The sequence below is a fragment of the Candidatus Kapaibacterium sp. genome, assembly GCA_023957315.1.
Lineage (GTDB): Bacteria > Bacteroidota > Ignavibacteria > Kapaibacteriales > UBA2268 > PGYU01.
Genome location: JAMLHE010000006.1, coordinates 1 through 57,671 on the forward strand (window position 1 = coordinate 1; position 57,671 = coordinate 57,671).

At 37.8% G+C, this 57,671-nt stretch carries 48 protein-coding genes (1 of these 48 running past the window's edge); 30 read left to right on the top strand and 18 right to left on the bottom strand.

Annotation, left to right across the window (positions count from 1 at the left end; translation table 11 throughout):
- The 3 genes from M9949_07585 to M9949_07595 all read right to left on the bottom strand — a co-directional run.
- A partial coding sequence (locus tag M9949_07585; GenBank protein MCO5251268.1) for an inositol monophosphatase occupies window positions 1-248 on the bottom strand: 248 nt, incomplete at its 3' end.
- Between the two features lie 126 nt (window positions 249-374).
- Entirely contained in the window at window positions 375-1,919 is a 1,545-nt protein-coding gene (gene pruA / locus M9949_07590) for an L-glutamate gamma-semialdehyde dehydrogenase (protein ID MCO5251269.1), read from the bottom strand.
- A 122-nt stretch (window positions 1,920-2,041) separates the two neighbouring features.
- The gene (locus M9949_07595; protein MCO5251270.1) at window positions 2,042-3,199 is read right to left on the bottom strand and encodes an acyl-CoA dehydrogenase family protein; all 1,158 of its coding nucleotides are present in this window, start codon (window positions 3,197-3,199) and stop codon (window positions 2,042-2,044) included.
- A gap of 189 nt (window positions 3,200-3,388) precedes the next feature.
- Between M9949_07595 and nusA the strand changes: the two genes are divergently transcribed.
- From nusA to pnp, 7 genes are all read left to right on the top strand, one after another.
- Entirely contained in the window at window positions 3,389-4,729 is a 1,341-nt protein-coding gene (gene nusA / locus M9949_07600) for a transcription termination factor NusA (protein ID MCO5251271.1), read from the top strand.
- Between the two features lie 12 nt (window positions 4,730-4,741).
- Window positions 4,742-7,951: a translation initiation factor IF-2 gene (infB, locus tag M9949_07605; GenBank protein ID MCO5251272.1), complete on the top strand. Its 3,210-nt coding sequence runs from the start codon at window positions 4,742-4,744 to the stop codon at window positions 7,949-7,951.
- A gap of 9 nt (window positions 7,952-7,960) precedes the next feature.
- On the top strand, window positions 7,961-8,335 hold the full coding sequence (gene rbfA, locus M9949_07610; GenBank protein MCO5251273.1) for a 30S ribosome-binding factor RbfA: 375 nt from the start codon (window positions 7,961-7,963) through the stop codon (window positions 8,333-8,335).
- Window positions 8,336-8,339: 4 nt separating this feature from the next.
- Window positions 8,340-9,077, top strand: coding sequence for a tRNA pseudouridine(55) synthase TruB (truB, locus tag M9949_07615; GenBank protein ID MCO5251274.1), 738 nt, complete (start codon window positions 8,340-8,342; stop codon window positions 9,075-9,077).
- On the top strand, window positions 9,064-10,020 hold the full coding sequence (locus tag M9949_07620; protein ID MCO5251275.1) for a bifunctional riboflavin kinase/FAD synthetase: 957 nt from the start codon (window positions 9,064-9,066) through the stop codon (window positions 10,018-10,020). Before truB ends, M9949_07620 begins: the two co-directional genes overlap by 14 nt.
- 57 nt (window positions 10,021-10,077) lie before the next feature.
- Window positions 10,078-10,344, top strand: a complete 267-nt coding sequence (rpsO, locus tag M9949_07625; protein MCO5251276.1) for a 30S ribosomal protein S15 — start codon at window positions 10,078-10,080, stop codon at window positions 10,342-10,344.
- Window positions 10,345-10,412: 68 nt separating this feature from the next.
- Entirely contained in the window at window positions 10,413-12,671 is a 2,259-nt protein-coding gene (gene pnp / locus M9949_07630) for a polyribonucleotide nucleotidyltransferase (protein ID MCO5251277.1), read from the top strand.
- 8 nt (window positions 12,672-12,679) lie between these two features.
- Here the strand turns inward: pnp and M9949_07635 are convergent, their stop codons facing one another.
- Window positions 12,680-13,348, bottom strand: a complete 669-nt coding sequence (locus M9949_07635) for a DNA alkylation repair protein (protein MCO5251278.1) — start codon at window positions 13,346-13,348, stop codon at window positions 12,680-12,682.
- Window positions 13,349-13,441: 93 nt separating this feature from the next.
- Between M9949_07635 and M9949_07640 the strand changes: the two genes are divergently transcribed.
- Window positions 13,442-16,258, top strand: coding sequence for a SpoIIE family protein phosphatase (locus M9949_07640; GenBank protein MCO5251279.1), 2,817 nt, complete (start codon window positions 13,442-13,444; stop codon window positions 16,256-16,258).
- On the opposite strand, the gene M9949_07645 is transcribed toward M9949_07640, so the two are convergent.
- From M9949_07645 to M9949_07675, 7 genes are all read right to left on the bottom strand, one after another.
- Window positions 16,245-16,799: a DUF5683 domain-containing protein gene (locus M9949_07645; protein MCO5251280.1), complete on the bottom strand. Its 555-nt coding sequence runs from the start codon at window positions 16,797-16,799 to the stop codon at window positions 16,245-16,247. The two genes, M9949_07640 and M9949_07645, sit on opposite strands and share 14 nt — an antisense overlap.
- On the bottom strand, window positions 16,786-17,163 hold the full coding sequence (locus M9949_07650) for a RidA family protein (protein MCO5251281.1): 378 nt from the start codon (window positions 17,161-17,163) through the stop codon (window positions 16,786-16,788). The genes M9949_07645 and M9949_07650 overlap by 14 nt, the downstream gene beginning before the upstream one ends.
- Window positions 17,160-18,083, bottom strand: a complete 924-nt coding sequence (locus tag M9949_07655) for an ROK family protein (protein ID MCO5251282.1) — start codon at window positions 18,081-18,083, stop codon at window positions 17,160-17,162. Before M9949_07655 ends, M9949_07650 begins: the two co-directional genes overlap by 4 nt.
- A 2-nt stretch (window positions 18,084-18,085) precedes the next feature.
- Window positions 18,086-18,403: a septum formation initiator family protein gene (locus tag M9949_07660; GenBank protein ID MCO5251283.1), complete on the bottom strand. Its 318-nt coding sequence runs from the start codon at window positions 18,401-18,403 to the stop codon at window positions 18,086-18,088.
- Window positions 18,403-19,743 (bottom strand): aminomethyl-transferring glycine dehydrogenase subunit GcvPA, encoded by a 1,341-nt coding sequence (gene gcvPA / locus M9949_07665; GenBank protein MCO5251284.1) that lies wholly within the window; start codon window positions 19,741-19,743, stop codon window positions 18,403-18,405. The genes M9949_07660 and gcvPA overlap by 1 nt, the downstream gene beginning before the upstream one ends.
- Before the next feature lie 103 nt (window positions 19,744-19,846).
- Complete coding sequence (locus M9949_07670) at window positions 19,847-20,911, bottom strand: bifunctional phosphoglucose/phosphomannose isomerase (protein MCO5251285.1); 1,065 nt, start codon at window positions 20,909-20,911, stop codon at window positions 19,847-19,849.
- Window positions 20,912-20,940: 29 nt separating this feature from the next.
- Complete coding sequence (locus tag M9949_07675; protein MCO5251286.1) at window positions 20,941-22,062, bottom strand: sugar phosphate nucleotidyltransferase; 1,122 nt, start codon at window positions 22,060-22,062, stop codon at window positions 20,941-20,943.
- Between the two features lie 168 nt (window positions 22,063-22,230).
- Here M9949_07675 and gap point away from each other — a divergent pair, with 168 nt between their 5' ends.
- The 5 genes from gap (at window position 22,231) to ispG (ending at window position 27,159) form a co-directional block, all read left to right on the top strand.
- Window positions 22,231-23,235 (top strand): type I glyceraldehyde-3-phosphate dehydrogenase, encoded by a 1,005-nt coding sequence (gene gap, locus M9949_07680; GenBank protein ID MCO5251287.1) that lies wholly within the window; start codon window positions 22,231-22,233, stop codon window positions 23,233-23,235.
- Between the two features lie 54 nt (window positions 23,236-23,289).
- Window positions 23,290-24,480 (top strand): phosphoglycerate kinase, encoded by a 1,191-nt coding sequence (locus tag M9949_07685; protein ID MCO5251288.1) that lies wholly within the window; start codon window positions 23,290-23,292, stop codon window positions 24,478-24,480.
- 59 nt (window positions 24,481-24,539) lie between these two features.
- Window positions 24,540-24,923: a hypothetical protein gene (locus M9949_07690; protein MCO5251289.1), complete on the top strand. Its 384-nt coding sequence runs from the start codon at window positions 24,540-24,542 to the stop codon at window positions 24,921-24,923.
- A 25-nt stretch (window positions 24,924-24,948) separates the two neighbouring features.
- Window positions 24,949-25,977 (top strand): rhomboid family intramembrane serine protease, encoded by a 1,029-nt coding sequence (locus M9949_07695; GenBank protein ID MCO5251290.1) that lies wholly within the window; start codon window positions 24,949-24,951, stop codon window positions 25,975-25,977.
- A 141-nt stretch (window positions 25,978-26,118) separates the two neighbouring features.
- Window positions 26,119-27,159, top strand: a complete 1,041-nt coding sequence (gene ispG, locus M9949_07700) for a flavodoxin-dependent (E)-4-hydroxy-3-methylbut-2-enyl-diphosphate synthase (protein MCO5251291.1) — start codon at window positions 26,119-26,121, stop codon at window positions 27,157-27,159.
- A 26-nt stretch (window positions 27,160-27,185) separates the two neighbouring features.
- Here the strand turns inward: ispG and dtd are convergent, their stop codons facing one another.
- On the bottom strand, window positions 27,186-27,644 hold the full coding sequence (gene dtd, locus M9949_07705; GenBank protein ID MCO5251292.1) for a D-aminoacyl-tRNA deacylase: 459 nt from the start codon (window positions 27,642-27,644) through the stop codon (window positions 27,186-27,188).
- Window positions 27,645-27,779: 135 nt separating this feature from the next.
- Here dtd and M9949_07710 point away from each other — a divergent pair, with 135 nt between their 5' ends.
- Both M9949_07710 and M9949_07715 read left to right on the top strand, forming a co-directional pair.
- Window positions 27,780-28,982, top strand: a complete 1,203-nt coding sequence (locus M9949_07710; GenBank protein ID MCO5251293.1) for an acetylornithine/succinylornithine family transaminase — start codon at window positions 27,780-27,782, stop codon at window positions 28,980-28,982.
- A 70-nt stretch (window positions 28,983-29,052) separates the two neighbouring features.
- Window positions 29,053-29,475, top strand: a complete 423-nt coding sequence (locus M9949_07715; protein ID MCO5251294.1) for a hypothetical protein — start codon at window positions 29,053-29,055, stop codon at window positions 29,473-29,475.
- Here M9949_07715 and M9949_07720 read toward each other — a convergent pair.
- On the bottom strand, window positions 29,465-31,663 hold the full coding sequence (locus M9949_07720; GenBank protein ID MCO5251295.1) for a glycosyltransferase: 2,199 nt from the start codon (window positions 31,661-31,663) through the stop codon (window positions 29,465-29,467). The genes M9949_07715 and M9949_07720 overlap by 11 nt on opposite strands.
- Before the next feature lie 161 nt (window positions 31,664-31,824).
- On the opposite strand from M9949_07720, the gene M9949_07725 reads away from it, so the two are divergent.
- From M9949_07725 to rpe, 15 genes are all read left to right on the top strand, one after another.
- Entirely contained in the window at window positions 31,825-35,037 is a 3,213-nt protein-coding gene (locus M9949_07725; protein ID MCO5251296.1) for a T9SS type A sorting domain-containing protein, read from the top strand.
- A 1-nt stretch (window position 35,038) separates the two neighbouring features.
- Entirely contained in the window at window positions 35,039-38,056 is a 3,018-nt protein-coding gene (locus tag M9949_07730; GenBank protein ID MCO5251297.1) for a T9SS type A sorting domain-containing protein, read from the top strand.
- A gap of 94 nt (window positions 38,057-38,150) precedes the next feature.
- On the top strand, window positions 38,151-41,375 hold the full coding sequence (locus M9949_07735) for a T9SS type A sorting domain-containing protein (protein MCO5251298.1): 3,225 nt from the start codon (window positions 38,151-38,153) through the stop codon (window positions 41,373-41,375).
- Between the two features lie 78 nt (window positions 41,376-41,453).
- Window positions 41,454-42,056 carry a Holliday junction branch migration protein RuvA gene (gene ruvA / locus M9949_07740; GenBank protein ID MCO5251299.1) on the top strand — a complete coding sequence of 201 codons (603 nt, stop codon included), beginning with the start codon at window positions 41,454-41,456 and terminating at the stop codon, window positions 42,054-42,056.
- 2 nt (window positions 42,057-42,058) lie between these two features.
- Entirely contained in the window at window positions 42,059-42,796 is a 738-nt protein-coding gene (locus tag M9949_07745) for a HisA/HisF-related TIM barrel protein (protein ID MCO5251300.1), read from the top strand.
- Window positions 42,797-42,921: 125 nt separating this feature from the next.
- A complete protein-coding gene (locus tag M9949_07750) occupies window positions 42,922-43,614 on the top strand; it encodes a 2Fe-2S iron-sulfur cluster-binding protein (protein ID MCO5251301.1) in 693 nt (230 codons plus the stop codon).
- Window positions 43,615-43,749: 135 nt separating this feature from the next.
- A complete protein-coding gene (locus M9949_07755; GenBank protein ID MCO5251302.1) occupies window positions 43,750-44,694 on the top strand; it encodes a molybdopterin-dependent oxidoreductase in 945 nt (314 codons plus the stop codon).
- Between the two features lie 29 nt (window positions 44,695-44,723).
- Window positions 44,724-45,776 carry an NADH-quinone oxidoreductase subunit NuoH gene (gene nuoH / locus M9949_07760; protein ID MCO5251303.1) on the top strand — a complete coding sequence of 351 codons (1,053 nt, stop codon included), beginning with the start codon at window positions 44,724-44,726 and terminating at the stop codon, window positions 45,774-45,776.
- Window positions 45,777-45,836: 60 nt separating this feature from the next.
- Entirely contained in the window at window positions 45,837-46,334 is a 498-nt protein-coding gene (locus M9949_07765) for an NADH-quinone oxidoreductase subunit I (GenBank protein ID MCO5251304.1), read from the top strand.
- A gap of 73 nt (window positions 46,335-46,407) precedes the next feature.
- Complete coding sequence (locus M9949_07770) at window positions 46,408-48,120, top strand: M2 family metallopeptidase (protein ID MCO5251305.1); 1,713 nt, start codon at window positions 46,408-46,410, stop codon at window positions 48,118-48,120.
- A 537-nt stretch (window positions 48,121-48,657) separates the two neighbouring features.
- Complete coding sequence (locus M9949_07775) at window positions 48,658-48,846, top strand: T9SS type A sorting domain-containing protein (GenBank protein MCO5251306.1); 189 nt, start codon at window positions 48,658-48,660, stop codon at window positions 48,844-48,846.
- Between the two features lie 252 nt (window positions 48,847-49,098).
- Window positions 49,099-49,341: a hypothetical protein gene (locus M9949_07780; protein ID MCO5251307.1), complete on the top strand. Its 243-nt coding sequence runs from the start codon at window positions 49,099-49,101 to the stop codon at window positions 49,339-49,341.
- Entirely contained in the window at window positions 49,341-49,541 is a 201-nt protein-coding gene (locus M9949_07785) for a DUF2283 domain-containing protein (GenBank protein MCO5251308.1), read from the top strand. Before M9949_07780 ends, M9949_07785 begins: the two co-directional genes overlap by 1 nt.
- Before the next feature lie 299 nt (window positions 49,542-49,840).
- Window positions 49,841-52,315, top strand: coding sequence for an AAA family ATPase (locus tag M9949_07790; GenBank protein MCO5251309.1), 2,475 nt, complete (start codon window positions 49,841-49,843; stop codon window positions 52,313-52,315).
- A complete protein-coding gene (rpe, locus tag M9949_07795; GenBank protein ID MCO5251310.1) occupies window positions 52,312-52,980 on the top strand; it encodes a ribulose-phosphate 3-epimerase in 669 nt (222 codons plus the stop codon). Before M9949_07790 ends, rpe begins: the two co-directional genes overlap by 4 nt.
- Here rpe and M9949_07800 read toward each other — a convergent pair.
- The 5 genes in view from M9949_07800 to M9949_07820 are tightly spaced (at most 59 nt apart) and all read right to left on the bottom strand, a layout consistent with a single transcriptional unit that may run on beyond the window.
- Complete coding sequence (locus tag M9949_07800) at window positions 52,977-54,044, bottom strand: PorV/PorQ family protein (GenBank protein MCO5251311.1); 1,068 nt, start codon at window positions 54,042-54,044, stop codon at window positions 52,977-52,979. The genes rpe and M9949_07800 overlap by 4 nt on opposite strands.
- A 2-nt stretch (window positions 54,045-54,046) precedes the next feature.
- Window positions 54,047-54,484 carry a T9SS type A sorting domain-containing protein gene (locus M9949_07805; protein MCO5251312.1) on the bottom strand — a complete coding sequence of 146 codons (438 nt, stop codon included), beginning with the start codon at window positions 54,482-54,484 and terminating at the stop codon, window positions 54,047-54,049.
- Window positions 54,474-55,973 (bottom strand): hypothetical protein, encoded by a 1,500-nt coding sequence (locus M9949_07810; GenBank protein ID MCO5251313.1) that lies wholly within the window; start codon window positions 55,971-55,973, stop codon window positions 54,474-54,476. Before M9949_07810 ends, M9949_07805 begins: the two co-directional genes overlap by 11 nt.
- A gap of 59 nt (window positions 55,974-56,032) precedes the next feature.
- Window positions 56,033-57,346: a hypothetical protein gene (locus M9949_07815; protein ID MCO5251314.1), complete on the bottom strand. Its 1,314-nt coding sequence runs from the start codon at window positions 57,344-57,346 to the stop codon at window positions 56,033-56,035.
- Between the two features lie 3 nt (window positions 57,347-57,349).
- Window positions 57,350-57,671, bottom strand: the 3' end of a protein-coding gene (locus M9949_07820; protein ID MCO5251315.1) for an HDOD domain-containing protein. Its footprint extends 593 nt past the window's final position; 322 of the gene's 915 nt are visible here — the last part of the coding sequence; its start codon lies beyond the right edge, outside the window; it ends in the stop codon at window positions 57,350-57,352.

The following is a 57,671-nucleotide window of genomic DNA, read 5'->3' on the forward strand; positions in this document are numbered from 1 at the left end:
ATTACCCATTGATAGTCCGAATCCTCTTTTCCGGTATCTCCGGTTTCTTCAGCCAAAAATTTATGTTCGGGGAAATATGACTTAATCGTTTCAATTATGGCATTTTCAGCCTTGAAATCGTATTCGGTCACCAAATTGTTGATTCCTGTCTTGTTTTTTATTTCAAATGTCGAACCGAAGCCTTCTTTCAATATAGCTCCCGCTTTGAGGGCAGCTTCGACAGCACATTTTTCGAGTAATTCTAACATTGTTTTCAATTTTTCTTGCTTAAATTAAATATTAAAAATATATAGAGACATATGAACTTGACTTATTTTATAAAAAAAAACCGAATCCATACAGATTCGGTTTTTTAATCAATTCTTAATCAAAAATTAAATTTTTGTTGCTACTGATTTTCCTTGCAAAAATAGCATGAAATAATCACGGCTTCCGGCTTTAGAATCTGTACCGCTCATGTTGAATCCGCCGAATGGATGGACGTCAACTAATGCACCTGTGCATTTGCGATTCAAATAGAGGTTCCCCACGTGGAATTCACGTTTAGCACGTTCGAGTTTCGCTTCATTTTTGGAATAAACTGCGCCTGTCAAACCATAGAGTGTACCATTTGCAATATCCAAAGCGTGGTCGTAATCGCGTGCTTTTGTGACAGCCAAAACAGGACCAAAAATTTCTTCTTGGGCAAGTCGGGCATTTTCATCAATGTCAATAAATACAGTCGGCTCGATATAATATCCGTCCAAAGATTCGACTTTTTTGCCACCACAAAGTAATTTGCCTTCTTCGTGACCAATTTTGATATATTCCAACATTGATTTTTCGGCACTTTGATTGATGACAGGACCGACACGGTAATCTTCTCTCGGGTCGCCGATTTTGAAAGTTTCGACTTCGAGTTTCAATTTTGCAACGAATTCATCATAAATTGATGCGTCAATGATTGCACGTGAACAAGCTGAACATTTTTGTCCTTGGAAACCGAATGCAGATGCAGCGACACCTTTTACAGCATCATCAACGTCGGCTTCGGAGTCAACGATAATTGCATCTTTTCCGCCCATTTCCGCAACGACTCTTTTTATCCATAGTTGTCCGGGATTTGCTTTGGCGGCACGTTCGATAATTCTAAGTCCGACTTCCATCGAACCAGTGAAAGAGATAAATCTTGTTTTCGGATGGTCAACTAAGTAATCGCCTGCTTCAGCACCGGACGCAACGAAGAAATTCAAGACGCCTTCCGGCAATCCGACTTCTCTCATTATATCGGCAAACAAATATGCCATCATTGGTGTGTCTGACGATGGTTTCATAACAACGGTATTACCTGTTACAAAAGATGCTGATGAAATTCCCGCCATAATAGCAAATGGGAAATTCCAAGGTGGGATACAAATACCAACTCCAAGCGGTATGTAGAAATATTGGTTCTTTTCGCCCGGGAATGGTGTAAGAGGTTGTTCTTGCCCGTATCTGATTGCTTCACGACCGTAGAATTCCATAAAATCAATTGCTTCGCATGTGTCTGCATCAGCTTCTGCGAAGTTTTTACCCGCTTCGGTAATCATCCAAGCATTGATTTCGAAACGTCTTTTTTTCATTACTTCAGCTGCTTTGAACAAGTATGAGGCTCTTTCTTCGGCTGGAGTATATTTCCAAGTTTCAAATGCTTTGAGTGCCGCTTGGATAGCATCTTCTGCTTCTTTTGCACCGGCTTTTTGGAATGTCCCGACTAATTCGCTTTTGTTGCCGGGGTTGTATGATGCAGTTTTTTTGTCAGTAAAAACTTGTTTTCCGCCTATTATATTCGGATATTCCTTTCCTAACTGTTGACGTACGTATTCAATCGCTTCTTTTTGCTTTCTAACGTTTTCTTCAATTGTAAAATCGAAAGGCATTAAATTTTGAAATTCAGTCATGTGATTGCTCCAATATGTTTTATGAAGATTGCATTTAACATGGATACAAAATTAATGAAAAAATTATAATAAACAAGAAGAATCGGACTCAATTCGATAAGTTTGTAATATTATTAATAGCTTTACTGATAAGCAGGTAATCCTGTGATATAATGACCAAGAATTAATGTATGAATATCATGAGTGCCTTCATATGTCTTCACGGATTCCAAATTTGCAGCATGGCGCATAATCGGGTATTCACCGAGTATGCCGTTAGCTCCGTGAATTTCCCGAGCTAATCGGGCACAGTTTAGAGCCATTTCTACATTATTCCGTTTTGCAAAAGACACGTGTTGGGGAGTGGCTTTGCCTTCTTCCATCAATCTTCCCAATCGGATATTCACAAGTTGAGCTTTGGAAATTTCAGTGAACATGTAAACAAGTTTTTCCTGAACTAACTGAAAAGCACCAATTGGTTTATCAAATTGAATTCGAGATTTTGCATATTCTACCGATGATTGATAGACAGCTAATGCGGCACCCACAGCACCCCAGGCTATTCCATATCGAGCTTGAGTCAAACACGATAGCGGTCCTTTCAATCCGGAAATATTCAAAATATTTTCGGCTGGAATTTCGCAATCTTGGAATATCAATTCCGATGTAACTGAGGCTCTCAGAGAATGTTTCCCTTTCATTTCGGGAGCTGTAAAGCCCGGAATGCCTTTCTCAACGATGAAACCGTGAATCTCACCGTCTAATTTTGCCCATACTACAGCTACATCAGCTACAGTACCATTTGTAATCCACATTTTTGCACCATTGAGCAAAAATCCGGTGCTTGTTTTAGTTGCAGTTGTTATCATTCCTGCGGGATTTGACCCAAAATCAGGTTCGGTTAGACCGAAGCAACCAATGAATTCAGCTTCTGCTAATTTCTTGAGATATTTGTCTTTCTGGCTATCGCTGCCATATCTCCAAATTGGATACATCACCAAAGAACTTTGGACTGATGCGAAAGACCTAATTGCCGAATCGCCTCGTTCGAGTTCTTGCATCGCAAGCCCGTACATCACATATCCGGCGCCTGAACCACCGTAATGCTCGGGAAATTTAATGCCGAACACACCCAAATTTGCTAATTTCTTAGTCAAATGTGTTGGGTAAGTAGCATTTTGAAAGTGAGATTCGATTACGGGAATTACCTCGTCATCAACAAAATCTCTGACTATATTTCGAAACATTATCTCATCTTCGGATAATAGCTCATCTGTATAAAAAAAATCACTCATGGGCATTCTATATTATAGATTTTAAAATGTTTTAAATTCTCATTTGTTAAAAATACCTTAATTTTCTGAAAAAATGTGCGAAATATCATGATAAATCAAGAAAAATTGTTACTTTTGTAAATCTCAAAAGGGATGGGCTCGTGAAGCCCATTTTTTAATATTTCTTAAATTTTGATATTATAACTGTTTACAATTATGGCTCGACGTAAACCCAAACATAAGATTGACAAAAAAGTCATCATCGAAGCATTTGCAGAAATGGCTAAGCATAAAAGCATTGACCGCGATTTGCTTCAAGGTATTCTCGAAGAAACTCTTTCGATGATAATCCGTAAAAAATACGGGCAAGAATCGAAATTCGAGATTATCGTCAATATGGAAAAAGGCGATATCGAAATTTATCTCATGAGAGAAATTGTCGATGTAGTCGAGGATGAAGTGCTTCAGATAGCGATTTCGGACGCTCGAAAATATTCCGACGAAGAATATGAAATTGGTGATGAATTCATCGAGGAAATTACTTTGGATAATATTTCCGAAAGCTTCGGCAGACGTCTTGTGACTTTAGCTTCGCAAAATCTGAACCAAAGAATTCGAGAAGTTGAAAAGGATAATGTTTTTCGCGAATACATTGACAAAGTTGGCGAAATCATAATCGGCGAAATTTATCAAGTTCGCCGCCATGACATCTTAGTTGTCCACAACAAAATTGAGATGAGACTTCCACGTGAAGAACAAATCCCTAATGAGCCTTATCGTTACAAGAAAAATCAAACTATCAAAGCTCTCATCAAAGAAGTCAATCGCTCAGGTGCTGGCGGACAACCCGAAGTTATTTTGTCACGTGCATCAGAAGACTTTTTGGCGAGATTATTCGAAATTGAAATTCCGGAAATTTACGATGGTATAATCCAAATTAAGTCAATTGCTCGTGACCCGGGCGAACGTTCAAAAGTCGCAGTTGTATCATTCGACGACAGAGTTGACCCGGTCGGAGCTTGTGTAGGTATGAAAGGGATACGAATTCACTCGATTGTACGCGAATTGAATAACGAAAATATAGATTTGATTGAATATACTGAGGATATAAATTTATTCATAGCTCGTGCATTGTCACCTGCTAAAGTTGATGAAATTGAACTTTCAACTGAAACAAGAACTGCAAACGTCACTGTAAAAGACGACCAAGTTGCTCTCGCTGTCGGTAAAAACGGACAGAATGTAAGATTGGCTTCAAAATTAACAGGATATAATATTTTGCTCACTAAGCTTGGTGACGAAGATATTGAATTGACTGAATTTTTGCCTGATATGGGTAAAGAATTATACGATTTGGTATTCGATACAGGAATTGAAACTGCTCGCGAGTTCTTAGAAGCGAACACAGATTTCTTGTTGACAATACCCGGAATGACCAAAGAAAAACTCGTAGAACTTCGCCAAATTATGCTTGTAGAATTTGACGAACACGAACAAGCTGAGATTCTTGAAGCGATTAAAAATTTCAAGCCGAATCAAGACATAATATTGGATTAACAAATAGGATTTATGGCTACAGATAAAAATATTAAGCTATTCAAATTAGCATCTGAAATTAACATTGGCAGAGACACTATTGTTGATTTTCTAAACGGTAAGGGTTTTGACATCGTCAATAAACCCATTACTTCGCTTACACCTGCAATGGTAGATTTGGTTTACGAAAAATTCAGACGCGAAAAGAAAGCTGCCGAAACTGTTCGAGAAAAAATCCAAAAGTATAAAGATATCCGGGTCGAAAACAAGCGAACCGTTGATGATAAATACCGTGAAGACAAGCTCAAAGAGCAAGCTCTCCATCATCATCATGAGGAAGCGACAGCGGAAATAGTTGAACCCGAACCTATTATCGAACCAATTGTCGAAGCTGTTCATAGTGAACCGAATGAGGTCGTTTCAGCCAAAACTGAAAAAATCATTCCCGAAATCGAAGAAGCCCCAAAATCAGAAGTTGAAGAAGCCAAAGCTATTGAAATCATCGAAGAAAAAATTACACCGGAAGAAATTGCACCTGTCGAAGTAATTGAAGATGCTCCCCAAGTCGAGGAAATCAAAGCAATTGAGCCGGAAATCATTCCTGAAGCTGTCGAAATTGTTGAAGAAGTTCCGGTCATAGAAACAAAAATTGAACATAAGCACGTTAAAGCTAAAAAAGAAGTTAAGAAAGTTGAAGAAATTGAATCACAAGAAGTTGAACCAGTTTCGGAACCTGTCGAAGTGCTCGAACCTAAAATTGAAACAAAAATTGAAGAATCAGCTGAAAAAATTGACGATATAGACGAAATTGATGATGTAGATGATATTGACGATGTTGATGAAGTTGATGATACAGACGAATCTGATGAAATTGAACGACAACAACTTCAAGAAAAAGATGACATCGCAAGCGGTCGTCAGTTACGTGGGCTTACTGTCTTAGGCAAAATTGATATTAAAGCCCCCAAATCACGCAAGGAAAGAGCCGCCGAAAAAGCTGAAAAGAAAATCAAAGCGGATAAAAAAGCTAAACAAGAATCGGACGAAAAAGCAGCTAAAGCTGAGAAAAGAAGACCGAGGAGAGCCGATACCAGAACAAGTCCGCCTCCGGATAAAGAAAAAGAAGCAACTGCAGCCGATGGTGATAAATCTGCAGCTAAACCAAAGCAATTTAAAAAACGCAAGCATAATGTTGGCGAAACTCCAGTTCAGCAGCCGTCCACTAAGCAAGTTTTGGATTTAAAAACGAAATTTAAAGACAAACCAAAAGTAGAAGAAAAAGCTCCTGAAAAGGACGACAAAAAGAAACGTAAACGCAAAAAATCTATCCGCGAGACGATTAGTCAAGAGGATGTGGACAGAGCGATTCGCGAAACCTTATCAGGTATGGATTCGGGTGGTACGTCTCAACGGAATCGTATGAGATTGAAACGCAAGGCAGAACGCGAAGAAAAGGAAATGAAAATCAAGGAAGACAAGGCGATTGAAGACCAAATCCTAAAATTGTCAGAATATGTTACCACAAGTGACTTAGCATCGCTTATGGGCATTTCGCCTTCTGAAGTTATAATGAAATGTATGGAACTCAATCTGATGGTTACGATTAACCAAAGATTGGATAAAGATACTATTTCGATGATAGCCCTTGACTATGGTTACGATGTTGAATTTTTAGACCAAAAACAAGTACTAACCGTAGAGGAAGACATTGACCCAATTGAAACTTTGAAGCCACGCGCTCCAATTGTGACAATCATGGGGCACGTTGACCACGGTAAAACTTCATTGCTCGACCATATTCGCAGTGCCAATGTGGTAGCAGGTGAAGCCGGCGGTATCACCCAACATATTGGTGCATACAGCGTGGAACTTCCGAATGGCAAATCAATTACTTTCTTAGATACTCCGGGTCACGAAGCATTTACTGCCATGCGTGCTCGAGGTGCTCAAGTTACTGATATCGTTGTATTAGTCGTTGCTGCTGATGATAGTGTGATGCCTCAATCAATTGAAGCGATTAGTCATGCTAAAGCAGCAAAAGTGCCAATTGTGGTTGCGATTAATAAGGTGGACAAAATTGACTCTAATCCGGACAGAATCAAACAACAACTTGCTGATTACGGTGTTCTTGTTGAAGAATGGGGCGGTAATCATCAAGCAGTTGAAATTTCTGCCAAATTCGGAAAAAATATTGATACTTTGCTCGAAAAAATCTTGCTCGAAGCTGAAATTTTGGAATTGAAAGCAAATCCCGATAGACTTTGCAAAGGCGTTGTTATCGAATCCAATATGAAACAAGGATTTGGAGCCGTTGCAACCGTCATAATCCAAAGAGGAACATTGAAAGTCGGCGACCCATTCGTAGCAGGTTTCCATTCCGGTAAAGTCCGAGCATTACTCGACGAACGCGAAAAGAGAGTGGATTCTGTAGGTCCGGCAGACCCGATTTTGGTAGTAGGATTCGACGGTTTGCCTGAATCAGGGGATTCATTTATGTCAACCGCAAGTGAAATTGAAGCTCGCGAAATTGCGAACGAACGTAAGAAATTAAGACGCGAACAAGAACTTCGCCAAACTAAACTTGTTACGCTCGACCAAATTTCTGCTCAAATACAGCTTGGTGGAGTGAAGGAATTGAATTTGGTAATCAAAGGTGACGTGACAGGTTCCGTAGAAGCATTGAGTGATTCTTTGCAAAAACTTTCAACTGAAGAAGTTAAAGTCCAAATACTGCACAAGGGCGTAGGCACAATTTCCGAAACCGACGTTATGTTGGCTGCCGCATCCGGTGCCGTTGTGATTGGATTTAGCGTCAATCCTTCTGCTAAAGCTCGCAAAGCAGCTGAATCGGAACAAGTTGACATCAGACTATATAATATCATCTATGACTGTATAAATGAGATTCAATTAGCATTGGAAGGTTTGCTTGCACCGGAATACAAAGAGGAAATCACTGCTACAGTCGAAGTCAGAAAAACATTCAAAATTTCTCGACTCGGCGTAATTGCCGGTTGTTACGTTTTGAGTGGCAAAATCACACGTAACGATAAAATCAGAGTCCGTAGAGATGGATTTGTCCAATTTGAGGGTGGAATATCATCACTCAAACGCGGCAAAGACGATGTGAAAGAAGTGGATACAGCATATGAATGCGGTATTCAAATCGACGGGTACAATGATTTGCAGGAATCTGATATCATTGAGTCATTCAAATTAGTTGAAATTAAGCGTAAGTTGAAGTAATAATAAATCATGTCGATAAGAGCCGAAAAAGTAGCAAGTACAGTCAAAAGACTTCTTGCTCAACATATAACAGATATTTCGCGAGAAATTAAAGCAGGATTTGCCACCTTGACTTCTGTCAAGATGACAAGTGATTTGCATCTCGTGAAATGTTATGTTAGTTTGTTCGGCAAAGAGACCCAACCCGGATTGCTGCTTGAAGAACTCGAAAGGCGTAAACATCTTTTCAAGCATTTGATTGCTAAAGAAATGCGATTACGTACGATTCCGGATTTCAAATTTTATTATGATGATACACTTGACCAGATTGACCACATCAAAGACCTCATAAATTCCTCCAAAACCGGAAACGCTGATTTGTTCAACGAATCTTCAGATAAATAGCCTTATGATTTTAACAAAACGGAATTTAGATGAGTTCCATCAATGGTTCGAAGGCTTGAACTCTGACGGCGGAATGATTCTGATTGATAAAGCACTTGATTGGACATCATTCGATGTCGTTGCCAAACTTCGCTCACTCACAAGAATTAAAAAAATCGGTCATGCGGGTACATTAGACCCTTTGGCAACCGGATTGTTGATTATCTGCTTCGGGAAATATACAAAAAAAATCAACGAATTTCAAGATTTACTAAAAGTCTATGAAAGTAAATTCAAATTTGGTGCAACTACCAAATCATTTGATTCGGAATTTGAAGAAGAAAATTTTCGCCCTACAGAACACATCACACTCGAATTATTGCAATCATCAGCAAAAGATTTCATAGGTCAAATTTCTCAAATTCCTCCAATATTTTCTGCGAAAAAAGTAGCAGGGAAAAGCCTTTACAAATATGCTCGAAAAAATCAAGAAGTTGAAATTAAGCCCTCATTAGTTGAAGTTTACCAATTTGACATTTTAAATTACGAAAATTGCATTGCCGACGTCTTTATAAAATGTTCAAAAGGGACCTATATTCGTTCATTAGCGAATGATTTAGGGCAATCAGTTGGTGCAGGTGCATATTTGAAACAATTGCGTCGCACAGCTATTGGCGAATTTTTAGTATCGGATGCTATCACCATAAATGAATTTATGGAATTATTAAACAATTATAAAGCGAATACCGTTGAAAGTTTATAATTCACTAAGTGAGATAAATAAATTTAGTAATAGAATTTTGACCGTTGGCACATTTGATGGAGTGCATATCGGTCATAAGCAGATATTCAGCACCATGCTTAATGATGCTTCAGAAAGCAATTCCGAACATTTAGTTGTGACTTTCGACCCGCATCCTCGATTAGTTCTCGGCAAACCCGACAAACCAAAACTATCGCTGCTTACTTCGACTGAGGAACGTTTGTTACTTTTTGAGCGTAATAATATCGAACATGTTTTTGTTATCAAATTTGATTTCGATTTCTCGCAACTTTCCGGGAGAGAGTTTATTATTGATTATCTTTATGAAAAAATTGGTTTCAACAAAATTTTAATCGGTTACGACCATACTTTTGGTAAAAATCGTTCCGGAAATATTGATTTATTAAGAGACTTGGCGATTGAATTTGCTTTTGAAGTCCAAAAAATCGAGCCATTCAAAGATGGCGAAATCATCATTTCGAGTACTAAAGTCAGAACAGCCTTGCAAGCTAATGAAATTGAATTGGCAAATGAATTATTGGGCTATACTTTTTTCGTTTCTGGAAATGTCATCAGAGGCGCCAGACGCGGCTCTACGATTGGATTTCCAACGGCAAATATAATGGTGCCGTACGAATATAAAATATTGCCTGCAATTGGAGTGTATTTGGTTAGTTCAGTTATTGACGGCATTCATTATTGGGGAATGGCAAATATCGGCTATAGACCTACTGTGAGCGATGACAAACAGGTTTCGCTCGAAGTGCATTTTTTTGATTTTGATGGAGACATTTATGATAAAGAGTTACGAATAAATTTCCATAATTTCTTGAGACATGAACAAAAGTTTAATAGTTTAAACGAATTGACCAATCAACTCGTTATAGATAAAGAAAACTCGATGAAAAAACTCCCAAATCATAAAAATGATTTTATTATTTGAAAAAAAAGTCGTATTTTTAAAATTCGTTTAATAGGAAAAATTTTAAGGAAATTTTAGATGATTACATCTGAACAAAAGTTAGAAGCTGTTACAAAGTTTGGTGCAGACCAAGCTGATTCCGGCAAGCCGGAAGTCCAAATTGCATTGTTTACCTTGAGGATTACTCATCTAACAGGTCACCTTGATACACATAAAAAAGACCACCACAGTCGTAGAGGTTTGATTAGGTTAGTATCAAAAAGACGCAAGCTTCTTAAGTATTTGATGGAGAATGATATCAGCCGTTACCGCCAGGTGATAGCCGCCTTGTCACTTCGTAAATAACTAAAGAACGGCGATTTCGCCGTTTTTTTTTCATCCGAACATTATTGTTAAATTATAATTGATATATTATGTCAAAAGTTAGCGTATCTTTAGATTTTCACGGCAAGGAATACACCTTAGAAACCGGTCGCTTTGCAAAATTCTCCAACGGGGCTGTCATGGTTAGTTGCGGGGATACTTATGTATTAGTGACAGTTGTTGCCGCAGATACCCCAAAACTTGATATTGATTTTTTGCCTCTACAAGTCGAATATCGAGAAAAAACCTCAGCTGCCGGAAAAATTCCCGGTGGTTACATCAAAAGAGAAGGAAGACCGAGCGAAAAGGAGATTTTAACCTCGCGTTTGATAGACAGACCAATCAGACCAATGATTACAAAGGGTTGGAATTACGAAACACAAATAATCGCTTCAGTATATTCGGCAGACTCAGACAATGACCCTGATACTTTAGCTGCAGTTGGCGCTTCAGCAGCTTTGCTTATTTCAAGTATTCCATTCAATGGTCCACTTTCCGAAGTGAGAGTAGGCATGATTGATGGCGAATTTATCGCTAATCCAACTTACGAGCAATTACAGGAATCTATTCTTGATATTATCGTGGCAGGTACTGATAATGCGATTTTGATGGTTGAGGGTGAATCTAAAGAAATTAGCGAAGAAGTATTCGTTCAAGCGCTTGAATATGCCCATAAGGAAATCAAGGTTTTAAATAATTTGCAAAATCAATTATTGGCTCAATATAGCAATGAAAAACGCGAAGTTCTTGTTAATGAAATACCTGATGAAGTCTATGACCTCATAGTAAATGAAATAGAAGATGAATTGAATACTTACGTTCACAAAATCACCACCAAAAGTGAAAGACAAGAACAACGTAGAGCAATCTTTGATAAAGCAGTTTTGAAAATGACTGAGCAATTTGCCGAAAATGAAGAAATTGCTCCTAAAATCGAAAAATATACTTCAAAAGTCGTTTCGGAACTCGAAAAGAGAATGATGAGATTGATGATTCTTGACGATAAAATTCGTCTTGATGGAAGAGGCACTTCGGATATTCGCGCTATTAGTGGCGAAGTCGGATTATTGCCTCGTACTCATGGTTCAGCACTCTTTACTCGTGGCGAAACGCAAAGTTTGACTTCCGTTACTCTCGGTACTAACCGCGATGAACAAATGATTGACGGCTTGCTTCCGCTCCAATCAGAGCGATTCATGCTTCATTACAATTTCCCGCCTTTTTCAACAGGCGAAGTCGGAAGAATGTTCGGCACAAGTCGTAGAGAAGTCGGGCATGGAAATTTGGCTTTAAGAGCTTTGAAAGGTATGCTTCCCGATGCTGCAGATTTCCCATACACTATGCGCGTAGTTTCCGATATTTTGGAATCTAACGGCTCATCGTCGATGGCAACTGTATGTGCAGGTTCAATGGCACTATTCGAAGCAGGTGTGCCTATGAAAAAAGCTGTAGCAGGTATTGCAATGGGCTTGATTAAAGAAGATGACAAAGTAGCTGTACTATCTGATATTCTTGGCGACGAAGATTTCTTGGGCGATATGGACTTCAAAGTCACCGGAACCGAAGACGGAATCACGGCTTGCCAAATGGATATCAAAATCGAAGGTTTATCTCTCGAAATTATGACGACTGCTTTGCACCAAGCAAAAATCGGTCGCTTGCATATTTTGAATATCATGAACCAAATCATAGACACTCCAAAAGATGACATTTCGCAATATGCACCAAGATATACATCTATGACTATCCCACAAGATATGATTGGAGCTGTCATTGGTACCGGTGGCGAAACGATTCGCGGTTTATGCAAGGATTATGGCGTCGAAATCAATATCGAAGACGACGGGACTGTTTTGATTGCTTCAACAAGCAAAGAAGCAGCAGACCAAGTCGTGGTATTAATTGAAGGATTGGTTTCTAAGCCGAAAGAAGGTGAAATTTACCACGCTACAGTTAAGGAAATCAGAGAAGGACTCGGCGCATTTGTCGAAATCCTACCTAAAACACAAGGTTTGCTCCATATTTCACAAATAGCTTACGAAAAAGTTGAAAATGTTGCCGACGTATTAACCGTTGGCGATAAAATTGATGTAAAATTACTCGAAATTACTCGCGACGGCAAATTCAGATTGAGTCGCAAAGCATTGTTGACACCGCCTGAAGGCTATGTCGAACCACCACCGTACAATCGTGACCGCGATAGCAGAGACAGTCGTGGCGGTGATAGAGGTAGAGACAGTCGTGGCGGCGACAGAGGTAGAGGCGGAGACCGTGACAGAGGCGGCGACCGCGACAGAAACAGAAGATAATTTCAATCTTAGAAAGTCTTTTTTTCTAATTCCCTTTTAGCATCTTTTGCAATCCACAAAGCAGTTCTGTTTTGTGGATTTTGCTTTATTATCTGGTCTGCGATTTCGATTGATTCATCACACAAAGTCGCATTGCGTTTGCCAATCTGCCTCAAAGCCCAATTGACCGCTTTGGCAATATGTTTGCGTTCATCAGTGCAATTATCCAATATCATTTGATAATACTGCTTAAAATCATCGTCTGATAGCTTTTTTAGATGAACTGCAATTATGGCTATGCTTGCAAATGCTGCTCGTTTAACATATAATTTATCGGAATGGACCCAAATATCTATAGCTTCCAAAATATATGGACCTTTTCTAAAATATTTGTTACAAACGCTATCACACACTGCCCAATTATCAAAATCGTTTGCCCAACTGCTCATTAGTTCAATCGTTGCCAAGCTTGGTTCTGCAACCATTGCCGCAAGCATACGTGCTTCGTGAATTTCGCTCGCCCAGAGCTCTAATGCTAAATCATGGTTTTTGCCGATTTGTTTTTTCATGTTTTCCAATTCTTTCATAGAAATGCCGAGTATGATTTTTGATTCAATTCCGAATCTTTTCATCCCGGCAATGTTTGTTTCATTACGCATAGATTTGAGCAAATCAAGAATTATTTGAGCTTCATGCATATGTACCTATCCTATTTTTTATTATTTTTAAATAATGATAACTTTTTTGTTTTGAGAACGTAATTTAACTATTATTAATTTTAAAATCGATATATGACTTACTGGGACAAAAATCCAAATGTTTTCAAAAATATTATTGCCATAGCTTCATTGGTGGTAGTGAGTCATATTGTGCTTGTATTTTATTTATTGATTACAAGCACAACCGATGATAATCTTTACACCCAATTAAACGATTTCAATTATACAACAAAAACCATAATCGGTAAAAATCCTGATAAAGAAAACAAACTTGACACAATAAAACCCGGTCACGTACTGATTGCAATCAATGATTCATCATTAGCACCACCAAATTTCAAATATGATGATTATTTTGATAAGATTTCACCAAATTCTACCGTCAGTCTAAAGTTTCGAAATCTTCAAAATCGAAATACATTTACGATTTTAATTAAAAAGTCTGATATTCCGGAACAATTTACTGTATATGTTCCAATGTCTGCATGGGTGAATTTTGTTGTTGAAGGTGGTGCTTCGGATAGGGCAGGGCTCAAACAAGGTGACTTGATTATAAGAGTCAACGGCAAAAGTTTCAACGATATCTTCGAAGCAGATAGACTCATGAGACGTATGGGAAGCGGTAAAGAAATAATGTATGAAATCTTGCGATATGAAAAAAAGTTTGAAGTAAAGGTTGCACTTTCAAAAATCGGAATAAGTTGGTACTCATTAGTTAGTCTTACTACAAGCATTCTTACTATTTTCATAGGGTTTTGGATTGGTTTTAACAAACCCAACTTAGTTGCGGGTAGGATGATTTCCATCTCTATTATTTTTGTTGGGATGCTATTGTTTCACTTGTTTGTACATTTGCCGAATGACCAAATTTTATTAACCGAAATTGCCTTTTTTGTGACGAATTTTGTATTAATTTTCAGTATCCCATTATTCTTTCACACAGCATTGTATTTTCCTTCGGAAAAGCCCCAAATCATCAAAAAGCAAAAGCCAATTTTAGTTGGTTATCTTATGGCGGCGATTTTATTCTCATTAGCTTCGATACTTTATTTTTGGAAAATCTTGTCATACATGCCATATTTATTCATGTATGGAGTAACTGCCATTTTGCTGTATTTTATAGTCCTTTTTATTTGGAATAGAAAGCATTTCAAGAAAGAAGAAAAACGCAAAAGCCTTTTTATAAGAATAATTATCTTTGCTGTATCATCATTTATGATTTTCGATTTGATTATCCAAAATTTTAATTTGATGAGCCGAGAATATGTAACTACAGTTGTTGAATTTCTTCCATTAGTCATATTTATGATTCCTGTTGGGATAGTTTATACTATTTGGCGTTACAGACTTTTAGATTTTGATTTCAAATTCAGACGGAATATTATTTTTGCATTCGCCTTGACTCTTGTCAACGTTATGTTTATCGTGATTCTGGCTGTAATAATTTTCTTTATCACAGGAATTGACATCAAAGTTCCGGAGATTGTTTTTACAGGCACTGCTATCGAAGTTTTAGGAGATAATGAGATCGGTAGCAATTCAAAACGAATAGAATTTTTTATTTTGTTGGGAGCTTCAGTTATAGCATTTTTCGGAGTATATCAGCTTCGTCTGAATACTTCAATTTGGCTCAATAAGAAATTTGACCGCCAGACAATTAACTACAAATCGGTTTACTCGCAAATTTTTGAATCTATCGAACCAAGCTCCGGGATTGAAACAATTGCGGATACTTTCATGGCAAATCTTGATAGAGTAATCGGTTTCAAGCGATTTGGTATTATAATTTACGGCACTGACCAGTTCATCCGTTATCAGAATTATGGCGGATTTGACGGTATTGAATTGGAGAACTTCAACAAATCACTTTCGCGACGGTTCACTTTTTATTTGAAGGAATTCAACGGAGTTTTTTCATCTGACTATTTGCCGGATGGCATCAAGGAAGTTTATTATAAATTTGAAATCGAAAATTTGGTACCAATCAAGACTCGCGACCAATTCAATGGTGTAATATTATTAGGCGAGAAATTATCCGAAACAGGATTGACTCATGACGAAATTGATTTGCTCAAATCTATTGCCAATCAAGCTTCTGTCACTATCAACAACTCTTTGCTATACGAAAAACTGTCGCAACAGGAACGAATCAGACACGAACTCGAATTTGCCAGAGAAATCCAAACAGCTTCTTTGCCTTCCAAAGCTCCTGATTTAGAGGGATTTGATATTTTTGGGGTTTCAATTCCGGCATTAGAAGTTGGTGGAGATTTTTATGATTACTTAGGTAGCAAAGACGGCAAATCGCAAACTTTCATCATAGGCGACGTTAGCGGCAAAGGAACCTCAGCAGCCTTATATATGTCCAAAATTCAAGGTGTAATTCGTACTTTAAATGTTTTCGACCTTTCGCCACGCAATCTTATGATTTATGCCAATACTCAGCTTCATAGAAAGATTGATAAAAGCTTTTTCGTGACTGCACTTACTGCAAAACTGAACACTTCCGATATGACTTTGAAGATTGTCAGAGCAGGGCATAATCCGCTCTTATACTTTGATTCAACTACCGGAAAGGCTGAAGTAATCAAGCCAATTGGTATGGGATTAGGTTTGACCGATTCAGATACTTTTGCTTCAAATCTTGAAGAGTACCATAGAAAAATTAACAAAGGCGATGTCATACTTTTATATACTGATGGAATTACCGATAGTCGTAATAATGAAAATGATGAATATGGTGATGAAAGGCTGTCTGACGTGCTTTTGGCAAATTCACATTTATCATCACTTGAAATAAAAGATGCGATTTTCGATGATATTAGTAATTATACAAACGGCACAATGCAATTTGATGATATGACATTGTTGATTGTTAAAATCTTATAAAAATAGCTAATCTGGGATTAAGAGAATGGGGGATAAAGCCAATGCTCAGGTTTTCTTCTACTTCAAAGTCAAATAAATGTGCTCCAACGTATGCATCAACTGCTGCTAAGACATAAACACCGATTAGGTAAAATCCGCTCATATCGCGGTTATCCCTGAAATATTCCCTGCGGAGCAAAGTGATTTCGTATTCAGGGTTATTTTTCTCCATTCCATCAAGTATTTCAGCATAATTACTAAACTCAATTTGGTTGTAAACAATCGAAGCATATAGCCCGAGTGCCCCTGCCAAAAATATAGGAGCTTTCCAGTAGCTTTCGACATAATATTGTCCCCACCCGGGTAATATCAACGAGCGATATATTGCACCGGATGGGGATTTTGTCATTTCAAATTTTGACTTTTTTACCGTACTTTCTACTTTTGCCGTATCAATTTCATCTTGCGAATAACAAAATGCAATATTTGCAATGAATATGAATGAAATCAACAATATTTTGTAGTAAGTATTCAATCTTTTTATCAGATTAATAAACTGCAATTGCTTCAATTTCTACCAAAACGTCTTTTGGGAGACGTGCTACTTCATAGGCTGCACGAGCGGGTTTGCTTGTTTCAAAAAATTGGTTGTAGATTTCGTTCATCTGAGCGAAATGTTCCATGTTTTTGAGCAAAACAGTTGTTTTTACTACATTTTCCAATGTCAAACCAACTGACTCCAAAATGGCTGCAATATTCCTGATTGATTGTTGAGTTTGGATAGTAATACCCTCGCCGACTAATTGTCCTTCAGGAGTAAACGGTATTTGACCTGAGATGAAAATAAATTTTCCTTCCGCTCTGACAGCTTGTGAATATGGTCCGATTGGAGCGGGAGCGTTTTTTGTTAAAATCTGTTCTTTCATATTTTTTCCTTTTGTTTAATGGATAACAATTTTGATTTTGCACAATAAGCAGCACCATAGATGCCGGAATCCTCATTATGCTTGGCTCTTTTTATAGAGATTAATTCCTTATTTCCATACATTACACGTTTGTTGACGTATTTTGTGGTTTTTTGTAATAAATAATTTGAATTTGAAATTCCGCCACCGATGACAATTTTGCAAATATTCAGGGCATGAATTATGGATATAATTCCCGAGGCAAGGTGAAATGCTGTATGGTCGAGAGTTTTGACAGCAATCGCATCGCCATTTTCTGCCAATTTTGAAATATCTTTAACGCCAATTGCTTCGTTTGAGCCGGTGAGTGAGTTGTAGAAATCAACTATTCCTTGCTTGCCGCATTTTGATTCAAGAGTACCAATTCTATATACGTCAGAATTTTCGTCGAATTTGCTGTCAATAATTATATGCCCGATTTCTCCTGCGAAACCGGCGTCCCCATGGAATGGTTTCCCTTCAATAATTATTGAACCGCCAACTCCGGTGCCAATTGTAAGATAAACAAAGTTGTCAATGTTTTCCTCAGATTGACCGATTAGTTCGCTCATAGCTGCCATATTAGCATCATTTTCGATTACAGCGGGAACAGTTAATTTATTCAGCAAATTTTCAGCAAGATTGACGCCCTCGAGGAATTTCAAATTTGGAGATTTTTCCAAAATGAAATCTTTTGATAACAATCCCGGAATACCGATTCCTATTGCTTCAACGCTATAAGCATCGGAGATAGTAGAAATATCCTGGTTCAAAAACTCGAAAAATTTTGAGGAATCATCAAATGAATTGCTTGGGAAGGAATAATTTTTGATTAGAGACAATTCGGTATCGAATAAGCCGACTTTAATAGATGTACCGCCAATATCAATCCCGAGCAACATATCTATTTGCCTTCGTTGTCTTGTATAACGAAAACTGTTTCGTTACGTTTTTTCATGCCGTATTTTTCGCGGGCAACTTTTTCGATAGTTGTAGTATCAGTCTTGAGCATCTCGATTTCGTCTAAGAGCATTTCGTTGCTATCCTTCAATGCAATGATTTCGCGTTCGAGACTCTTTGTTTCGTATTCTAATGTAAATCTGTTCCAAAGCCCGTAATCGGATATTGTCACAATCAATGCAATTGACAAAATGGCAGAAACGCCGATAATTGTCCATCGGCGTTTCTTGTAAAAATTTATATCCGTGAAGCTGAATTTCATTAAACTTGGTATTTCTTCAAAAATTCTACTAATTTGTCCAATTCTTCTTTCGTTCTCTTTTCGGTAACAGCTATCATCAATCCTTTTCGTTCAGGCATAAAGCGTGAAATGTCCAAACCGGCGATTAAACCTTCGGGAAGTCCCTCGGAAATTATAGTTGATGCATCAACAGGAGTTTCAACCACAAATTCGTTAAAAAATGGTAAAGTGTTAATAAGATTGAAGCCATTAATTTGACTAATTTGTTCAGCCAAATAATGAGCACGATGGAAACTTTGTTCCGCCACTTCCTTGATGCCGGATTTGCCCATTGTGGTCATATAAACTGTGGCTGCAAGCATAAACAAGCCTTGATTTGTACAAATGTTCGAAGTTGCTTTTTCGCGTTTGATTTGTTGTTCGCGAGTTTGCAAAGTCAATACGAAACAACGAGTGCCTTCCGAATCTTGTGTGATTCCTGATAATCTGCCGGGAATTTTGCGTACAAATTCTTGCTTGCAAGCAAACAATCCTAAGTATGGTCCGCCGTAGCTAAGTGAGATACCTAAAGATTGACCTTCGCCAACTACAATATCTGCATTATACTTGCCCGGTGCTTCAAGTACACCGAGAGCAATCGGGTTTGTGACTACTATAAACAAAGCTTTTTTTGAATGAGCGATTTTTTCGATAGCGTAAACATCTTCGATATTTCCGAGGAAATTTGGTGTTTGAACTATGACGCCTGAAACATCGTCAGTCATAGCCGCTGCCAAAGCGTCCAAATCAGCCGAACCATCACTTTTGATAAATGATTCGTAAGTGAATTCTCTGCCTGCTGTGATTGTTTTTGTAGCTTCGATGTAGCTCGGATGCACAGTTCCGGCAAATAAGAATTTCGATTTTCTATTGTGGGCATTGGACATCAAACATGCTTCTGCCAAAGCGCTTCCGCCATCATAAAGCGAAGCATTAGCCACGTCCATTCCTGTGATTTCGCAAATCATGGATTGGAATTCATACATTACTTGCAAAGTGCCTTGCGAAACTTCAGCTTGATAGGGAGTGTAAGCTGTTTTGAATTCCGGTTTTTGTAGTACCGAACCAACAATTGACGGTACGTAATGGTCGTATGCACCACCGCCAATATAGCAAATATGCGATACTGCCGAAATGTTACGGCTTGCGTATTTGTCCATCAATTTGAATGCTTCCAACTCAGAAAGGCGGCTTTCCAAATTCAAGGGTTCGGTTATTTTAAATTTGCTTGGTATATTTGCAATCAAGTCATCAAATTTTTCCACACCGATGGTTTTCAACATTTCAGCTCTTTCGGAATCGGTGTTTGGTACGAATGTCATTGTTACTCCTAACTTTGATATTTTTTTTAAAAATTGAAAAATGTTATCATACAAAATTACTGCTATTTACAATGATAACAAAAAATATCTTGAAAATGGTTTATCAACTCTTATGTTTTGCCAAAATCTCTTTCAAACGATTGATGACAGGAATACTTATGGGGTCTTGTTTGTTGAGTACGGCTAAGTAATAGCTTAACCAATCGCCAAGGTAAATCAGGTCGAACATTCGCGCTAAAATGTGATTACCGGTCCCGTAAAATTCATAAACGTCGTAAAATTCCGATAGCATCTCTTTGATTGCATCAAAACGAATTTTCACTCTTGGGTGGTCTTCTTTATCTCGCAAGAAAATGAATTTGAATCTTGGTGAATTAGGCTCAGTGGCAAACCAGGCATTTATTTCATTGTGGTTCATTTCGGGCAAATAGCTCCCGAAAGCAGGAGATTTAGCATTCTCGTGAATTTGTGCTTGCCAGCGCAAATTGATTGAATCTGTTATCGCATCTGCCGAATAAATGACAGGATAGCTTCTGAACAAATCATTTGCGGCTTTGAATGCCGGGTTTGCAAAGTCATGACTTTCGTAACGACTTGTAACGCGTTTGAGCAATTCTTGGGCTTCAGTAAGCCCTGCAATTGTGCTTTTGCTCAATTCCGGCGAAAATACTTTGCTCTTGATAAGAATATAAAGCAATCCTACGAACGAATAGGCTAAGGCACATCGTGGTTGGAATCCTTCGGGAATTATCAAACACGGTATATTCTTTGAATTAGCGAATTTCTTAACTTTTCCACCGGAAGTTAAGCAAATCATACTCAAATCATTATCATAAGCGCTTTCCATCGCTGCGAGAGTTTCTTCGGTATTGCCTGAATATGAACTGATGATAATGAGAGAATTCGCTGCTATGTTATGCGGCAAACCATATCCCTTATTCACACGAATTTTAATATTGGATTTGCAACTCGGCGATTGCAAATATGAATTCAGAAGATTACCTCCCAAAGCCGAACCGCCCATTCCGCAAATCACAATTTCGCGAACGTGTTCGTAGGTAGTATCAATTTCGAAAGATTCGCCGATTTCGATAGCATGTTTGAATTGCACATGAAAATTATGCAATATCTCTTGCATCGAATTAATGTCGTATTTAATTGTTAACATATGATTGCTCTGCTGAAAAATTTATAAAATTAGAGCCACTTATCCATTTTTTTGTCGCGTAGTTCCGCAACTATTTTCTTTACGTCTTGAACTTTCGACTTATGGCATACAAGCACAGCATCGTCAGTTGTGATTATGATAATATCTTCCAAACCGAGTGCCGATACCATTCTACTGTCTTCTGTGCTGTTGATTATCATAGTATCTTTAGAGTCAACCGATACTATGTTATCGCCAAAACTCAAATTGCCATCCTTGTCTGCCCCGTGCAAACGTGAAAAAGAATCCCAAGAGCCAATGTCATCCCATGTAAAATCTGCTTTCGCAACATAGACTGATTTTGATTTTTCCATCAGTGCATAATCAATTGACTTATTAGGGAAACTATTGTAAAGCTCAATTATTTTTTCATTTGTACCGGGGAAAGCTGTTTCCGTTGTACCGGAATGCAGTTCAGCCATAGCGTCAATGTGCTCGCCAACTTCCGGGAAATGTTTCTTCATTTCACTTGTAAAAACATCTAATCGCCAGAAGAACATTCCACTATTCCAAAAGAATTTCCCACGTTCGATATATTCGCTTGCTTTCTCGGCGTCAGGCTTTTCATGAAATCTCGCAACAGGAGCAATTTGAGCTGTATCGTAATTGATAAAATCATTTTCTACTTCGATATAACCGTAACCTGTTTCAGGTCTTGCAGGTTTTATACCGATTGTGCATAAACCTTGATTTAGAGAAGCAAAATCCAAAATCGCACCGATATTCATTTGGAAGTCTTCGTCAGATTCGATTTTGTGGTCAGCCGTCAAAACTGCCATCAAGATTTCGGCATCGTCTGTTTGATACTTCGCTTTCAAGAAAGCGGCAGCATAAGCCAAACATGGTGCGGTATTCTTTTTTGATGGTTCTGCTATTACATTACTTGCAGGAATGTCAGTTAATTCTTTGCGAATCGGCTCCAAAAGGTTGACAGAAGTTATAATGAAAATATCAGCTTTGTCTATAGCTTTGCCAATCCTATCAATAGATTGCCTAAGCATAGTTTTATACTTCGAATCAAGCTTCAAAAGTTGCTTGGGACGGTTTTTACGACTTAGGGGCCAAAACCTTTCGCCCGAACCACCCGCCATTATAACACACGTTTTAATCATTATATAATTTCTTATGAATACAAATAGCAAATATAAGAACATTTCTTTGGATAATTTCCTTTTTGGGATAACTACCATGTCCAAATTAAACTTTTCGTGACTCAAAATCGTTTTAAGCGGTATAAATTATTACTTTTGTAGTATGTTTTTAACTTCATTAAAAGGATGATCATGGCAATCAAGATTGCAATAAATGGATTTGGTCGCATTGGAAGGCTTGTAGCCCGCGAAATTTTCAACCGTAACAGTGGACTGGAATTGGTCGGTATAAATGATTTAACTGATGCCGCTACTTTGGCACATTTGTTCAAGTATGATTCTGTACATGGCAAATTCAAAGGAGAAGTGTCTCATACTGAAAATTCAATTGTTGTCAACGGTCAAAACATTCCAATTTCAGCCGAAAAGGCTATCGAAAATATTCCATGGCGAAATATTGACTTAGTATTAGAATCCACGGGCGCTTTCACCAGAAATGAACAACTTTTGAAACATATAGAAACAAGTGGAGCCAAAAAAGTCCTTCTCTCGGCTCCGGCAAAAGATGCTCTTGATGCAACTGTTGTATTAGGTGTCAACGATTTCGTTCTCACAGGAGAAGAAAAAACGATTTCGAACGCCTCTTGCACTACAAACTGTTTAGCACCTATGGTTAAAGTTCTAAATGATGAATTTGGAATTCATTCCGGATTTATGGTTACTATCCATGCTTATACCAACGACCAAAGAATTCTCGATTTACCGCATAAAGATTTGAGACGTGCCAGAGCTGCCGCAGCTAACGCAATTCCTACGACTACCGGTGCTGCAAAAGCAGTAGGCTTAGTATTGCCCGAATTGAAAGGCAAATTGCACGGTTATGCAGTACGCATTCCAATTCCGGACGGTTCTTTGACAGATTTGACAGCTATTTTGAATACTGAAGCAACTGTAGAGCAAATCAATAATGCTATGAAATTAGCTTCGGAAACAAGCATGAAAGGCATTTTAGAATATTCCGACGAACCATTAGTTTCATCTGATATTGTCGGTAATCCTCATTCATGTATTTTTGATAGCCAATTGACTCAAGTTAGCGGCAATCATGTAAAAGTAGTAGGGTGGTACGATAATGAATTCGGTTATTCTTGCCGCATTACTGACTTATTGGAAAAATTAGGCACTGATTTGTAATCATACTTTATATCGAAATTATCTTTTTTATCAAAAACAACAAAGGTTGAAATTATGATTCATTCCTTGGATGAAGCCGATTTCCAAAATAAAAATGTTCTTGTCAGAGTTGACCTCAACGTTCCTTTGGACAAAAATGGCAAAATTACTGATGACACAAGAATTGTAGAATCTTTATCAACTATTGATATTATAATTGATAAAGGTGGAATTCCGATTTTGATGTCTCATCTGGGAAGACCCAAAGGGAAAGTCAATCCTGAATTTTCATTAAAACCTGTTGCAGATTATTTGAAAGACCATTTCGGTTACAAAGTGATTTTTGCCGAAGATTGCATTGGCACTTCAGTCAAAAAAGCTATTGATAATGCCGAATTGGGCGAGCTTGTCTTGCTCGAAAATTTGCGCTTTCATAAAGAAGAAGAAGCCAATGACATCGAATTTGCCAAGAAATTAGCCGAATTGGGCGATGTTTACGTAAACGATGCATTTGGAACAGCTCACAGAGCACATGCAAGTACTGCGGCTATTGCCGGGTTTTTTGAGGAAAAATATGCCGGAATGCTCATGCTCAAAGAACTGAACTATCTCGGAAACGCAATCAAAAATCCACGCAAACCATTTGTAGCTGTCATTGGTGGCGCCAAAATTACAGGCAAAATTGATGTTATTAGACATCTATTTACAAAATGCGATTCGATTTTGATTGGTGGCGGAATGATGTTTACATTCTACAAAGCTTTGGGCTATGAAATCGGCAAATCTATTTGCGAAGATGATAAACTTGCTTTAGCTAAAAGTTTGTTGGATGAAGCAAGTAGCAAAAACATCAAGTTAATGTTGCCAACCGACGTTGTAGTAGCTGATTCATTTACTAATGATGCTCCACATAAAACAGTTGCTTTCGACAATATTCCAAGTGATTCAGTTGGAATGGATATTGGCGAGAAAACAGCACAGGAATTCAGCGATATTATTTTGAATGCTGCAACTGTCGTATGGAACGGACCTATGGGAGTATTTGAAATGAGCAATTTTGCAAAAGGAACAAAAGCAATTGCACAATCTCTTGCCGATTTAACTTCCAAAGGTGGGATTACTGTGGTTGGTGGGGGAGATTCCGTCGCTGCTATCAGTAAATTTGGACTTGAGAAAAAAATATCACATGTTTCAACAGGTGGTGGAGCCTCTCTCGAATTTATGGAAGGCAAAGTTCTCCCGGGTGTTGCTGCTTTAGAATTATAATTATGTACAAGATTAGATAAGGGAGTGCTTTCACAATTCACTCCCTTTTATAGAAAAAAATGTCAAAACCGAATTACATAGAAAATCACGTTGAGCTTATTGATTCAGTTATAAAATCAATAAATGATAACTTTTTTTTATTGGAGCAATCTTTCCAATTGAATAAAGTGATTTATGACACAGTTTGTAATATTTTGAAATTCTTGAATAATTCTCTTAAATTACTTCCCCTTATACTATTCACTCAAGCAAAAGATTCCGTTAGTAAAGAGCAATTGATTGAGTCCTTCGAGCAAGTTCTATCTTCATGGTCCGAATTCCTTGTATCGAAAGAATCGTTCACAAACGACTGGAATGTTTTTGTACACAAATGGGATTCTTACAAAACTGACTTCACTAAAACAACTAATTCCACACATACGATTTTCATTTCGATGAATTAAGAAATGAAAAGCACCTCAGCAATTCTTGGCATTCAGAAACGTCACAAGCAATATTGAAAATCATTATGAGAATATGAATATGAGAGGTATGGGCAGTTTTTCACTTTTTCCACCTGTAATGAAAATGCTGTTGATTATCAACGTTGCAGTTTTCATTCTTCAGTATTTGTTTTTGAGCGGACTGACTTTTGATGGTCATTCACTCAATGCACTATTTATGAAATATTTCGCCTTACAGCCATTCAACGCTGAAATAATGTTCGATTTATCTGAAAATATATTCCTTCCATGGCAATTAATTTCGTATCAATTCATGCACGGCGGTTTATGGCATTTGTTCTTCAATATGTTTGCTCTATGGATGTTTGGTTCAGAACTTGAAGGTTTGTGGGGAAGCAAACGATTTTTGATTTATTATTTGCTTGCCGGTGTGGGTGCCGCTATTGTCCATATGTTTATAACGCCGCTAATTACCGGCTTATCAGTTCCAACTGTAGGGGCTTCGGGCTCTGTTTATGGCATCTTACTTGCATTTGCATTCACGTTTCCGAATAGACCAATTTTCATGTTTCCTTTTTTCATTCCAATTCCGGCTAAGTTTTTTGTATTGATTTTTGTTGTTATCGAAATGATTTCGGGAGTCTCGGGTAGTTCCGGTATAGCACATTTTGCCCATCTCGGCGGTGCACTAACAGGATTTATACTTTTAAAATGGGGCGATAAAATGGGCGTTTTCAAATGGTTTTCCAAAAAATCTGATGCTTACGACCCTGGATTTGGGACTACAGGAGCTTTTCAGTCCGACCCATACTCCGGCTCCGGTAGCAGAAAACCGAACGTTATCCAAGTGAAATGGGCTCAAATCAATCAAGAAAAACCGGTTCAACCCAGACCCGAGCCAAGAGTCGAAAATAAAGGCAAATATATAATTGACGGTGAAGAGATTACTCAAGTAAAAATTGATTCGATATTAGACAAAATTTCCGAAAGCGGTTATCAAAATTTGACCGAAAAAGAAAAGTTTATTTTAACAGAGCTTAGCAAGCGAATATAAATTTATCCACAAAATAATTTTGATTACTCAATGCAAATCAATAATCATATAGAAGGATTGACCGTAATAAGCAATCCGATTGTAACAAGCAAGAGCGTTGCCGGGGGGAATTCCTTTACTCGACGTATCTCACGCAAAGTAATGGTAGGAAATGTTCCTGTAGGTGGTGGCTCGCCGATTTCTGTCCAAACTATGACGAAAGTAAAAACTTCCGATGTAGAAGGTATCGTGAACCAGATTAAACTTAGCGAGGAAGCAGGAGTAGATATTGTTCGGATTACAGTCAACAATAAGGACGCTGCAGAAGCGATTGGCGAGATTGTAAAACGAGTGAACGTCCCAATAGTTGCTGATATTCATTTCAATTATATGTTCGCTCTTGCTTCCATCGAAGCAGGAGTGGCAAAAGTGAGAATCAATCCGGGAAATATAGGTAAAGTAGAACGAATCAAAAAAGTTCTCTCTGCCGCAAAAGAGAGAGGAATTCCGATTAGAATTGGAGTTAATTCCGGTTCTTTAGAAAAGGACATTTTGGATAAATATGGCTATCCAACGGCAGAAGCTTTGTACGAATCAGCTATAAGGCACGTTGAAATAGCTCAAGATTTTGGATTTGACGATTTGGTAATATCAGTCAAATCAACCTCAGTTCCATTGATGATTGAAGCATATAGATTGATTGCCCAAAGAACGGATTTCCCTTTGCATCTTGGTGTTACTGAAGCCGGTAGATTGAGAACAGGCACAATCAAATCGTCGGTTGGTATCGGGACTTTGCTCGCAGAAGGAATTGGCGACACTATTCGTGTTTCCTTGACTGACGAACCCGAACTTGAGGTAGAAGTGGGCAAAGAAATTCTTCGCTCACTTGGTCTGGCTCAACGAAATGTAGAAATTATCTCGTGCCCAACTTGTGGAAGACTTGATGTTGATTTGTTCAAAATCACTGAGGAAATCGAAAAAGCTGTTAAGGACATCAAAAAGCCAATGACTGTGTCAATTCTCGGATGTGCTGTAAATGGTCCGGGTGAAGCGAGGGAAGCTGATTTGGGTGTTGCTGCCGCAAAAGGCAAAGCGTTATTATTCAGACGCGGCGAACCTTTACGCTATGTACCCGAAGCGGATATAGTCCCCGAATTATTAAAAGAAATTTACGCTTTCGTTCCTGATGAACAAAAATAGTTAGGCTGAAAAATTAATTGGGGCTGCTACTCTTGAGTATCAGCCCCTTTTTTTTCGATTATAACTGTCACCGGACCATCATTTACCAAATCTACATCCATCATTGCCCCGAAAATGCCTGCTTCCGTTTTGATGTTCATTTCACGAAATTTAGCTATCATATCTTCATACATTTTTTCTGCAAATTCGGGTGCAGCGGAGTTCGTAAAGCTCGGTCTGAATCCTTTTGCAGCATTACCGCAAACAGTAAAATTTGACACTACCAAAATCGCACCGCCAACATCTTGAACTGATAGATTCATCTTTTGATTTTCATCGGAAAATATTCTCAATCCTGCAATTTTATTGCATACCCAATCCAATATTTCAGGCGTATCGGATTGGCAAACTCCTGCCAACAGCAAAAGTCCTTTATCAATTTGCCCGGTGATTGCACCATCAACCGTAACTTTTGCAGATTTAACCCTTTGAACCACTACTTTCATTTATACAATTTCACTAAAAATTCTTAAACAACAATTGATTTTTCATCTTTGCAAAATAACTTATTATTTGGAAAGTTTATACTAAATCATTAGAACAAAATTTTAAAATAACAAAATATAATTCTTAGGTAAACTATGCAAGACATTGAAAAATATAAAAGTTCGCTGATTGAGAACGAACATGATTTCATTCTAAACACGTATAAAAGACTTCCGATTGCGGTTGACAAAGCCGTCGGTTGCCGAGTTATAGATGTAAATGGTGATGAATATTTAGATTTTCTCGCAGGAATCGCTGTAAATGCTCTCGGGCATTCGCACCCGCGAATAATCAATGCAGTTCAGGAACAAATTTTCCGCTATATGCACGTATCTAACTACTTTTATCAGGACACTCAGATAAAATTAGCTCAAAAGCTTTGCGAAATGTCGGGCTTTAGCAAAGTCTTCTTTACTAATTCCGGCACTGAAGCCACTGAAGCAGCAATCAAACTAATCCGCAGATGGGGATTGAAGCACAAAAAGACGAATATTCTTGCGTTTAGCGGCGGATTTCACGGTAGAACCTACGGGGCACTGTCAATTATGGATAAACCACGTTACAAAGATACAATGGGACCTTTCTTGCCGAATACACAAGTAATTCCACTCAATGACATCGAAACATTGATGAGCAGCGTCAACTCCGATACAGCGGGTGTAGTTTTGGAATTTATTCAGGGCGAAGGCGGGATTTCGATGCCGACACCGGAATTTATAGAAATGTTAATGGAATTGAAGTCTATTCATAATTTTCTTTTGATTGCAGATGAAGTTCAAAGCGGGATTGGCAGGTCGGGACGCTTTTTCGCATTTGAACATTGGAATATTGCCCCGGATGTTGTAATAATGGCAAAAGGTCTGGGAGGCGGGCTGCCCTTAGGCGGAATTTTAGTTGACGAACATTTGAGCGACATTTGGGAATCAGGTATGCACGGAACTACTTACGGAGGCAATGCAGTAGCTTGTGCAACGGGAATGGTTGTACTTGAAGAACTCGAAAGTGGTCTAATGGAGCATGTCCAATCTATGGGCGAATATTTCCGTCAGGAGCTTGAAAAAATCCATGCAACCAATCCCAAAAAAGTGTTGCATGTACGCGGTCTTGGACTGATGTGCGGATTGTTATTATCATTTGATGCGGGTTTGCTCGTAAATGCTCTATTGGAAAGGAAAGCTATTGCCAATGCGGCTTCCGGCAGTGTGTTGAGAATGGTTCCACCTTTGATTGTGGGAAAAACTGAGATTGACGAATTTGTTGCAATATTGCAAAATTCTTTGGATTCAATTGAAATTTAACAATTTAGCTCCCAAAATTGTAACTTTTTCAGCTTTCATTACGTATCTTGGCTATATGAAAAATGAAAAAATGAAAATATATTTAATTTCTGCAATCTTTACATTGTTGATATTGAATTCTTGCAGCGAAGTTAATACTCCATCAAAAAATGAATCCGATTTAGTGGGCTCTTGGGTTTCGGAAAGCGTTACTTTGGCAAACAAGCCTGATACTTATGTGATTGAAACTCCTGCAAATTACCAAGTAAGACTGACTATTTTCGATGATGGAAATTTTGAGCTCATGAGGAGTACAGATAAGGACAATATTAGCGATTCCGGGCTGTGGTATTATTCTGAGAACGAAATAATTTTAAAACTCAGATGCGAAACCGGATTGGAATATGATTTGGATTATAACCCCACAAATTCTACAATTATATTCAAATCTTACGAATTTTACGACTTAGAACTTTATGAAATTAATGCAATCTTGGTTAAATCTAAATTGTAATGATTCGTTTTTTAGCCATTTCTAAGCCTTGTAACACAATATTCCTCGGTACTTCAATATCAAAAGCAATCTGCGAATTTGCTTTTGTATCATATGTTGCAAGAATTGCTTCAAACATCTGCCGAGATTGCTCAAAACGACCCAAATGCAACAATGCGTATGCTTTGAGATTTCGGGCAAATAGCTGATTGGGATTTATTTGCAAAGATTTTTCAACATAATCTAAAGCCTTGTCGAATTCCTTCATCACGCCTTTTAGTTGAGACAATGAGGTATAAGTTGCAGCTTTGATGCTGTCAGATAGAGTTTCAGTTCCAATTGCAAATTCGAGTGCCATAATGGATTGTTCGACTAATTTTAATCTCCCTAATGTTTGCCCCAACTGAAACCATGCATATCCGTTCGTAGGTTCATCATTCACTTGCTTTATTAGCAGTTGATAATTACGTATCGTTTTGTCTCTAATCGTTTGCAAATCAAAATTATATCCGAGATGTTCGATTACGATGTCGGATTCAAAAATTTGCTTGTTTAATTGACGTAAAGCAGGAGTGATTTGTTCGTGCACTTTGCCCGTAAATTTTATGGTCGGATAGCCATAATTGCGGAATAATCGCGGATACGAACCTCTGTGCATCTCCGAACTTCCGTCATCTTTTCTGTGTAAACTTTCAATCGTACAAAGCAAGGCGCCTACTTCATCTGTAGCATTTTCGAGAATATTCCGAATCGAAGAATAGTTCTTATTATTGAGCCTTTCGTCAGCGTCAAGATATAATATCCAATCGCCGCTTGTGTGTTTTAGTGCGAAATTTCGAGCATCCGAAAAATTATCGTTCCATTCATAATGAAACACCTTAGCATTATATTTTTGAGCGATTTTGACCGTATCATCTGTGGAGCCTGTGTCAACAATCACAATTTCATCCACAAATGATTGAACTGATTCTAAACAGCCTTCAAGCATTTTCTCCTCATTTTTCACTATCATCGAAAGTGATATTTTGGGATTCTTTTGCTTGAATTCTGAAGTTTCGCTGTATTTCGATTTTAAGTTTATAATTGTAGAGTCATTCGGTATTATGCGACTAATTTCATTGAGTAAGTTCATAAATTCTTCAATTTTTCCTTCTCTCAACAAGAAATTCAATTTGACCATTTTCGCATCCAAATTTTGTGGCTTGCTTGCGATAAATTGCTCCAAAAGTTGATTTGCTTTTTCAAAATTGTTGATTCGATAATAGCAATATGCCATCTTGGGTACGTAAACTTCTTGCGGTAGCTCTATATCACCACCTAAACTGATTTTTTTTGCGACATCTTTTTGCCTGTCGAAAATGATTTGATAATGAAGGGAAGCATTTGCGAAATCATTAGCGGAAAGAAATAATTCTGCAAGATTCAGATGTGCAGTTAGCTGATTCGGCTCAATTTTTAATGATTCAATAGAATAAAAATATGCATCTTGATACTCGCCCTTGTTTCTTGCGATTACCGTAGCATAGTTCAAAATTGAAGGGTATGAAACATGAGATTTTGCAACTTTATTGAGTGCTTGGTTTATGTCTTGTTCTGCTTTAGTAACATATCCAAGGGCTAAGAATGTTTTAGCTCTATGAAACAGATAAATCGGATTTCCGGAGATTAAATCTTCATCATCGAGCATTTCAAGATTTCTGAGATGCTTTTTGTCGAGCAAATTTTTGGGCAAATTATAGCCATGATGAATAATCTTCAAATCGCTTTTTACAATTTCAAAACCCGAATTCAAAATAGATTTTGCTATTTGTTCATGTATTTTGCCCTCGAATTTGAAGCCCTGATGATTTCTGAAAATTCTGAGCTGGGGAGACACAAATGTCTGAGATTGCCCATCAATCGTACTTGCTGATGAAATGACATTAAGCAATAATCCACCAACAGAATTTTTACTATTTACCAAAATTTCTCTGATGTTCGAGTTTGCTTGAAATTCTTCATCCGCGTCAATTACGAGAATAAAATCTCCTGAAGCATATTCAAGGGATATGTTTCTGGCTTCTGCGAAATCGTTTTTCCAATTATGTTGATATACTTTTGCTCCGAAATCTGTGGCTTTTTGGATTGTATCATCTTCCGAACCGGTGTCCAAAACTATGATTTCATCGCAATAAGTTCGGATTGATTCAATACATCTTGATATGTTCAAAGTCTCGTTTTTTGTAATTATGCAGGCACTTAATAGCATTTATATTTATTCTTTTTTGTAATTGACAACGTTTTTATCTTTCAAAAATCGTGCAAAAATGTTAAATTGTATTTTATTTTGTAACGAATCTTCAAAATATGTGTTATAGTAGTATGAGTAAAATGAAAAATATAATAAAATTGTCGCTTCTATTAGTTATCGTTTATTGCATTCCTGTCTCCGCACATCCTTGGTATCACTTGGTTCCAAAGGATAGCGTTGACAATTTTTATGCTGTTCAAAATGCCTATAACCAATATTGGAGTGATAAAGAGCAAAGCAAAGGCTCGGGTTGGAAACAATTCAAAAGGTGGGAACATTTTTGGGGTGAGCGAGTTTATCCAAACGGAATATTCCCCGATGCATATGATGTGATGACAAGTTATAGCCAATTCCTCGAAGGGAAAAAAGATAGAGACAATTTACAAAAGACATATTTTTGGCGTGAAGAAGGTCCAAAAGAAGTGCCCGAAAATTTACTCAGCTATCAATCCTCAGGTATTGGTAGGCTGAATGTTATTAGGATGCACCCCACAAATAGCAATATAATTTTTGCAGGTTCGGCAAGTGGCGGAATTTGGAAAAGTACAGACAAAGGCGGAACTTGGGAATTGCTCCAATTCTCTGATGTCCTATCACTCGGTATAAGCGATATTGCAATTTCTAATCAGAATCCTGATTTGATATATGCCGCAACCGGTGACGACAATGGCCACTTTCAATCAAGAACCTACTCAATTGGTGTTCTGAAATCTACTGATGGTGGTAAAAGCTGGCTATCAGTAGGTCTTGATTATGAAATTCCACAAAGAGTATTAGCGTCTCGAATTCTGATTCATCCTGAAGATGATAATATTGTTCTTGTCGGTGGCTCAAACGGTATTTTCAAAACAATTGACGGCGGAAATGAATGGGTGAGAGTTTACTCTGCACGATTTGTCAAACGTATGGAATTCAAACCCGATGACCCAAGTATAGTTTATGCTGCTACTTCCGGATTTTATTCATCATTTTCAGAAGCTGAATTTTACAAAAGTACTGATGGTGGAGACACTTGGGAATATATTCGTCGTTTCAATGGTTCTGTTAGATTAGAAATCGGTGTAACTCCTCATGATGCAAATTATGTTTATCTCTTAGGTGCTAATAGCAGTAGTGGTAGTTTGCATGGGATATTCCGCTCAACAGATGCCGGTAGTACATTTGAACTTATGGCTAATTCTCCTAATATTTTAAGCATTAATGTTAAAGGCGAGGGTAATACCGGGCAAGGTTTTTATGATTTAGCTTTAGCTGTTTCACCGGTTGATAAGGACCAATTGTATGTAGGTGGTATTCATATTTGGAAAAGTATGAATGGTGGAAAGAATTGGGAGATATTAAATCATTGGACAGGGGCACATGGGCTACCTTTCGTACATGCCGACCAACATGATTTAGTCATTAATCCACTAAATTTAGATTTATATTCTGCAAATGACGGCGGTTTGTATATTTCGAGCAATAACGGAGTTACTTGGAAAGATATAAGCACCGGACTTGGAATTACTCAATTATGGAGTATTGACGTTTCCCAATCCGAACCGGGCTACATTGCATTGGGCACTCAAGATAATGGTTCGCATATTTTGAAAAATGGCAGATGGTATCACGTCAATGGTGGAGATGGAATGGTGCCTATCATCGATTCCGAGAATCCGCAATATCTATATACCAGTATGCAAAATGGTAGTATCTATCGCTCGGTAAATGGGGGGAATTCTTTTACTCGTATCCTTCATACGGGTAAATACACTAATGAAAGCTCTGCATGGGTAGCACCATTTGTAATGAATCCACATAGTCCACGAAGCCTATATGTTGGTTATCGTAATATCTATAAAACTGAAAATAGAGGTTCTAACTGGAGGAAAATTTCTTCAATTGATAGATTTCCACTAAATGTAATTGCAATTGCACCTTCTGACACTAATGTGATTTATACTGCAACTGCTGCAGATTTGTATGTTACGAAAGATGAAGGAAAGTCTTGGAAAGTGCTTTTTTCGGCAAATTCACATATTAAAGGCATAGCCGTTGATGACAAGAACCCGGAAAGACTCTGGGTTACACTAAGCGGATATTCTGCGGGAAATAAAGTTTTCGAAATCAATGGCGACAAAGTTCAGAATATTTCATTTAATTTACCCAACGTTCCTGTGAGTTCTATTATTTACCATAAGAATTCTGCACGTACTCTATATATCGGTACTGATGTTGGAGTAATGGTATTTGACCCATTTAACTTAGAATGGCAAGTTTTGAATGTTGGTTTGCCGCCTGTAGTTGTTAATGATTTGAAAATAAGTTATTTGGAAGGCAGGGTGTATGCAGGAACACATGGCAGAGGAGTTTGGTCTTCTGAAGTATTTGATTGCAATATGGACAAGCCTGATTTTACATTCTCCGGTCCTCTCGCATTTTGCCAAGGTCAAGACAGCGTAAAGTTAACCCTTCAAGGTGAGCATCATGATTTAACATGGTCAAATGGTGAAAAATCGAGAACAATATGGGCAAAGGAAACAGGTGCCTATTATGTAAACGTACGCAATGCTGAAGGTTGTAGTGAACGTTCGGATTACATTACTGTCAATGTAACATCTGTCCCTGCGTTTGAGATTAAGCATAATGGCGCCGGTACAGGAGTAATATGCGGACAAAGTGAAATTAGCTTATATGTGAATTTCGGCTTGAAAGATTATAAATGGTCAACCGGAGCCACTACTCCCAAAATAGAAATTTCAGAGCCCGGCGAATATTGGGTAACAGCCGTTACTCAAGATGATTGCCCTGTCAAAGCAGGTCCTTTTATCGTTGCTAAAGCAGAATTTCCCGAAAAACCAAATATCTATTTTGATAAAAATTATCTAAAGTCAACAGAAGCCGTTTCATATAAATGGTATTTAAATGATGTATATATTGAAAACTCGGATACCATTGCCATTGAATTAACCAAAATTGGTAAATATGTGGTTGAAACCTTTAACGAGTACGGTTGCTCTTCAAAATCGGAACCATTATTGGTTGAAACAAGTGTTTATGAGGATGTGTATGGACAGTATATTCAAATCATACCGAATCCAGCCCAAGACCATGTCAACATAATACTTTCACCGGAGCTTAATGCCAAAGAGTTGATTATTTATGATGCTATTGGTAGAGAGCTTTTAAGAATTGAATCGGGTAATGAACTCAACCATTCGATAAACACAAGCAAATACCCCAATGGAGTGTATAAAATTGTAGTGAGCAGTTCCGATAGGAAAATCGTCCAACAGTTAATAATTGCTAACTGATGTGAGACTGAGAGTAGTTTATATTTTGTTTATTGTAGTGCCGATATGTTTAAATGTATCGGCATTATTTTCAAATAGCGGAAGTAAATCCACCCAAAGAGCCCAATTTTTCCACCAATCCAGATATTCATTTCCTGAGTTTCCCAAAGCGTCCAAACTTGTGAACGAATATTTCAATATTTCAAAAGAGCAAGATTTGCTGCTTGAGCAATTCAAATGGGAGGCACTCGGACCATTCCTACCGGACGCGACCAAAGACCCCGTTATGTTTGGTTTGGGCAGAATAAATGTAGTTCGTTTTGACCCCAAAGACCCCAAAATGATTTATACAGGAACTGCATCGGGTGGCTTATGGATAAGTAGAGATGCAGGTGAAACATTTTACTCACCTGAAATAACAAATGTACTTTCGATTGGCATAAGCGATATTTCTATCAATCAGCACGATAACAAAATGATTGCCATTGCTACCGGAGACGCTCATGCTCGAGAATTTCAGCGAGGATATTCACTTGGAGTAATGATTTCTACTGACCAAGGAATAAATTGGAAAATTTCTGACCCCTTTCCGGATGTACCATTTTATTTTATTAAAAGTATTTTGTGGCATCCAACATACGATTCAATGCTCATTGTATCTACTTCCGAAGGTGTAATTTATACTGACGACTTTGGAATTACATGGAATTCATTGATATTGAAAGGTGTCGAGTGTGGAGCTATGAAATTCGATAAGTTTAATCCTGATATACTATATATTTCTACATTCAAATTGAGTGGCGGAATCGGATTGTACCGATACACATTTGACACGAAATCATTAGACACATTGGTTTCATTTCCGAATATAGTCAGGATTGAGTTCGAGCAAATAGCTCAAAATAAGATTTTGATATTAGGAGCTCAGAAGCTTACTTTTAACCAAGGTGTTTTTGGTATTTTTGATTTATCAAGTAAAATGTATAATTCATTGCAATTAAAAGATGTTATCGAGGCTCAAGGTTATTATAATCTTGCACTTTTTGCCGACCCTTTTGATGAAACTATTTATGCCGGAGGTCTGATTTTGAACACATTCAAACTTAGCAATCTCGCCGATGTCGCTGAAAATGAATGGATTCACAAGGACCAACACCATATTGAAATGAACCCACATGACAGCTCGATTTGGGTGTGTAATGATGGCGGTTTGTATCGCAAATTGCGAAATGACACGAAATGGGAACTTATGTCGAAAAATATGAATATTTCGCAAGTATATCGGCTAACATTGCACCCATATAATCCAAATATCATACTTGCAGGCACTCAAGATAATGGCACTTTCAGATACTTTTATAAGGAATGGACTCAAGTGCTTGGTGGTGATGGAATGGAATCCGCATTCGATTTGGACAACCCCTTGTATATATTAATGACTGCCGAAGGCGGACGAGTAGCCCATAGCGATGATGGTGCTCAATCAGTCAAATCCGATTACATCACCTATTCAATCAAAGAGCCAAGACCTTGGTTAGTTGATATTCATAATTACCAAGGTGAATTTGTAACCGGATATGTAAACTTATGGAAAATCAACTATGAAAATAAATCTTACGAAAAATTGACGCATATTGATGATGGAATTTTGATGACTGCAATTTATGTAGTAAACGATACAATTTATTTTGCCAAGAGAAATTCATTATACAGCTTTCATTCAGGCATTACAAGCAAAATCTTAGAGTTGGATGAGCAGTTCACAATCAACTCCATTATATTCAATGACGCTTTGATTTTTACTGTTGGTGGATATTCACGAGATAACAAGGTATATAAATACAAAAACGAAACTTTAACATCAATGACTTACAATTTGATGAACATTCATCTGAACAGAATTGTTTATGATAGTCACAAGCAATGCTACTATTTGGCGAGCGATATTGGAGTTTGGAAGTTGGAAAATGGTTCAGAAAAGTGGATTCCATTCAACAACCAACTTCCTCAGTGCATAATATCAGACATTGAAATATCTTACAATTCAGGCGAATTGCTTGTTTCCACTTTTGGCAGAGGAGTTTGGAAATGCAAAATTCACGATTGCACACCTTCAGAAATTATGCTCAATTTAGATAAAAATATCAATCTTTGCGAAGGCGAGCAAGTTTGGGCAGAAATTTTGAATTCCGAAGCAAATGCAACTTATATCTGGCATGATGGTATTATTGCAACAGAGCGAGCGATTGACAAACGAGGTGAATTTCATGTGGCAAAAAAAACTACAAACTGTGCTGATTTTTCCAAAGCTATAATGGTAGAAGTGAACCCGAATCCTGACATCAGTTTTATCTTGAAAAGTCGAAATCCGGCTTGTTTTGGAGATACTGTTGTTTTGGAAGCCGTTCTCAGAAATTTTTCAAGCGGAGAATTACTTTGGAATGATGGCTCAACGGGAGCAATCTTAAGTGCATCTTCTAATGGCGAATATTTCTTGACTGCCACAAACGAGTTCGGTTGTAAATTTGTTTCGGAAACATTTGAAGTTATTATTTCGCCAACTTTGCCACCTGTTAGCATCTATAAAACTCTCTCAGGATTTGCTTTCGAATCAGAAACCAAACCATTTAGATTGGATTGGTTTTACAATGATTCGCTCGTATCGTCCGGACCCGAAATTTTTCAACCCGACAAGCCCGGATTTTATAAATTGCAACTTGTTGACAGTAACTTTTGCCGTGTATATTCAAATGAACTATTTGTGGATTATATAAACCAAAACGATTTGTTTAGCTATAATTTGTATCCCAATCCGGTAGATGATTTAGTGACTTTGGAAATGTATTTCAACGATAAAGCTCGCACTGAAATACATATTGTTGATTTGTTGGGAAAAAAACAGCTATGGTTTGATAGTAATACCGAGTCTAACTATTTATATCTTCAAAAAAATACAATACTATTAGCATCAGGGACTTACACGATTCTCATCAAGCACGGATTGCATTATTTCACAATTTCATTCGTCAAAACAATATAAACATTTACGACAATTTTGTAACTTTTTCAGCATTTGAAGTGTCTTTTAGACATATGCATATTGCAAATTTGAATTTTAAATATAATTGGTGCTTATGAAAAACATTTTGATGATTGCTGTCCTCATGGCAGCTTTTTTTTCGGCTAAAACCGCAGAATCCCAAAAAACATTCATAAATTTGAGTGATGGAAACGAACTAAATTTTCACAAAATCGTACAAATGCAAGATGACCATTGGGGCGACGCTCCAATATCGGAACGAAAAGGATACAAACAATTTAAACGTTGGGAGCAATTTTGGCTTCCGCGAACTTTCCCGACAGGTAATTTCCCCGAAGGAACAGAAATATTCGAGGAAATGAGAGTTATTGACAATTATTCAAAAGATGACCCTTCATTGATGAGTACCGATTGGCAATCTATTGGTCCATTTAACGTGCCAAATGCCTCCGACGAGCAAAAAGGTATTGGCAGAGTAAATGTGGTTAGACTTCATCCACAAGATGAAAATGAACTTTGGATTGGCTCGGCTTCCGGAGGTTTGTGGCGTTCTAAAGATGCCGGAGCCAATTGGGAAACTTTTTCATTTACACAATTCCTCTCTCTTGGGATTTCCGACATTACTTTTAGCAAATCAAATCCATCAATAATTTACGTTGCAACAGGTGATGTATATGGTTCATCCGGAGCTCGAGATTTTTATAGTATTGGATTAATCAAAACTACTAACGGTGGCAATACCTGGGAATTAACAAATTTAAGACGTGAATTAGCTGACCAAAAGCATGTTTGTAAAGTGATTGTTCATCCGACTGACCCGAATAATTTAACCGTAGCAACAAGCGAAGGAATGTACAAATCATTCGATGGTGGAGATACATGGGAATTAAAAAGTGACCCTGTGTTTTTCATTGATTTGAAAGCGAATCCCGAAAATTCTGATGTTATGTATGCTTCGACATTTAGTATGAATAATCAAGCAGGAGCGGGCAATGTTTATTTATCTGAAGATGGTGGAATGACTTGGGCAAGCACATACAGCGGTACAAACATCGTAAGAATTGCCTTAGCGGTGACTCCCGCAGAACCAAATTTGGTTTATGCTTTGATTGCCAACAGAAATAATTTCGGTTTTCACTCTTTAATCGAATCCAAAGACGCAGGAAAAACATGGGAAACTGTCGCCAACCCAACTTCTAATGGAAATATACTTGGTTGGCATAACGGCACTCTTTCTAATGATTTCAGAGGGCAGGGACAATACGATTTATGTATTGCAGCTTCACCAACAAATTCCAGGGAAGTCTATGTCGGTGGGATTAATATATGGAAAAGCAACAACGGGGCAAGAAATTTCACTAAAAACTCTCATTGGGTAGCTTTAGACCCAAATTTCCCTTATGTTCATGCAGATATTCATGAGCTTTTATTCAATGCAAATGGGTCAATAATTTATTCCGCCAATGATGGAGGTATTTATCGCAGTACCAATGGCGGCAGTGTCTGGACAAGTATTTCTAACGGACTTAATATCACTCAATTTTATCGTATCGGAGTTTCGCAAAAAGATGTTTCTTTATCTTTTTTAGCCGGAGCACAAGATAATGGTACTAAAAGACTGAGATTCAACCAATGGGCTAAAGTTCATGGGGGAGATGGCATGGAATGTATAATTGACCCTAATGATAATTCAAGAGTTTATGCTTCAACTTATAATGGTCAATTCCGTCGCTCACTCAATAATGGCAATAGCTTTGTACATATGCTATCCGAAAATAATACTAATGAAAAAGGGGCTTGGACAACACCGTTAATACTGAACCCACAAAATTCTGCAACTTTATTTGCCGGTTATCAAAACGTTTGGGTGTCACGAAATTACGGAGCATCCGGGTCATGGTCTAAAATATCTTCAATTAGCCCGGGTTCCAGTTTGATTGCTCTCGCTTGTGCACCTTCTGATACCAACGTAATTTATGCCGCATCGTTGACCAAAATCTTTGCAACATATAATAATGGTGCAAATTGGGAAGAAATTCACACTTCAGAAAGAGCTATAACTTATCTTTGGGTTGACGAAAATGATTCTCGCAGGATTTGGATTTCAAAATCAGGTTATACAGATTATGATAAAGTATATGAAATCAACGGTACGGAAGTAATAAATATGTCAGGTAATTTGCCGAATCTGCCTATAAATTGCATTATTAAACAAGAGGATTCCCCCGATAGACTATATGTTGGGACAGATATAGGCGTCTTTTACAGTGATTTTGGTTCTGCTAATTGGAAAAGATTCGGAAATGGCTTGCCAAACGTTATTGTGAATGAATTAGAAGTTCACAAAAATTCGCAGCGATTAGTAGCAGCTACTTACGGTAGAGGCATCTGGGTTACAGACTTAATAGAATGCGACGGAGTATCACCCAAAATCAAAGCCGAAACTGAAATTGAATTATGCCCGGGCGAGACAGCAACTTTGAGCATTGACGGGCAATACTCAAATTACAGATGGTCAACAGGCGAAACAACTCCAACAATTACTGTAAATAAAACCGGAGCTTACTCTATTATCATTGACGGTCAAGACGCTTGTGAAATCAAATCTAAGGCGATATTTGTTAATGTCAACGAAGTACCGGAATTAAAAATTCAGAGTAATGATAGTGATTTTATATGCGAAAACGGCGAAACTCACTTGTTCGCTTCCTCCGGATATGAATCCTACCAATGGAACAATGGTATGACCGACAGAAATATTACAATTACCGAACCCGGCGATTATTTCGTTGTTGGAACTACGATTGAAGGCTGCAACGAAACAAGCGAAACAATAACCGTCGTTCAGAAACCTGCTCCTCCAAAACCATTTATCAATCATCAAGGAAATACTTTGGTGGCATCTGAGGCTCAAAGTTATCAATGGTATCTAAACGGCAATAGATTAGTTTTCGAGCGCAAACAAACTATTCAATACAAGCAAATTGGTGATTACCAAGTTGAAATAAGTGATGAATTTGGTTGTAAAAGCATGTCCGAACCGTATTCAATTGCGACAAGTGTAGAAGAAATTTCTCATACGAGCGATATTACAGTTACTTCCAATTCCGCAAATGGCTTGTTTGAAGTTATGCTCTCTGAAACGGTAAACGAAGTGAAGGTTGAAGTTACTGATTATACAGGTAGAACATTGTTACAGAATAATCACCGGAACGTAAACCGATTTGAAATTGATTTGCAAAAGTATCCTACATCGGTATATTTTGTAAAGCTAACGATTGGCGGCAAATCATTCTACGAAAAATTGATTGTAAAATAAAAAAAATCAATCATCTTTTAAACACCCCCACAGTAGTTGGGGGTTTTTTATTATTTTTGCTGATATGGAGAGCAAAATATGATATATGCATTAGAAGGAAAATTATTCAACAAGACTTCCACCGAAATAGTTGTGAATTGCAACGGAATTCACTATTTGGCAGGAATTTCGCTCAATACATTTGAAAAATTACCCGTCGTAGGCAGTCCCGTTTTCGTCTTCACATATCACCAAACCCGAGAAGATGGTACCTTTTTGTTTGGCTTTTCGGATGTAAATGAATTGGAATTATTCAAATTGCTAATCTCTATTTCGGGCATTGGTCCCAAAAGTGCACTTGGCATTTTGTCCTCTGTTACACCTGATGATTTCCATGATATATTGTTATCCAAAGATTTGAACAGATTGACCAAGTTTCCGGGAATTGGCAAAAAAACTGCCGAACGAATACTATTCGAGCTCGGTGACAAATCATTGGCAATAATTGCCAAATTCAGCAAATCCGACAAAAAAATCGGTCTTTCGTCCAATGTAGATGATGCAATAGCAGCACTTTCGTCATTGGGTTATAATCATGCAGTTGCGGAGAAATCCGTAAAAGCTGTAATCCGAGATGGCGATAGTCAGAATCTGTCAACGGAAGATATTATCAAACTTGCCTTAAAATTTCAAATGAGATAGCCATGTTATTAGTTATACCTGCAATAGAGATGAGAAATGGAATTTGCTTCGGTTGTATCCAAGGCGAAGCAGGCACTTCTGACTATTACCAAGAGTTGTTCGAGAATCCATTGCTCTTGGTGAAGCTCATGAGAGAAGAGAATTCCAAGGCACTTCATGTATATGATTATGATTCATTTCATTCAGACGAAAGCACTTCAAATCTTAAATCCATTCTGAACCTAAGCCAAAATTTCGATATACCGATTCAACTTCATACAAAATACATTGATGCAAATCACTGTAAAATGCTGCTTGATAGTGGAATTTATCGCCTTATTATAAATGAATTGAATCATGAAAACCTGCAAACTGTCGCGAGTTTATTGAAATCCTATTCGCCATCAAGAATCGTTTTCTGGTGCGAACTTGACCAACAGAACAATTTAGTGGACAAAGATGGTAGAGCATTAGATGATTATCTGAAGCAAATTCAGAGTATTGGGGGCAAAAGAATTGTAGTAAAATATACTGACAGGTTGTTTGACGATTCTTGTTACGAATTTACAAAAGAATTGTATCGAAATTATCATATGAAAATATCACTTTATGAGGGAGTTTATGAAGCTGAGGATTTGATAATGCTCAATAAAGATACAACAAAAGGCATTGATTCGGTGATTATGTCGGAATCTCTTTACCAAAATTGCTTCCCTTGTCAGAAAATTTGGAGATTAGCAGAATCAAAATTGATGAACTAAATTGCTATAAAGTGATAAATGATTTTATCTGATAAGGATAATTTCGTATTTTGCATATTGAAAATTTTACGATTTCATTAAAAAGTTATTGAAATATTTATAATAAATAAAGCGGAGCATTTAATATGCCTCATTTTTTTATAGATGGGAAAAAAATTGAAACCAAACAGGGCAAGACAGTAATCGAAGCCGCCTACGAGAATGGTTTGCAAATTCCCCATTTTTGTTGGCATCCTGAGTTGTCTGTATCCGGTAACTGTAGAATGTGCTTGGTTGAAATTGGAATGCCTAAGAGATTGCCTGACGGTACTCCGGAAAATGATGAAAATGGCAATCCTATGGTCAATTACTTCCCCAAGCTTCAAATTGCTTGTGCTACACCCGTTACAGATGGGATGTATGTCAATACCAACAATGCAAAAGTAGTCGAAGCTCAAGAAGCAGTAATGGAATTTTTGTTGATTAACCATCCTCTTGATTGTCCGATTTGTGACGAAGCAGGCGAATGCAAACTTCAAGATTACGCTTTCAGGTATTCTGATGGAGAAAGCCGTTTCGACGAAATGAAAAATCACAAGGATAAACGCCAGAAATGGGGTCCCAATGTGATGTTCGATGCCGAACGCTGCATTTCATGTTCCAGATGTATTCGATATTCCCAAGAAATTGCCAAGCAAGATGTGTTGACATTTGTCCAAAGAGGCGACCATGTCACGATTAAGTTATTCGATGGAACTCAACTTGATAACCCATATTCAATGAACGTTATCGAGATTTGTCCCGTTGGTGCATTGACAAGCCCTGACTTCAGATTCTAACGTGTCTGGGACGCAGGCTTCAATGATTCTATTTCATTGCCGGTCGACCAGAAGCTCAACGGCTAAGTTAGGTGTCGCAATAACGAAATTCTGAGAATCGAGCCGCGCACTAACCCATATGTCAACAGACATTGGTTGACTGATGACGCACGATTGAACACTTATGAATTTGTAAACAAAAATCGTATCGTTCAGCCCTTAATCAAGCAAGGCACAGAGCATTTTCCTGCAAGTTGGCAAGAAGCTTGTCAAGCCGTTGCTAACGGTATATCGAGCTTCAAACCGAATGAAATAATGTTTCTTGCCTCAGCCAAAGCTACTAACGAAGACAATTATGCCTTTATGAAACTTGCCCGTCAGGTGGTCAAATCTCCAAATATTGATTTTCTCGAACACACTGACCAATCCTTCAACGATGAATTTTTCTTAGCTGTTGCAGATAGAACTCCTAATTCAACCGGTGCAATTGCCGTCGGTATCAAGAGTGATGAAAGCAACATAAAAGCGAAGGAACTTTCCGAAAACATCAAAAAAGGGTATATTAGGGCATTAGTTATACTTGAAGAAGACTTCAAACATCACGAGCATATTATTGAATCTCTCGATAATTTGGAATTTCTCGTAGTGCTGCATTATAATCACAATAAAATTTCCGCAAAAGCTCATGTAGTGCTTCCGGCTTCTACATATGCAGAAATCGAAGGTACATATACCAACAAGGATAGACGTGTCCAACATCTCAGTCCCGCATTGGTAACCAAAGAAAATCTGCGATTTATGGGCATGAAAATGAGCCGTCTCGATAAATTCGGTGCTTATAATGACCAATGGACTCAGCACGAATTGCGAGATTGCAAGCAAAGTTGGAGAATAATTGCGACAATTGCAAATATGCTTGGTACTGACTGGAAATTTAAGAATTCTGAAGATATATTTGATGAAATTTGTGAAAAAATTCCATTATTTGCAAAGATGTCTTACGATAAGTTATTAGAATATCAGGGTTTAGTTTTGGGCAAGGGGGATAATCCCGACCCGAAATTAATTAATTACGAATCTCATGTTTTTAAACCACAATAAATATTATTAACCAAGAAATAAATTAAGAAATGAATGATTTATTATGGATAACAATCGAAGCACTCGTCAAAGGGCTTGCCATAGTGATGGCAATACAACTTATGGCGGCTTTAAATGTGTATCTCGAGCGTAAGGTTTCGGCTTTCATACAGGGAAGAATCGGACCAAATAGGGTAGGACCCTGGGGCACATTGCAACCATTCGCAGATGTAGCAAAATTATTTTTGAAAGAAGATTTGGTGCCTGCAGCAGCGGATAGGTTTTTCCACTCATTAGCTCCGGTGATTGCTTTGGGAGTTGCTTTGGCGACTTGGGCAGTAATACCTTTTTCGAGCTACATCCAATTAGAAGACCGAATAATTTATCTCGGAATCGCTCCGGATTTGAATATCGGGATACTTTATGTATTGGCGATGACTTCTTTAGGTGTTTACGGGATAACCCTCGCCGGGTGGTCATCTAACAATAAGTATTCTTTATTGGGTGGACTTCGTTCATCAGCCCAGATGATTTCCTACGAACTTTCGATGGGTCTTTCGTTAATCGGGACTGTATTGATTGTCGGCTCATTCTCCATAAACGATTTTGTTGAATTTCAACAAGGTTGGGGAGGAATGAGATGGCTGATTTTCTTACAACCGGTCGGTTTTATAATATTTTTAATTGCTGCATTTGCTGAAACAAACAGAGCTCCTTTTGACTTGCCTGAAGCAGAACCCGAACTTGTTGGCGGATTCAACACCGAATATTCGGGTATGAAATTCGGAATGTTCTTTTTGGCAGAATATGCTAATATGACTACATCCTCAGTGTTAATTGTGTTATTATACTTGGGTGGTTGGTCAATTCCATTTGCATACGAAGCATTAGGATTGCAAGAAGGCTCGATTCTTATGGCAGTAGCGCATTTCTTAGTCTTCTTTGCAAAAGTATTGTTCGTGCTATTTTTCTTCATTTGGGTTCGTTGGTCAATACCGCGTTTCCGTTATGACCAATTGATGAATTTGGGTTGGAAGGTTCTATTGCCATTGGCAATTGTAAATGTGGTAGTCACTGCTTTAGGTGTATTGTTTTTTATGTAAAAATTACTTAATGTAGTTTTTATTCTAAGATGTTTTATAAATGAATATAAAAGGTGTTCGATGAATAACACTAAAAATACAGAAGTCGAAAGAAGAAGTTTTTGGGAAAAATTATATATCCCCGAAATTGCCAAAGGTTTGGGATTGACATTAGCAGAAATGTTCAAACCAAAATTTACTCGTCAGTATCCTGAAGAACGTTGGGAGCCATTGGGCTCGTATCGTGGCAGACCAGTACTCGTTGACGATGTTGATGGCGAACGTTGCGTAGCTTGTGGGCTATGCTCACGCGTATGCCCGGCATTAGCTATAGAAGTTCAAGCCGATGAGACTGACCGCGAAAAGGAAAGATTCCCGGTGAAATTTGAAATAAATATGTTGCGATGTATTTACTGCGGATTTTGCGAGGAAGTTTGTCCCGAAGAAGCAATTGTTATGAGCAAAGATTACGAGCTCGTGTTCCAAAGACAAGAAGATGCGCTTATGAACAAAGAACAATTGCTCGTTCCGGTTGCTCAACTGCAAGATAGATTAGAGTTTTTACGCCAATATAGATAGTTAAAATTGTAAACAAAGATACCGAAGCAATTCAATGTTTCGGTTAGTTTTCTAATATTTGGGAGTATTTAATATGAAATTTTTTATGCCTTTAGCCCTGATAACATTGTTAATGATGGGAGTAATCTCATGTGGGGAAAATGCCGAACAGTTAAGAAATGAGGAAATTGCAAAGATGGAACAAGAATTTTCAACATTCGCAGATTCGCTGGAAAAAGTTATTGCTGTAGAATATACCGAAGTTTGCACTAAGTATTGGGAAGCATCACTAAATTCCAACGAAGAAAATTGGAATTATTTTTCGCAAGCGGACATGAAATTCAACGAGATTTTAGCCAATAAGAGTAACTTCGAAACTCTCAAAAAATTCAAGGAAAGTAATAATATTACTGACTCTTTATTGGCAAGGAGAATGGAAGTTTTGTACTTAGGAATGCTATCAAAACAAATTGATACTGCCAAATTGAACAGATTATCTACGATGCAAGCCCAAATCGAAAACAAATACTCCAACTATAGAGCGAAAGTCGGAAATAGAGAATTGACCGATAACCAAGTCGAAGAGGTATTGAAAACATCTAAAAATCAAAAAGAACTCCAAGCAACTTGGTTAGCTCATAAAGACATAGGTCCAATTGTAAAAGAGGACATTTTGAACCTTGTACGTGTAAGAAATGAAATTGCTCACGAATTAGGCTACAAAAACTATCACGAAATGAGCCTTAAACTTAGCGAACAAGACCCTGCACAAATCGAAAATCTGTTTGACGAATTAGACGCTTTGACTCGCGATACTTTCGTCAAGTTAAAAGGTGAAATTGATACTTTTTTAGCTGCTCAAAACAAAATCAAAGTCGAGCAATTAATGCCTTGGCACTACCAAAATCGCTATTTCCAAGAAGCTCCGAAAATCTATGAAGTTGATATGGACAAATACTACAAAGACCAAGATTTGGTAAAATTGTCAGTAGATTATTTCCAATCGCTCAATTTGCCGATTGATGACTTAGTAGCCAAAAGTGATTTGTTCGAAAAACCAAACAAAAATCAACATGCTTATTGCATCAACATTGACCGCCACGCAAAAGACATCAGAGTTTTGTGCAATGTAGTACCAAATGCGCGTTGGGGCGAAACTATGCTTCACGAATACGGACACGCACTTTACGAATACCATTACGATGCTGCATTGCCTTGGTCGCTCAAAGAACCTGCACACATCTTCACAACCGAAGCAATTGCGATGTTGTTCGGCAGAATGGCATCGGACCCATCATGGTTGCAATCAATGATTGGCATCAGCGAAGCAGAAAAAGACAGTATCGCTGAAACTTGCCACAATATCCTGAAGCTTCAACAACTCGTTTTCAGCCGCTGGTCACAAGTAATGTACAGATTTGAAAAAGAACTTTATGCTAATCCAGAGCAAGATTTGAACACACTTTGGTGGTCATTGGTCGAAAAATATCAAATGATGAAGAAACCCGAAGGCAGAGACATGCCGGATTGGGCAACAAAAATTCATATTGCGACATCGCCATGCTACTACCATAACTATCATTTGGGCGAATTGCTCGCATCGCAATTATATAATACAATCACAACGAAAGTATTGAAAGATGTGCCAAATGCAAACCCGGGCTTAGTCGGGCATCCCGAAGTCGGCGAATATCTAATCAAAAACGTTTTCCAACCCGGCAAACGCTATTTGTGGAACGATATGATAGAAAAAGCAACCGGCGAAAAGCTCACTCCAAAATACTACGCAATCCAATTTGTAGATTAGTTTTTAATTCGTTTCCGAATTTCAAGAAGCTGTCCAAATGGGCAGCTTTTTTTTTTGCCCTGTAGATGTGCCACACCTCGCAGGTGTGGCACATCTGAAATGTAGGGACTGCAACAGTGTTCTGTCTGAAACATAGCCCATGAATTTATTCGTGGGAAATTATAGTCTAGAACTATGATTTTTTTGATTTGAATGATTATTATGATATGCTTGCTTAACCTTCCGAAGGTTCGAAACCTTCGGAAGCTTTCGTCTAATCTTTGTTACACCTACCGGGACATTACAATTCATCCGATGACTCCAAGTTCACAAGTGCGGCACATTTGTTAGAGATAATTCATCTGTTGATTCCAAGTCATCGGATGAATATGGAGCCTGAAATGTAGGGACAGAACAGCGTCCTGTCCGAAAACATAGCCCATGAATTCATTCGTGGGAAATTATAGTCTGAACTATGATTTTTTTGATTAAGATGATTTTTATGATTAGAATTCGTTCGGTCAGGTGTAATATATTACAATCCAAACTTCGGAAGTTTTGGAAACTCCCGAAGTGTCCGCTGTCCAAGTTTTCAATACTTTGGGTGAATGTGTGATGACCGCCCCGACCGCTCACCCTTCGACAGGCTCAGGGAGCGAAAATTTAAGAATTGATATTTCGCATCTGCCTCGTGGCGTGTATTATCTCCGTATTGGCAATCAGACGCAAATGTTTGTGAAGATGTGATAGATGAAGACTTCGGAAGTCTAATTTTCTAAAGAATATGAAATATAATAAGCCTCTTGAAGTTAATTATAAAGACTTCCGAAGTCTAACTCCAATGTTTTTTTAATTTGGTGTTATATTCGGTTTTATCATCTTAATCACCAAAATCACACAAATCATAGTTCAGACAATTTCGTTTAGCAATATACCCCGAAGGGCTTTCATTGCAAATATTGTTAGCACATTTTCGTTGCATTGAATGAGGTAAGTAATATGAAATTTACTAAATATTTTGAATTTACTAAACTACGACCCGATAGAGTAGATATAAGGGAAGAGTGGATAGCTGAAGCATTTTACCGCCCAATTTATGAAGAAGTTCAAAATGACGGTAGAATAAGAAAGTGGGCGAAAATTTCTGAAGCTGATAACAAATTTCTAAGAATTATTGTCCTCGAGGATAAAGAAACAATACATAACGCATTTTTTGACCGTTCATTTAAGGAGAAATTATAATGCAAATCAAATATTTTCAGGATACCGACACTTTATTGATTAACTTCAATGATAATTTTGTTTATGAAACTAAAGATATTAATGAAAATACACTTGTGGAGCTTGACGAGAATGGCAATGTAGTTAGTATGACTTTCGAACATGCCAAAAGCGTTGCTGATGTTAATGCTATTTCGTATCAACAATTAGCAACTGCATAAACACGAGTTAGTTTAATATAACTCCATTTGTTTTAATCACCAAATCATAATAATCATAGTTCAGACATCTGGTCATTCTGAAGCCGAAGGCGAAGAATCCATGCCTTTCTTGAAAACTTTGATTCTTCGCTTCGCTCAGAATGACCAATGAGATTGCTCAGATAGTACACCTAATGTACACTATTCCAAATTTTCGACTATCTCAATTTGAGATAGTCTTTTTTTTGCTTTTTTATAAGCGATACATTCGCTAATTTTACTTTATTAATTTTTCATTTTTCCGAATAAGTATTTTAAGTATGAAAAAAACGAAACTCAACATCGGCACCGCTACAAAATTAGATTATAATCAGCTGAGATGGCAATGTCCTACAAGCATTTTCAAATTCAAGACCACAGCCGACATCAACCCTTTGCACGAAATTATCGGTCAACCCAGAGCCGTCGAATCTATCAAGCTCGGCGCTTCAATGAGGGCAAAAGGCTACAATATCTTTGTTACGGGGCTTTCCGGCACCGGCAGAACAACCACCGTTAAGCAAATTCTCGAATCCATTTCCGGTGTTTGCCCTGATTTGTTCGATTATTGCTACGTCAATAATTTTGTTGATTCGGACAAACCGATTTTGCTCAAATTGGCTCCCGGACAAGGCAAAGCGTTCCAAACTGCAATGAACGAAAGTATCAATTATCTGAGAAGAAAGATTCCGGGCTTGTTCGAGGAAGAATCTTATCATCAAACGAGAAAAAAAATAACGAATGAATATCAAACTCAAGAACGAATGGTAATCGAAAATTTTGATGCGAAAATCAGCAAGCATGGTTTCGTTCGCGGGCAACTCGAAAAAGATGACGGCACTGTCCAAGCCGAGGTTTTCCCGGTTGTTGATGGCGAAGCTGTTCCCATCAGTGATTTGGACAGACTTGTGGCTGAAAAGAAATTGAAAGCAAACGAAGCGGCGCTTTTTAAAAAGTATTGGCAAGCCTTTCATGAAGAAATTTACGACCTTGCACGTAAGGGAATGAAAATCATGCAAGAATATAGGGCTGCTCTAATCGAAAGCGATAAGAATTTCGCAAAGGAGCTCGTTAGTGCGGTTTTTGCGGATACGCTCGAACGATTCGAGAACGAAAAACTTCATTCATACATCGGGCATGTCAAAAGTCATATTCTTGAAAATTTGAACTTTTTTATACCAAATCCCAATCAAAATTTCGCCAAAAACGACGTTATCATTAAATTGGAAGAATCAGACATATTTTCGATTTTTTATGTAAACGTAATTTTGGATAATTCCGAAAGTAAATGTGCCCCTGTCGTAATCGAAACTAATCCAACATATACAAATCTTTTTGGCACAATCGAAAAAGTTTATGACGCTCGTGGATTTTGGCGTTCCGATTTCACTAAAATAAAAGCCGGCTCATTGTTGAGTGCAGACCAAGGTTTCCTTGTCGTCAATGCCAACGATTTGTTTCAGGAGCCGAATGTATGGAACAAATTGCAACAAGTCCTGTTGTACGATAAAATTGAAATTCAACCATATGATTCGATTTTCCAATTGACTCAATCGCACCTGAAGCCTGAGTCAATTGATGTGAATATCAAAGTTATCATCATTGGCGGGCAAACCCTATACAGATTTTTACATTCTTACGAAAAAGGCTTTAAGAAAATATTTAAGATAAATGCACAATTTGATTATGAAACGGACAAAAATGAGGGTGCATTCCATAATTATGCAAGATTTGCAGCGAAAATATGCACTGAGGATAATCTTCCTCATTGCGACACAAGTGCCGTGGCAGCGATTGTGGAATGGGGTGTTGAATTTGCCGGTTCGCAAGAAGTAATCACACTCAAATTTTCTGACGTTGCCGATATTATTCGAGAATCAGCTTATTTTGTCAAGGAATCGAAAAAGAAAAGCATAAGTAGAGAGGACGTGGAAAAAGCTATTGAATCTCGCAAACGACGCAATGATATGACTGATGAAAAAATCAGAAAGCATATTGTAAAAGATACGATTATGATTGATACATCAGGCACCCGTGTTGGCGTAATCAATGGTCTGACGGTCTATAACAGTGGAATATATTCATTCGGTAAGCCCGCTCGAATCAGCGCTAACGTTAGCGTAGGCAATGCCGGAATCATCAATATCGAACGCGAATCCGATATGAGCGGTAGATTGCACAACAAAGGCATTTTAATCATTTCGGGATTTTTGCGTGAGAAATTTGCTACCAAAAGGACATTATCGTTGAGTGCCTCGATTGCATTCGAGCAGAATTATTCAGGAATTGACGGTGACAGCGCCTCAGCTGCAGAAATCTATGCAGTATTGTCAGCCACTTCAAATATGCCGATTAATCAAAGCATAGCTATAACAGGCTCTGTAAACCAAAAAGGTGAGATTCAGCCAATTGGCGGAGTAAACGAAAAAATCATTGGATTTTACGAAGTTTGCCGTGAGCGTGGTTTTACTAAGGAACAAGCTTGTATTATACCGTCTCGGAACGTTAAGGAACTTATGTTGACTAATGAAGTCATCGAAGATGTCCGCAAAGGAAATTTCCATATTTATTCAATTGAGACTATTGACGATGCAATTCAATTGCTATTCGGATTGGAAGCAGGCGTAGCCGATAAAGACGGCAATTATCCAAAACAATCTCTTTACGGATTAGTTGATGCACGAATCGAAGAATTTGCTCAAATACTCAAACCGGTTAAAAAAGAAACTGAAAAAGCAAAAGGAACCCGGAAATGAAAGAAATCAAATTAGCACCTTCATTATTATCTGCTGATTTTGCAAACCTTGAAAGAGACATCCGAAAATGCGAACAGGGTGGGGCAGAGATACTTCATATAGATGTTATGGATGGGCATTTTGTACCGAATATTACGATTGGAGTGCCTGTTGTAGCTGCAATTCGCAAAGTATCAGATTTGTTGCTCGATGCACACCTGATGATAAGTGAACCCGACCGCTATATTAACGATTTCGCAGAAGCCGGAGCCGATATGATTTCGGTGCATTACGAAGTTTGTAATCATTTGCATAGAACATTGTCGAGCATTAAAAATCTTGGCAAACAAGCCGGAATCGTACTCAATCCTCTGACACCAATCGAATTGATTTACGATTCAGTCGAGTATTGCGATTTTGTGCTGTTGATGTCAGTCAATCCGGGTTTTGGGGGGCAAAGTTTTATTAATTCATTCCACAACAAATGCTACAAATTAAAGAGCTTTTTAGTTGATAATAATCTTGAACATATTGATATTCAAGTTGATGGTGGAATTAAGATAGATAATGTGCGAGAAGTAGTTGCATCAGGAGCAAATGTTATTGTGAGCGGTTCGGGAATTTTTAGTGGCGATGTGGTCGAAAATTTGAAGCTAATGCGTAAAAAAGCAACGAGCGTGCTTTAGAATTCAAATACAATGCTGATGTGATGAGCAAGTCCGGATTCGGTCAAATATTCATTCGATAATGAGTAATCTACATTAAATTTGAAAGGTAGATTTTCTTTCAAATCGGGACGGATAGAAACCCCTGCACCCCAATAAGTCATCGGGAAAAGCTCTGCTTGTCCATATTTATCGCCATAGACAGCAATTCCACCTCTGAATGCAATCAATTCATGAGGGACAGCTTCTGTGCCAATTACCCAAGTTGGGTTTTCTTCAAATTGTGTAATCACCAAATCGGACGAGACCAATACGTATCGTGTAGCCGGGACATAAATCTGTAATTGCTCTCCTGTTGTTGTAGAACGCGTACTATAAGTTTCATCATTCAGGGCAAATTCCATTGCAACACCGGCTCTTACTCTAAATGGAATATCTTCGCGAGGTTCATATGGAGTATCCCAAAACATCATTGCGGAAATATTTTGCATAGCAATCCCAACCGAGAACATATCCATAACATTGAATTTTGTCCCCAAGTCAACTGCAAATCCGCTCGCTCCACTTGAAATACCCGAAACTCCATGATTCAAATATTTTACAGATACGCCCATACTCATAAATTCGAGACAATATGCTGCTGCTAAAGCAAGATTGTATTGCATTGCCGAAATTGTTCCAATCTGGTTGCCCATTATATCACGAGCAGTAAATTCGGGAGTGGTGAGAGCATTGAAACCGAAACCAACTCCAAAATTTGGCATCACTTGTTGAGCCCATGTAAGAGAATTATACGAACGACCCAGACCGAGAATCGAGACAGAAGCGCTTACTGTGGGGATTTCATTCATAAAACCGATTCCTGCCGGATTGTAATAAATGCCCGACGGCTCATTTACAACGGCTGAATATGCTCCAGCCATAGAAATAGCGCGTGCTCCAATGTTTCTGAATAAGTATGTTTCGGAATATCCGCCGGATGATACTTGAGCAGACCCAATTTGAAGTGATAGCCCAAAAACAAGCATACATAGTATGGCAGTCCTTAGGAAAGGCAATGAATATTTTTTGCAAATTATCGGCATTTTTATCTTGAAATTATAAATTTCTCAACATCCCTGAAGTTTCTGCCAATCAATACACACAGATAAACTCCGTTGGGTAGCTTACTGACATTAAATTCATATATGGCTTCGTCAGCAGTTTGAATGCCTTTTTGGACAACTTTCAACACCTCTTTCCCCAACATATTATAAATCCCAATGTCAATTTCACTATCTTTATCCTTCAATGCTACTTTCACATTGTAAGCGTCATTGCTGTTCCAGATATTGACAATATTATTTGTCTTTACTGTATCATTTTCGACACTTGATGAAAGGGGCATCTCAGTTGACTTATAATCAACAAATTTTGTGCCACGATTGGATTTGGGGTTATTGGTTTCAGATGCAAATAGAGTATAATTAGAGCCGAATAATAGCAGAATTGATAAAAAAGCTAAATTTAGAATTCTATTCTTCATTGTTATTTTGATTTTGAAATTTTTTAGAAATTCTCTCGAAATACTTTTCATCTTTCAATAAACGTTCAATTGCTTGTTTAGTTTCAAGACCACCCTTTTCTATTCCGAATTTTTTTGCAATATCATTTAATTTACCGGATTCATCGGGTAAATCTTCAATTTTAAGGCTCTCGATTTGCGAAGTTTTAATTTTGCGTTGTTCCTCAATCAAGTGCATCGCCAATTCAACTTTAGGATTTGCTGATGCTTTCTCAACTTTTTTCGCCGACTTAGCTTGTGTTACGGATTGAGCCTTTTTTTCAGCTTTTTGGTCAGATACTTTAAGTATTTGCTCAATATCCTTAACCATAACTTGCTTTGCTTCTTCTTCGGGAGAAATAGGAGGAGTAACAGGCTTTGTAATTTTTTCGGATTCGCTATAAATGTCCGCAACTTGTTTCGGTTGCAGATTGACTTTTGCGTCGTTCAAATCACTTGTAAATTTTGCACCTTTTTGGCGAGAAATAATTTCTTGCTGTGCTGTTCGCCAACGAAAATAAAAGTACATTAACATTACTATAATTGCAAAAGCAATAATTACTAATGTTTCGAGGAAATATTTGTTCAAAAATGTAGTATCACTCATTTCCGAAGTTAAATCACCAAGTGGAGCAGTTGTATCGGCTTTTGCTTCGCTAAATGATGCAGAATCGAGTGGAGTAATGACGCTCAAATCAACTCCTGCGACAATACTTTCGGAGAATGCAAATAAAGCAGTATCAAGCGGATTGGTTAAATCTATATCAACAGTTCCGATTGTTGCGACACCGGTAAGAATCTTAAATTGATTTAGATGCAACTCTGCTTCTGACACACTATCCGAAATCATATAAGCGTGATATAATGCCGCATGAGCATCGTAAATGTCTGTATTTTTTGCTATAGCCAATCGGAGAAAATTCTTTGCTGAAACTACCTGACCTAGCTTAAGGCTGATAATTCCGGCAAAGCTCAGAGCATTTGCGTTTCCTGCTTTTATTGATTCGACTAAATCTTTTATAGCTTCTTTGTAAATTCCATCTTCGTATGCAAGTAGTGCCGTCCGATATTTATCCTCAGCGGGAGTAAGGTCGTTCCAATTGAAGACCTCAATCATGACAGACTTGGAATAGGGCAGAGGCACAGCATTATATCCGCGTTTGTCGCGTAGCATTAATGTGATTAGCGATTTTGTCGGATAAGTTTGTACTTGGATTGAATTTATTATGCCTTGACCGGTGGTTTGTCTGCAAGAATCAACCACATTAATGGCGGGAAATTCTAAGGAAATTGTCTTTTTGTCATCGGACAATTTTGATTGGAAACTTTGGGGCATATTATCAAAAAACAGGCTCGCTCTATTCAACGGATTGATTGTAATTCGATTCAAATTATCTTTAGAAAACAGCTCCGACCCCGACGCAAGTATGAGCCAGACGATTAAAAAAAATATTTTGAGCCTTATTGTCATCAAGTTAATCAGTTTCCATTTTTTAAAACATTTAAAATAACAAAAATTTACGATAAAAACTAACTTGAAATAGGACAAACGAGTCTGAAAGTGTTGCCTTTTTTTTCAATTGCTTCAAATTCGAGCTTCGAGCGATTTCTCTCAAGGTATTGTTCAATCGTGTAGAAGCTGATTAATGATTGTTTGATGTGCGCCGGACGTCGTTCCGAATCCAAAATTGAAACATTATCGTATCCGCTCAATGCTTCACCATTGTCGCTAATATTGATAACTGCTGATTTTTTGGACTTGAGATACGAAAAGCTGATTTTGCCGCCGTCAATCATATTTGCAACACAAAACATAACAATCCCGAACACAGTTTGCTCCAAATCTGCTTTATTCCAATAAACTTCTATATCGCTGTCAGTTTCGGCTATTTCATATTCAATTCCATATCGCATCAAAATCACACTCAACAATGACAATATATCATCTAACACGATACGAACATTAGTTGAGCTACGCCGATTCGTATTGTCAGAAATTAATTTGAAATAACTTATTAATTTGTTGTTGATGCTCTTTAGATTATCAAGCTGAAGCTCGATAATTTCGTATCTTTTCTTTTTCTCTGAGATTCCGGTTTTAATCAAATGCAAATTTGACTCAATAATGCTAATCGGTACAAATGATTCTTTAGCCATATTCATGGCGATTTCGCCAAAGCTCGCCATTTGAGTTTGATTCTCGAATTGTGAACGCAAATTGATTAACTTGCGGTTCGTTTGTTCCAATATATTGGTACTAATCACATTTTTAATCGCTACTGCAATCAATTCGGAAGTAATTGCAAATTCTTCAAAACTTTTCTCCAATTCGGCTTTAGACTCTGAACTTTTTGCTATTAAAGCTCCGAGCTGTTTATTTTTCAGATGTAAACTCACGAAAAGATAATTAGAATCACTTTCTTCAGGAGTATAAGGGTCTTTAAGAATTGTTGGTAATTTCAGCTTCATAGCCCATGAAATTATTCCGTTTTCTTGAAGATAATTTACAGCCTTTTCAAAGATATCAGACGTGCCGGATTCGTCGCAAACGGGTGTTAGCAGAGTTTTATCGTCATAAGTATAAATGCAGATTTCGCTAATTCCGAATTTTCCAATCAAATATTCGTTCAGGAAATTCATGATTTCGCATCCTGTGTTGCAGCTGAATAATAATGATTGGAAACTTTTTTGTGAATCATCTTTGCTGACGCCGTTATTGCCTTGATTTGTCAATCCTTTTTTGACTTTGCTACGCAATGATTCGACTTCCTCTTGAAGTAATTGCAAAGCAATTTCAAGCGATTTGACATATTCAGTATTCATGCTATACTTGTCTTCATCCATCTATTATACTTCTCCGAAAATTGCTGCTTTCTCAAATTCTTCGTTTATCTCTTCTCTCAGTGTAATAAATGCAGTATCATTTATGAAATCCGAAACCTCGTTGTCGTCCGTAAAAAGTTCGCTCGACAAATAATACTCAGTTACATCATCGGATTGTAGCCAATTCTTATACCCGTTGATTTCAGCAAACCATTCAGACAAGGAAACGATAGCAGTCAGAGGATGCTGGACTTCGTTAAAGTCATCAACAATAGACATAATACCGTTTTCAGGAATTAATTTTTGGTAATGAGTATGATGGTTTTGGATTGCCTCGACTATATTT

What these genes read in the sequence shown, in the direction of transcription:
- pruA (MCO5251269.1), bottom strand. Translation starts at nt 1,919, where the DNA reads ATGACTGAATTTCAAAATTTAATGCCTTTCGATTTTACAATTGAAGAA.
- M9949_07595 (MCO5251270.1), bottom strand. Translation starts at nt 3,199, where the DNA reads ATGCCCATGAGTGATTTTTTTTATACAGATGAGCTATTATCCGAAGAT.
- nusA (MCO5251271.1), top strand. Translation starts at nt 3,389, where the DNA reads ATGGCTCGACGTAAACCCAAACATAAGATTGACAAAAAAGTCATCATC.
- infB (MCO5251272.1), top strand. Translation starts at nt 4,742, where the DNA reads ATGGCTACAGATAAAAATATTAAGCTATTCAAATTAGCATCTGAAATT.
- rbfA (MCO5251273.1), top strand. Translation starts at nt 7,961, where the DNA reads ATGTCGATAAGAGCCGAAAAAGTAGCAAGTACAGTCAAAAGACTTCTT.
- truB (MCO5251274.1), top strand. Translation starts at nt 8,340, where the DNA reads ATGATTTTAACAAAACGGAATTTAGATGAGTTCCATCAATGGTTCGAA.
- rpsO (MCO5251276.1), top strand. Translation starts at nt 10,078, where the DNA reads ATGATTACATCTGAACAAAAGTTAGAAGCTGTTACAAAGTTTGGTGCA.
- pnp (MCO5251277.1), top strand. Translation starts at nt 10,413, where the DNA reads ATGTCAAAAGTTAGCGTATCTTTAGATTTTCACGGCAAGGAATACACC.
- M9949_07635 (MCO5251278.1), bottom strand. Translation starts at nt 13,348, where the DNA reads ATGCATGAAGCTCAAATAATTCTTGATTTGCTCAAATCTATGCGTAAT.
- M9949_07640 (MCO5251279.1), top strand. Translation starts at nt 13,442, where the DNA reads ATGACTTACTGGGACAAAAATCCAAATGTTTTCAAAAATATTATTGCC.
- M9949_07650 (MCO5251281.1), bottom strand. Translation starts at nt 17,163, where the DNA reads ATGAAAGAACAGATTTTAACAAAAAACGCTCCCGCTCCAATCGGACCA.
- M9949_07655 (MCO5251282.1), bottom strand. Translation starts at nt 18,083, where the DNA reads ATGTTGCTCGGGATTGATATTGGCGGTACATCTATTAAAGTCGGCTTA.
- M9949_07660 (MCO5251283.1), bottom strand. Translation starts at nt 18,403, where the DNA reads ATGAAATTCAGCTTCACGGATATAAATTTTTACAAGAAACGCCGATGG.
- gcvPA (MCO5251284.1), bottom strand. Translation starts at nt 19,743, where the DNA reads ATGACATTCGTACCAAACACCGATTCCGAAAGAGCTGAAATGTTGAAA.
- M9949_07670 (MCO5251285.1), bottom strand. Translation starts at nt 20,911, where the DNA reads ATGTTAACAATTAAATACGACATTAATTCGATGCAAGAGATATTGCAT.
- M9949_07675 (MCO5251286.1), bottom strand. Translation starts at nt 22,062, where the DNA reads ATGATTAAAACGTGTGTTATAATGGCGGGTGGTTCGGGCGAAAGGTTT.
- M9949_07685 (MCO5251288.1), top strand. Translation starts at nt 23,290, where the DNA reads ATGATTCATTCCTTGGATGAAGCCGATTTCCAAAATAAAAATGTTCTT.
- M9949_07690 (MCO5251289.1), top strand. Translation starts at nt 24,540, where the DNA reads ATGTCAAAACCGAATTACATAGAAAATCACGTTGAGCTTATTGATTCA.
- ispG (MCO5251291.1), top strand. Translation starts at nt 26,119, where the DNA reads ATGGTAGGAAATGTTCCTGTAGGTGGTGGCTCGCCGATTTCTGTCCAA.
- dtd (MCO5251292.1), bottom strand. Translation starts at nt 27,644, where the DNA reads ATGAAAGTAGTGGTTCAAAGGGTTAAATCTGCAAAAGTTACGGTTGAT.
- M9949_07710 (MCO5251293.1), top strand. Translation starts at nt 27,780, where the DNA reads ATGCAAGACATTGAAAAATATAAAAGTTCGCTGATTGAGAACGAACAT.
- M9949_07715 (MCO5251294.1), top strand. Translation starts at nt 29,053, where the DNA reads ATGAAAATATATTTAATTTCTGCAATCTTTACATTGTTGATATTGAAT.
- M9949_07725 (MCO5251296.1), top strand. Translation starts at nt 31,825, where the DNA reads ATGAAAAATATAATAAAATTGTCGCTTCTATTAGTTATCGTTTATTGC.
- M9949_07735 (MCO5251298.1), top strand. Translation starts at nt 38,151, where the DNA reads ATGAAAAACATTTTGATGATTGCTGTCCTCATGGCAGCTTTTTTTTCG.
- ruvA (MCO5251299.1), top strand. Translation starts at nt 41,454, where the DNA reads ATGATATATGCATTAGAAGGAAAATTATTCAACAAGACTTCCACCGAA.
- M9949_07745 (MCO5251300.1), top strand. Translation starts at nt 42,059, where the DNA reads ATGTTATTAGTTATACCTGCAATAGAGATGAGAAATGGAATTTGCTTC.
- M9949_07750 (MCO5251301.1), top strand. Translation starts at nt 42,922, where the DNA reads ATGCCTCATTTTTTTATAGATGGGAAAAAAATTGAAACCAAACAGGGC.
- nuoH (MCO5251303.1), top strand. Translation starts at nt 44,724, where the DNA reads ATGAATGATTTATTATGGATAACAATCGAAGCACTCGTCAAAGGGCTT.
- M9949_07765 (MCO5251304.1), top strand. Translation starts at nt 45,837, where the DNA reads ATGAATAACACTAAAAATACAGAAGTCGAAAGAAGAAGTTTTTGGGAA.
- M9949_07770 (MCO5251305.1), top strand. Translation starts at nt 46,408, where the DNA reads ATGAAATTTTTTATGCCTTTAGCCCTGATAACATTGTTAATGATGGGA.
- M9949_07780 (MCO5251307.1), top strand. Translation starts at nt 49,099, where the DNA reads ATGAAATTTACTAAATATTTTGAATTTACTAAACTACGACCCGATAGA.
- M9949_07785 (MCO5251308.1), top strand. Translation starts at nt 49,341, where the DNA reads ATGCAAATCAAATATTTTCAGGATACCGACACTTTATTGATTAACTTC.
- M9949_07790 (MCO5251309.1), top strand. Translation starts at nt 49,841, where the DNA reads ATGAAAAAAACGAAACTCAACATCGGCACCGCTACAAAATTAGATTAT.
- rpe (MCO5251310.1), top strand. Translation starts at nt 52,312, where the DNA reads ATGAAAGAAATCAAATTAGCACCTTCATTATTATCTGCTGATTTTGCA.
- M9949_07800 (MCO5251311.1), bottom strand. Translation starts at nt 54,044, where the DNA reads ATGCCGATAATTTGCAAAAAATATTCATTGCCTTTCCTAAGGACTGCC.
- M9949_07805 (MCO5251312.1), bottom strand. Translation starts at nt 54,484, where the DNA reads ATGAAGAATAGAATTCTAAATTTAGCTTTTTTATCAATTCTGCTATTA.
- M9949_07810 (MCO5251313.1), bottom strand. Translation starts at nt 55,973, where the DNA reads ATGACAATAAGGCTCAAAATATTTTTTTTAATCGTCTGGCTCATACTT.
- M9949_07815 (MCO5251314.1), bottom strand. Translation starts at nt 57,346, where the DNA reads ATGGATGAAGACAAGTATAGCATGAATACTGAATATGTCAAATCGCTT.